Annotated in this window: 54 protein-coding genes, 1 pseudogene and 1 riboswitch (2 of these 56 cut by a window edge); of the genes and pseudogenes, 47 read left to right on the forward strand and 8 right to left on the reverse strand. The window is 65.7% G+C overall.

What is annotated here, in order from left to right; genetic code table 11:
* A protein-coding gene (locus BM357_RS10020; protein ID WP_074952454.1) for a P-loop ATPase, Sll1717 family crosses the window boundary here: on the forward strand, positions 1-1,441 show its 3' portion. The gene continues 41 nt to the left of window position 1, outside the view; only the last 1,441 of its 1,482 coding nucleotides appear in the window; its start codon lies off the left edge, out of view; its stop codon occupies positions 1,439-1,441.
* Between the two features lie 103 nt (positions 1,442-1,544).
* Here the strand turns inward: BM357_RS10020 and BM357_RS10025 are convergent, their stop codons facing one another.
* Entirely contained in the window at positions 1,545-2,177 is a 633-nt protein-coding gene (locus tag BM357_RS10025) for a response regulator (RefSeq protein WP_074952457.1), read from the reverse strand.
* Positions 2,174-3,433, reverse strand: coding sequence for a GAF domain-containing sensor histidine kinase (locus tag BM357_RS10030; protein ID WP_074952459.1), 1,260 nt, complete (start codon positions 3,431-3,433; stop codon positions 2,174-2,176). Before BM357_RS10030 ends, BM357_RS10025 begins: the two co-directional genes overlap by 4 nt.
* A 250-nt stretch (positions 3,434-3,683) precedes the next feature.
* Between BM357_RS10030 and BM357_RS10035 the strand changes: the two genes are divergently transcribed.
* From BM357_RS10035 to BM357_RS10065, 7 genes are read left to right on the forward strand one after another with little or no spacing between them, the layout of a single operon-like run.
* The gene (locus BM357_RS10035) at positions 3,684-4,568 is read left to right on the forward strand and encodes an FAD binding domain-containing protein (RefSeq protein ID WP_074952461.1); all 885 of its coding nucleotides are present in this window, start codon (positions 3,684-3,686) and stop codon (positions 4,566-4,568) included.
* Entirely contained in the window at positions 4,565-5,080 is a 516-nt protein-coding gene (locus BM357_RS10040; protein WP_074952464.1) for a (2Fe-2S)-binding protein, read from the forward strand. Before BM357_RS10035 ends, BM357_RS10040 begins: the two co-directional genes overlap by 4 nt.
* Positions 5,061-7,412, forward strand: coding sequence for an aerobic carbon-monoxide dehydrogenase large subunit (locus tag BM357_RS10045; RefSeq protein ID WP_074952468.1), 2,352 nt, complete (start codon positions 5,061-5,063; stop codon positions 7,410-7,412). Before BM357_RS10040 ends, BM357_RS10045 begins: the two co-directional genes overlap by 20 nt.
* 57 nt (positions 7,413-7,469) lie before the next feature.
* Complete coding sequence (locus tag BM357_RS10050; RefSeq protein WP_245783934.1) at positions 7,470-8,525, forward strand: XdhC family protein; 1,056 nt, start codon at positions 7,470-7,472, stop codon at positions 8,523-8,525.
* 49 nt (positions 8,526-8,574) lie between these two features.
* A complete protein-coding gene (locus BM357_RS10055; RefSeq protein WP_074952471.1) occupies positions 8,575-9,129 on the forward strand; it encodes an SRPBCC family protein in 555 nt (184 codons plus the stop codon).
* 20 nt (positions 9,130-9,149) lie between these two features.
* Positions 9,150-10,010: an AAA family ATPase gene (locus tag BM357_RS10060; protein ID WP_074952474.1), complete on the forward strand. Its 861-nt coding sequence runs from the start codon at positions 9,150-9,152 to the stop codon at positions 10,008-10,010.
* The gene (locus BM357_RS10065) at positions 9,998-11,194 is read left to right on the forward strand and encodes a vWA domain-containing protein (RefSeq protein ID WP_074952479.1); all 1,197 of its coding nucleotides are present in this window, start codon (positions 9,998-10,000) and stop codon (positions 11,192-11,194) included. Before BM357_RS10060 ends, BM357_RS10065 begins: the two co-directional genes overlap by 13 nt.
* 4 nt (positions 11,195-11,198) lie before the next feature.
* Here the strand turns inward: BM357_RS10065 and BM357_RS10070 are convergent, their stop codons facing one another.
* Positions 11,199-12,248 carry an XdhC family protein gene (locus tag BM357_RS10070; RefSeq protein ID WP_074952632.1) on the reverse strand — a complete coding sequence of 350 codons (1,050 nt, stop codon included), beginning with the start codon at positions 12,246-12,248 and terminating at the stop codon, positions 11,199-11,201.
* Between the two features lie 282 nt (positions 12,249-12,530).
* On the opposite strand from BM357_RS10070, the gene BM357_RS10075 reads away from it, so the two are divergent.
* Positions 12,531-13,091, forward strand: a complete 561-nt coding sequence (locus BM357_RS10075) for a hypothetical protein (RefSeq protein ID WP_074952482.1) — start codon at positions 12,531-12,533, stop codon at positions 13,089-13,091.
* Here BM357_RS10075 and BM357_RS10080 read toward each other — a convergent pair.
* Together BM357_RS10080 and BM357_RS10085 are read right to left on the reverse strand one after the other, a co-directional pair.
* Positions 13,088-13,954: a MurR/RpiR family transcriptional regulator gene (locus BM357_RS10080; protein ID WP_074952485.1), complete on the reverse strand. Its 867-nt coding sequence runs from the start codon at positions 13,952-13,954 to the stop codon at positions 13,088-13,090. The genes BM357_RS10075 and BM357_RS10080 overlap by 4 nt on opposite strands.
* Before the next feature lie 17 nt (positions 13,955-13,971).
* On the reverse strand, positions 13,972-15,306 hold the full coding sequence (locus BM357_RS10085; protein WP_074952488.1) for an aspartate aminotransferase family protein: 1,335 nt from the start codon (positions 15,304-15,306) through the stop codon (positions 13,972-13,974).
* A 122-nt stretch (positions 15,307-15,428) separates the two neighbouring features.
* Here BM357_RS10085 and BM357_RS10090 point away from each other — a divergent pair, with 122 nt between their 5' ends.
* From BM357_RS10090 to BM357_RS10110, 5 genes are all read left to right on the forward strand, one after another.
* Complete coding sequence (locus tag BM357_RS10090) at positions 15,429-16,691, forward strand: dicarboxylate/amino acid:cation symporter (RefSeq protein WP_074952491.1); 1,263 nt, start codon at positions 15,429-15,431, stop codon at positions 16,689-16,691.
* A gap of 152 nt (positions 16,692-16,843) precedes the next feature.
* The gene (locus BM357_RS10095) at positions 16,844-17,548 is read left to right on the forward strand and encodes a GntR family transcriptional regulator (protein ID WP_074952495.1); all 705 of its coding nucleotides are present in this window, start codon (positions 16,844-16,846) and stop codon (positions 17,546-17,548) included.
* A gap of 211 nt (positions 17,549-17,759) precedes the next feature.
* Positions 17,760-18,527, forward strand: coding sequence for an SDR family NAD(P)-dependent oxidoreductase (locus BM357_RS10100; RefSeq protein ID WP_074952498.1), 768 nt, complete (start codon positions 17,760-17,762; stop codon positions 18,525-18,527).
* A gap of 82 nt (positions 18,528-18,609) precedes the next feature.
* Positions 18,610-19,878 (forward strand): MFS transporter, encoded by a 1,269-nt coding sequence (locus BM357_RS10105; protein ID WP_074952501.1) that lies wholly within the window; start codon positions 18,610-18,612, stop codon positions 19,876-19,878.
* Positions 19,875-21,092 carry an enolase C-terminal domain-like protein gene (locus BM357_RS10110; RefSeq protein ID WP_074952504.1) on the forward strand — a complete coding sequence of 406 codons (1,218 nt, stop codon included), beginning with the start codon at positions 19,875-19,877 and terminating at the stop codon, positions 21,090-21,092. Before BM357_RS10105 ends, BM357_RS10110 begins: the two co-directional genes overlap by 4 nt.
* A gap of 99 nt (positions 21,093-21,191) precedes the next feature.
* Here BM357_RS10110 and BM357_RS10115 read toward each other — a convergent pair whose 3' ends face one another.
* Both BM357_RS10115 and BM357_RS10120 read right to left on the reverse strand, forming a co-directional pair.
* Positions 21,192-22,430, reverse strand: coding sequence for an ABC transporter permease (locus BM357_RS10115; protein WP_074952507.1), 1,239 nt, complete (start codon positions 22,428-22,430; stop codon positions 21,192-21,194).
* Positions 22,427-23,320: an ABC transporter ATP-binding protein gene (locus tag BM357_RS10120; protein WP_074952510.1), complete on the reverse strand. Its 894-nt coding sequence runs from the start codon at positions 23,318-23,320 to the stop codon at positions 22,427-22,429. Before BM357_RS10120 ends, BM357_RS10115 begins: the two co-directional genes overlap by 4 nt.
* Positions 23,321-23,545: 225 nt before the next feature.
* Between BM357_RS10120 and BM357_RS10125 the strand changes: the two genes are divergently transcribed.
* Both BM357_RS10125 and BM357_RS10130 read left to right on the forward strand, forming a co-directional pair.
* Positions 23,546-24,148 (forward strand): hypothetical protein, encoded by a 603-nt coding sequence (locus tag BM357_RS10125; protein WP_074952513.1) that lies wholly within the window; start codon positions 23,546-23,548, stop codon positions 24,146-24,148.
* Between the two features lie 27 nt (positions 24,149-24,175).
* On the forward strand, positions 24,176-25,225 hold the full coding sequence (locus BM357_RS10130) for a gluzincin family metallopeptidase (protein WP_074952516.1): 1,050 nt from the start codon (positions 24,176-24,178) through the stop codon (positions 25,223-25,225).
* Positions 25,226-25,341: 116 nt separating this feature from the next.
* Here BM357_RS10130 and ytaF read toward each other — a convergent pair whose 3' ends face one another.
* Positions 25,342-26,046, reverse strand: a complete 705-nt coding sequence (gene ytaF, locus BM357_RS10135) for a sporulation membrane protein YtaF (RefSeq protein ID WP_217647687.1) — start codon at positions 26,044-26,046, stop codon at positions 25,342-25,344.
* Positions 26,047-26,308: 262 nt separating this feature from the next.
* Here ytaF and BM357_RS10140 point away from each other — a divergent pair, with 262 nt between their 5' ends.
* From BM357_RS10140 to alr, 31 genes and pseudogenes are all read left to right on the forward strand, one after another.
* Positions 26,309-27,172: a basic amino acid ABC transporter substrate-binding protein gene (locus BM357_RS10140; RefSeq protein ID WP_175511502.1), complete on the forward strand. Its 864-nt coding sequence runs from the start codon at positions 26,309-26,311 to the stop codon at positions 27,170-27,172.
* A gap of 18 nt (positions 27,173-27,190) precedes the next feature.
* Complete coding sequence (locus BM357_RS10145) at positions 27,191-27,844, forward strand: amino acid ABC transporter permease (protein ID WP_074952520.1); 654 nt, start codon at positions 27,191-27,193, stop codon at positions 27,842-27,844.
* Between the two features lie 92 nt (positions 27,845-27,936).
* Complete coding sequence (locus BM357_RS10150; RefSeq protein WP_074952638.1) at positions 27,937-28,671, forward strand: amino acid ABC transporter ATP-binding protein; 735 nt, start codon at positions 27,937-27,939, stop codon at positions 28,669-28,671.
* Between the two features lie 294 nt (positions 28,672-28,965).
* Positions 28,966-29,149: riboswitch (cobalamin riboswitch) on the forward strand.
* A 121-nt stretch (positions 29,150-29,270) separates the two neighbouring features.
* Positions 29,271-30,167 carry a sirohydrochlorin chelatase gene (locus BM357_RS19320; RefSeq protein ID WP_074952523.1) on the forward strand — a complete coding sequence of 299 codons (897 nt, stop codon included), beginning with the start codon at positions 29,271-29,273 and terminating at the stop codon, positions 30,165-30,167.
* Positions 30,164-31,087, forward strand: a complete 924-nt coding sequence (gene cobA / locus BM357_RS10160; RefSeq protein WP_074952526.1) for a uroporphyrinogen-III C-methyltransferase — start codon at positions 30,164-30,166, stop codon at positions 31,085-31,087. Before BM357_RS19320 ends, cobA begins: the two co-directional genes overlap by 4 nt.
* A gap of 15 nt (positions 31,088-31,102) precedes the next feature.
* Positions 31,103-31,921, forward strand: a pseudogene (gene cobJ, locus BM357_RS10165) (precorrin-3B C(17)-methyltransferase); the annotation flags it as partial.
* Positions 31,912-32,709 (forward strand): precorrin-6A reductase, encoded by a 798-nt coding sequence (gene cobK, locus BM357_RS10170; protein ID WP_425426537.1) that lies wholly within the window; start codon positions 31,912-31,914, stop codon positions 32,707-32,709. The pseudogene cobJ and the gene cobK, both read left to right, overlap by 10 nt.
* Positions 32,697-33,482 (forward strand): precorrin-8X methylmutase, encoded by a 786-nt coding sequence (locus BM357_RS10175; RefSeq protein WP_245783935.1) that lies wholly within the window; start codon positions 32,697-32,699, stop codon positions 33,480-33,482. The genes cobK and BM357_RS10175 overlap by 13 nt, the downstream gene beginning before the upstream one ends.
* A gap of 6 nt (positions 33,483-33,488) precedes the next feature.
* A complete protein-coding gene (locus BM357_RS10180; RefSeq protein WP_074952529.1) occupies positions 33,489-34,592 on the forward strand; it encodes a cobalt-precorrin-5B (C(1))-methyltransferase in 1,104 nt (367 codons plus the stop codon).
* On the forward strand, positions 34,585-35,892 hold the full coding sequence (locus tag BM357_RS10185; RefSeq protein ID WP_074952532.1) for a bifunctional cobalt-precorrin-7 (C(5))-methyltransferase/cobalt-precorrin-6B (C(15))-methyltransferase: 1,308 nt from the start codon (positions 34,585-34,587) through the stop codon (positions 35,890-35,892). The genes BM357_RS10180 and BM357_RS10185 overlap by 8 nt, the downstream gene beginning before the upstream one ends.
* The gene (gene cobI, locus BM357_RS10190) at positions 35,876-36,598 is read left to right on the forward strand and encodes a precorrin-2 C(20)-methyltransferase (RefSeq protein ID WP_074952534.1); all 723 of its coding nucleotides are present in this window, start codon (positions 35,876-35,878) and stop codon (positions 36,596-36,598) included. The genes BM357_RS10185 and cobI overlap by 17 nt, the downstream gene beginning before the upstream one ends.
* Complete coding sequence (gene cobM / locus BM357_RS10195; RefSeq protein ID WP_074952644.1) at positions 36,598-37,419, forward strand: precorrin-4 C(11)-methyltransferase; 822 nt, start codon at positions 36,598-36,600, stop codon at positions 37,417-37,419. The genes cobI and cobM overlap by 1 nt, the downstream gene beginning before the upstream one ends.
* Positions 37,416-38,582, forward strand: coding sequence for a cobalt-precorrin 5A hydrolase (locus BM357_RS10200; RefSeq protein WP_074952537.1), 1,167 nt, complete (start codon positions 37,416-37,418; stop codon positions 38,580-38,582). Before cobM ends, BM357_RS10200 begins: the two co-directional genes overlap by 4 nt.
* 20 nt (positions 38,583-38,602) lie before the next feature.
* Positions 38,603-40,000, forward strand: a complete 1,398-nt coding sequence (locus tag BM357_RS10205; RefSeq protein ID WP_074952540.1) for a cobyrinic acid a,c-diamide synthase CobB — start codon at positions 38,603-38,605, stop codon at positions 39,998-40,000.
* Positions 39,997-41,112 carry a HoxN/HupN/NixA family nickel/cobalt transporter gene (locus BM357_RS10210; RefSeq protein WP_074952543.1) on the forward strand — a complete coding sequence of 372 codons (1,116 nt, stop codon included), beginning with the start codon at positions 39,997-39,999 and terminating at the stop codon, positions 41,110-41,112. Before BM357_RS10205 ends, BM357_RS10210 begins: the two co-directional genes overlap by 4 nt.
* Before the next feature lie 13 nt (positions 41,113-41,125).
* Complete coding sequence (locus BM357_RS10215; protein WP_074952546.1) at positions 41,126-42,787, forward strand: cobyric acid synthase; 1,662 nt, start codon at positions 41,126-41,128, stop codon at positions 42,785-42,787.
* Entirely contained in the window at positions 42,784-43,923 is a 1,140-nt protein-coding gene (cobT, locus tag BM357_RS10220) for a nicotinate-nucleotide--dimethylbenzimidazole phosphoribosyltransferase (protein ID WP_074952548.1), read from the forward strand. The genes BM357_RS10215 and cobT overlap by 4 nt, the downstream gene beginning before the upstream one ends.
* Positions 43,923-44,489, forward strand: a complete 567-nt coding sequence (locus BM357_RS10225) for a cob(I)yrinic acid a,c-diamide adenosyltransferase (RefSeq protein WP_074952551.1) — start codon at positions 43,923-43,925, stop codon at positions 44,487-44,489. Before cobT ends, BM357_RS10225 begins: the two co-directional genes overlap by 1 nt.
* A 23-nt stretch (positions 44,490-44,512) precedes the next feature.
* Complete coding sequence (gene cobU / locus BM357_RS10230; RefSeq protein WP_074952554.1) at positions 44,513-45,208, forward strand: bifunctional adenosylcobinamide kinase/adenosylcobinamide-phosphate guanylyltransferase; 696 nt, start codon at positions 44,513-44,515, stop codon at positions 45,206-45,208.
* Positions 45,205-46,170 carry an adenosylcobinamide-phosphate synthase CbiB gene (cbiB, locus tag BM357_RS10235; RefSeq protein WP_074952557.1) on the forward strand — a complete coding sequence of 322 codons (966 nt, stop codon included), beginning with the start codon at positions 45,205-45,207 and terminating at the stop codon, positions 46,168-46,170. The genes cobU and cbiB overlap by 4 nt, the downstream gene beginning before the upstream one ends.
* A 2-nt stretch (positions 46,171-46,172) precedes the next feature.
* Entirely contained in the window at positions 46,173-47,012 is an 840-nt protein-coding gene (locus BM357_RS10240; RefSeq protein WP_074952560.1) for an adenosylcobinamide-GDP ribazoletransferase, read from the forward strand.
* Positions 47,013-47,026: 14 nt separating this feature from the next.
* A complete protein-coding gene (cobD, locus tag BM357_RS10245) occupies positions 47,027-48,196 on the forward strand; it encodes a threonine-phosphate decarboxylase CobD (RefSeq protein WP_175511503.1) in 1,170 nt (389 codons plus the stop codon).
* Between the two features lie 132 nt (positions 48,197-48,328).
* A complete protein-coding gene (locus BM357_RS10250; protein ID WP_074952563.1) occupies positions 48,329-49,459 on the forward strand; it encodes a dipeptidase in 1,131 nt (376 codons plus the stop codon).
* A gap of 64 nt (positions 49,460-49,523) precedes the next feature.
* Complete coding sequence (locus BM357_RS10255) at positions 49,524-51,149, forward strand: ABC transporter substrate-binding protein (protein ID WP_074952650.1); 1,626 nt, start codon at positions 49,524-49,526, stop codon at positions 51,147-51,149.
* Between the two features lie 78 nt (positions 51,150-51,227).
* Positions 51,228-52,232, forward strand: a complete 1,005-nt coding sequence (locus BM357_RS10260; protein ID WP_074952566.1) for an ABC transporter permease — start codon at positions 51,228-51,230, stop codon at positions 52,230-52,232.
* Positions 52,233-52,236: 4 nt separating this feature from the next.
* Positions 52,237-53,127 carry an ABC transporter permease subunit gene (locus tag BM357_RS10265; protein WP_074952569.1) on the forward strand — a complete coding sequence of 297 codons (891 nt, stop codon included), beginning with the start codon at positions 52,237-52,239 and terminating at the stop codon, positions 53,125-53,127.
* Complete coding sequence (locus BM357_RS10270; protein WP_074952572.1) at positions 53,124-54,104, forward strand: ABC transporter ATP-binding protein; 981 nt, start codon at positions 53,124-53,126, stop codon at positions 54,102-54,104. Before BM357_RS10265 ends, BM357_RS10270 begins: the two co-directional genes overlap by 4 nt.
* Positions 54,101-54,970 (forward strand): ATP-binding cassette domain-containing protein, encoded by an 870-nt coding sequence (locus BM357_RS10275; protein ID WP_074952574.1) that lies wholly within the window; start codon positions 54,101-54,103, stop codon positions 54,968-54,970. The genes BM357_RS10270 and BM357_RS10275 overlap by 4 nt, the downstream gene beginning before the upstream one ends.
* Positions 54,960-55,505, forward strand: coding sequence for a helix-turn-helix domain-containing protein (locus tag BM357_RS10280; RefSeq protein WP_074952576.1), 546 nt, complete (start codon positions 54,960-54,962; stop codon positions 55,503-55,505). The genes BM357_RS10275 and BM357_RS10280 overlap by 11 nt, the downstream gene beginning before the upstream one ends.
* Positions 55,506-55,563: 58 nt before the next feature.
* Positions 55,564-56,682, forward strand: coding sequence for an alanine dehydrogenase (gene ald, locus BM357_RS10285; RefSeq protein ID WP_074952579.1), 1,119 nt, complete (start codon positions 55,564-55,566; stop codon positions 56,680-56,682).
* Positions 56,679-57,671, forward strand: partial view of an alanine racemase gene (gene alr, locus BM357_RS10290; protein ID WP_139234658.1) — the 5' portion only. The gene runs 300 nt beyond the window's last position; 993 of the gene's 1,293 nt are visible here — the first part of the coding sequence; its start codon is at positions 56,679-56,681; its stop codon lies beyond the right edge, outside the window. The genes ald and alr overlap by 4 nt, the downstream gene beginning before the upstream one ends.

A 57,671-nucleotide genomic window follows, 5' to 3' on the forward strand; every position in this document is an offset into this window, starting at 1 on the left:
TGGACCGGGAACGGCGGAGTTTGATGCCAGGGAACCAAAGGGGTTTCTTCGTAATTTTCTGGTCATCGGAGATTACCGATATGCGTTGGATCCGGATACCCTCCTCATCCTCGGCGGAAGAGGCGTCGGCAAGTCCGCGTTGTTCCAGGTATTGAACCTCCCCGAAGGAGCCGGGGCTTTGGTCGACGCAACCAATAGCTTGGTATCCTTGAACTGGCAGCACACGTATTGGATTCGCGGCTTCGGAAAAGTCCAACAGGACAGCTCGTTTCCAACGCCTGAAACTGTGTCCGATTACATGACCAGTCAGGATGCCATCGCGTGGCGGGCATTCTGGATCGGCTTGGTCTTGGGGCGAATCCTGCAGGACTGCCCACCCGAGGTGCAACGGTTCGTGAGGGAGCGATTGCCAAATGAATGCATCGCGCTCATGGAGCATGGATTGTCCAAGCTAAGCCGCTGGTTTCCTCTCATCCGGCAAAATCTCGAGACAACCAATGACGTGCTGGATCAGTTGGACAAAGCGCTCCTGACGACAGACAGTTGGCTGTTCGTCACATACGATGAGCTCGACCGCCTTGTCCCAAGTTATCGTGAGTTGTCCATTCCCATTCGGGAGCTGCTGGCCCTCTGGCTCGACCGCTGGCGCCGTTGGCACCGTATTCGGCCAAAGATCTTCCTCCGTTCCGATTTGTTCGGTGTTGACCGTCTGCAGTTTCCGGATGCCTCCAAATTCAGTGGCCATCAGGTGCGCCTCGATTGGTCGCCAAACTGGTTGTACCGGCTCCTCGTGAAACGACTGGCCAACTCCGGCACGCCCATGACGGACTACGTGCAGCGTGTGGAAGGACTCATCGAGGAGGAGGACCCAACATTTGGTTACGTACCGACGGCGGACGAGTCCAGGCATAAGCGCTTCATTGACCGGATGATCGGCGAGTTCATGGGGGCAAACGCGAGAAAGGGCATCACATTCCGATGGATTCCGAATCACCTGATGGATGCTGGAGGAAAAATCACGCCCCGTTCGTTCATCAAATTGTTTGCCTTTGCCGCCGATCTGGAACTGGAACGCTTCGATCCCACGACGTTGCCGGATGAACGTCTGCTGAGACCGACGAACATACAGGGAGCTCTCATGCAAACCTCTCTGGAACGGATCAACGAGCTCGTCGAAGAATATCCCTGGATATCAGAACTCAAGCCTGCGTTCCAGGGGATTGAGGTACCGGTCGCAGAAGAGCGGTTCATCACTGCGCTTGAATCGGTGAAGTGGAAAGGTGATAGCCCGCCACCATCGACCGTCCCAGGCGAGGTGATGGAGACGTTGATTCAACTCGGTATCTTGGAACGGCGATTCGACGGGCGAATCAACGCACCCGAGATCTACATGCACGGGTTTGGTATGAAACGCCGCGGTGGTGTCAAGCGCCCGCGATGACCATCGGCGCAACACCTGGGCACACTGGGCGTGGCAGCGTACCGCTCATCACGGTAACCGCGCCCCGGGGCCTGTCCGTAGATCGGGATGGAAGCGTCTTGGCTCAGAGCAATCCCCGCTGGTGCGCCTCCATCACGGCTTCCACGCGGTTGCGGACGCCGAGCCGTTGGTAGATCTCGTTGACGATGGCTTTGACGGTGTTTTCGGACAGATGCATCTGACGGCCAATCTCATGGTTCGTCATCCCCTGCGCCATGAGCCGCAGGATCTCGATGTCCCGCAGGCCGAGCACATCCTTGGCGGGTACGCTGTCGCTGCCTGCCTGGATCCACTGCAGGGCGTGCTCGGTGACGGCCGGATCGAGCACCGATTGGCCATCCAACAGATGGCGGATGGATTGCAGCAGCTCCTCCCCGGGCATGTTTTTGGACAGGTAGCCTTGAATCCCTGTCTGGAGGCAGGTGTGGACGACATGTTTGTCCACCGTCGAAGTGAGGATGGCGACGCGGGTCGACGGGGTCGTCTCCCGCACCGCCTTGCACAATTCAATCCCGCTCATGTCCGGCAGGCGCACGTCAATCAACGCGAGATCGGGACAGAGCGACTGAATCAGGGCGAGTCCTTCCGCACCCGTCGCGGCCTGCCCGGCCAAGATCAGGCCGTGTTCATTCAGGAACGTCTGCAGGCCGATCCGCACGAGTTCGTGATCGTCCACCACGACAATCCGATGGGTCATGATACGGTGCCCCCCACCGCGCCGCCCGTCGTGCCGTCACCGGATACCCGGCCGGAGACACCGGGACGCGGCCGGGTTCGGCGCCAGTCCAGTTTCTGATCCGGTTCGTTCGTGAGTGGGATGGTACAGCGCACCGTGGTCCCTCCGTCGTCGTTTTGAAAAATCTCCAGGCGTCCATTCAAACGCTGAACCGACCGGGCCATCGAATGCAATCCGAAGTGGCCGGCGGGATGGGTCAGGAAGCGCAGCGCCTCCTCCGATATCCCGATGCCGGCGTCCTGTACGGCCACGATGGCCTGGTCCCGTTCCACCCGCACATGCACCGTTGCCGCCGGGCTGTTGGCATGGCGATACACATTCGTCAAGGACTCCTCGATAATTTTCAACACCGTCTGCCGGACAAGCGGGCTCAACCGTGAGAAGTCGCCCTCCGTGACCAGGTCCGTGGGCAGCCCGGTGATGCGCTCGAATTCCTGGACCAGCAGCGTCAAGGTGCCGCTGTCCGCGCCGGTTTCATCGTTCATGAAGCGAAACAGGATGGCGCGCAGTTCCGCCTGGCACTGGGTGGTCAAATCGCGCAGGCGCGCGATCCGCATCTGCACCTCCCGCTTGTCCTCCGCCGTCGGCAGCATCCGCTCGAGGTGTTCGATCTCACGGGCCACGGCAAACAGCGTCTGTGACAGCGAATCGTGCAGTTCGTCCGCAACCCGTTTCCGTTCTTCTGCGGCGACGCGGAACTGTTCATTTTCCCTCTGCTCGCACCACTCGATGGCAATGGTGCAAAGTGCCGCGAATCCGCTTACAATGGCTTCGTCGTTCGGCGTGAACGCGCCTTTGTTCGGCGGATTCCCCAGAAACAGACAACCGACGGTCTTGCCGTGGCTCTGAAGCGGGATGGTCAGCAGCGATTCGACCGGTGGATGGCCCGGAGGGGAACCGATGGACAGAGGGTGTCTGGAAATCGACTCGACGCGCAGCGTTCCGCCTGTTTTCACGGGCAGAAAGTACATGCCGTGCCCCTTCGGCAACTCGGAGAACTGCGCGCGCCATCCGGACACCTTGAAATACCGGATGACCGTGGGATCGGACGAATCGAGCAAGATGATGCCCGCGAACACCGCATGCGCCAGCTTGCGCGCGTAGTCGACCACCGCCTGCAGCAGGGGTTCCAGTCCCTCATCCATCACAGCTCCCAGGCGGTTTAAGGATTCAGACAACATGCGCATGACCTCTGCCGGATTGACCCGTTCACCCATTCGCTGTCCCCGTCCCTTCGGATGTTGTCGCGAGACCAGCGGGTATTGAGAAACACCCGATCGGGTGTACTCCTGCAGCTACTGTTCATTCTACAATATTTCTGAACAAAGCGTACCCCCAGGATCTTTGTGATCTGCCGGAGTTGTTCAGGTTTGTAAATGGAAACGCTTTCCTGAGGGTGGCGGGTGCCGGCACAGCAAGGCTCGCGGCGTACGTCCATCGCACACCAATCATGGAGGAGGTTTTACGGTGTTTCCAAACGCGTTCAGGTACGAGGCACCGGCATCCCTGGACGAGGCGATCCGCTTGATGACCGAGCACGCCTATGACGCCAAGGTGTTGGCCGGAGGCCAAAGTCTGTTGCCGATGATGAAACTGCGCATTGCCGCCCCGGCCGTCCTGATTGATCTGGGCGGCATCGGGGAACTGAAAGGCTGGCGCGAGACGGAGGAGGGGCTTCGCATCGGTGCCCTGACCCGCCATGCGGACCTGGAACGTGCGGCCGCGCTGTACGGGCGCTATCCGCTGCTCTCCCGAACCGCCCGCTGGATTGCGGATCCGTTGGTGCGCAACCGCGGAACCATCGGGGGGTCCCTGGCGCACGCCGATCCCGGGTCCGATTGGGGCACAGCCATGATTGCGCTGCACGCCGAGGTGGAGGCGGCCGGTCCCGAGGGCTCCCGGCGGATCCCTATCGATGACTTCTTCGTGGACACGTTCGTGACGTCGCTCCAAGAAGGTGAACTGGTCACCGCGGTGCACGTTCCGGCCCCGTCCGGTCCGGTGGCCGCCCGGTACATGAAGCTGGAGCGCAAGGCGGGCGACTTCGCCATCGCCGGTCTGGCGGTCCACATCGTGACGGACGGAGACGGCCGCGTGGCCGAGGCGGGCATCGGCATCTGTGCCTGTGGCCCTGTTCCGCTGCGCGCCGCCAAGGCCGAGGCAGCGCTGGTGGGCCGTCCTCTGACGAGCGACACCATCGCCGAAGCGTCCAGGCTCGTTCCGGAAGACGCGGAACCGGCCGACGACCTGCGCGGGTCCAGCGACTACAAGCGCGACCTGCTGCGCGTGTTCGCCCTGCGCGCGCTGCGCGAAATCGCGGAAGAACTGGAAGGGAGAGCGTCGATAGCATGAAGATTGCGGTGAAGGTGAACGGGCGCCTCTATGAATCGGACGTCGAGCCACGCACGTTGCTGGCGTATTATCTGCGGGAAACCCTCAACCTCACGGGCACGCACATCGGCTGCGACACGACCAGCTGCGGTGCGTGTACGGTGCTGCTGGACGGCGAGCCGGTCAAATCGTGCACGGTGCTGGCCGTGCAGGCGAATGGGCGCGAGGTGATGACCGTCGAGGGGTTGGAGCAGAACGGTCAACTGCATCCGGTGCAGAGCGCGTTCTGGGAAGCCCACGCCCTGCAATGCGGCTACTGCACGCCGGGGATGCTGATGGCCTCGTATGCCCTGCTGCAGGACAATCCGGCGCCCACCGAGGCGGAGATTCGGGAAGCGCTGTCGGGGAACGTCTGCCGTTGCACCGGCTACGTCAACATTGTCAAGGCTGTCCAACTCGCGGCCCGGCAGTTGTCGGGTGAAGGTCAAGAAGCGTTGCAGGAGGTAGAGGCACATGGCGCTTCGTCAAACTGAGTTGCGGCCTTTGGGGAAACCGGTGGGCCGCAAGGAAGACCCGCGCCTGATTCGCGGCAAAGGCCGGTATGTGGATGACATCATGTTGCCGAACATGCTCCATCTCTGCGTCGTGCGCAGTCCGTATGCGCACGCCCGCATTCGCCGCATCGACGCTTCGGCGGCACTCGCCGCGCCGGGGGTGAAGCTGGTTCTCACGGGGGAAGACCTGGCCAAGATGAATCTGGCTTGGATGCCCACCCTGGCGGGCGACCGGCAGATGGTGCTGGCCACGGACAAAGTCTTGTTCCAGTATCAGGAGGTCGCCGCCGTGGTCGCCGAGACCCGGGCGCAGGCGGAGGACGCGGCGCAGCTGATTGAGGTGGACTACGAGCCGCTTCCGGTTGTGGTCGATCCGTTCTACGCCCTGACGCCAGAAGCCCCGATCTTGCGCGATGACAAGGAGAAAAAATCCAACCTGATCTTCCATTGGGAAGCGGGAGACCGGGAAGAGACCGAAGCGATCTTTCGCGAGGCGCCGGTGGTCGTCAAGCAGGATGTTCGCTTTCCGCGCGTCCATCCGTCTCCGTTGGAACCGTGCGGGTGTGTGGCGGACTACGATACCGCCAGAAGCAAGCTGACCTTCTACGTCACCTCCCAGGCCCCGCATGCTCACCGCACCGTGCTCGCTCTGGTCAGCGGTTTGCCGGAGCACCAAATTCACGTGATTTCCCCCGATGTCGGCGGCGGATTCGGAAACAAGGTACCCGTGTACCCCGGATACGTGTGCGCCATCGTCGCCTCGCTGAAACTGGGCGTACCTGTGAAATGGATTGAGACGCGCACGGAGAACATTGCCAGTACGCATTTCGCCCGCGACTATCATATGACGGCCGAGATCGCGGCGCGCGAGGACGGCAAGGTGTTGGCGCTGCGGGTGAAGACGGTCGCCGACCACGGTGCGTTTGACGGGGCGGCCGACCCGTCCAAATTCCCGGCCGGGCTGTTCAGTATTGTCAGCGGTTCCTACGATTTCAAAGCCGCGTTCGTGGAAGTGGACGGCGTTCACACCAACAAACCGCCTGGCGGGGTGGCCTACCGTTGCTCCTTCCGCGTGACCGAGGCGGCGTATTTGATTGAACGCGTGATGGACGTGCTGGCCCAGCGCCTGAAGATGGATCCGGCCGAACTGCGGTTGCGCAACTTCATTCGCAAGGAGCAGTTCCCGTACCGGTCCCCCACGGGGTGGGTGTACGACAGCGGCGACTACGAGAAGACGCTGCGGCTGGCGCTCGAACGGATTGACTACGAGGAATTACGCAAGGAGCAGGCGGAACGGCGTGCCCGCGGGGAGTTCATGGGCATCGGCATCTCCACGTTCACGGAGGTTGTCGGCGCGGGGCCGGGTCACACGTTCGACATCCTCGGTCTCAAGATGTTCGACAGCGCACAGATTCGCGTCCATCCCACGGGTAAGGTCATCGCGCGATTGGGCGTGCGCCATCAAGGCCAGGGGCACGAGACCACCTTCGCCCAGATCATCGCCGAAGAGCTTGGCCTCAGCGTAGACGACGTGCTGATTGAGGAAGGGGATACCGATACGGCGCCCTACGGGTTGGGCACTTACGCCAGCCGGTCCACGCCGACCGCGGGCGGAGCGGCCGCGTTGTGCGCGCGCCGGATCCGGCAGAAGGCGCGCAAGATCGCCGCGCACCTGTTGGAGGTCGGAGAGGATGATGTCGTATGGGATGGCACCGCCTTTTCGGTTCAGGGATTGCCTGGCCGTTCGGTGACGATGAAAGACGTGGCGTTCGCCGCTTACACGAATGTCCCTGAAGGCTTGGAGCCCGGGCTGGAGGCTTCCTACTATTACGACCCGCCCAATCTCACCTTCCCGAACGGCGCCTACATCGCCGTGGTCGACATCGACAAGGGGACGGGCGCGGTGAAGGTGCGGAGATTCCTTGCGGTGGACGACTGTGGCACCGTGATCAACCCGATGATTGTGGATGGCCAGGTGCATGGCGGGCTCACGGAAGGCTTCGCGATTGCGTTCATGCAGGACATTCCCTACGACGCGGACGGCAATTGTCTGGCGCCCAACTGGATGGATTATTTAGTGCCCACGTCGCTGGACACCCCGCACTGGGAAACGGATCGCACGGTGACGCCGTCGCCCCATCATCCAATTGGCGCGAAAGGCGTCGGAGAGTCGCCGAACGTCGGTTCGCCCGCGGCGTTCGTGAATGCCGTGGTGGATGCCCTGTCGCCACTCGGGGTGGAACACATCGACATGCCCATCTACCCGTGGAAGGTTTGGAGCATTCTGAGGGCGCATGGCGTGACGGAATGAGTCAAAAACCCGGATGAGGGAGGGAAGACCCGGCAGTCGGATGACCGCCGGGTTCGCATGATGGGGGATCTCATCGAAACGGCGAGGCAGTTGGATGAACGGAAGGAGCCGTACGTCTGGGTGACGGTGGTCCGCCGGGTCCGCCCGAGTTCGGCGACGGTGGGCGACAAGGCCCTGGTCACGGCCAACGGCGAGCTGATGGGGTTTGTCGGCGGACACTGCACCCGGAAGTTGGTGGTGGACCAGGCGAAGAAGTGCCTCGTCACGGGGGAAAGCTCGCTGTTGCTCGTGACGGCGCATCCGCCGGCCCAGGGGATGGAAGGCGTGACCATCCTGCCGATGACGTGCGCGTCGGAAGGGACGGTCGAGCTGTTCCTGGAACCCAGGCACGTGGACCCTGTGTTGCTGATTGTGGGGAACTCGCCAATTGCGCACGCGTTGGCTGAGTTGGCACCCAGATTCGCATTCGTTCCCCACCGCATCTCCCTGGAGGCGTCCGTGGATTCCGGGTCTGCGGCGGAACCGGTGGAAAAATTGCGCCGCCAGATGGGGGTTCGTCCGGGCCAGACCGTGTACGCTGTCGTCGCCACCATGGGCCTGTACGACGCCGATGCGGTCTTGGCGGCGGCCTCCATCCCCCTGCGCTACCTGGGCTTGGTGACCAGCCCCAGGCGCTGGCAGGCGATTCGCGCGGAGTTGGCAGAAGCAGGCGCTTCCAGCCGCCTGCTGGAATTCGTGACGGCGCCGGCGGGATTGGACATTGGGGCCCAGGGGCCGCAGGAGATCGCCCTGAGCATTCTGGCGCAACTGGTGGAACGCCGGCGCCGTGGCGCAGGCGAGGGTTGGGACGGGAAACCCGTTCCAGGCGCCGAGGCCGGCGAGCATGCGGACGCATCCACGCCCCCGCATGCGGGTGCTGTGCATGACCCGGCGTCCGATGAACGCAACCGTGAGGCGCCCCAACAGGTGGTGGATCCGGTCTGCGGCATGACGGTGGATTTGTCGAAGACCCCGTACCGCCTGGAGTGGAACGGGACGGAATACGGATTTTGCTGCGCGGGCTGCCGGCAGATGTTCGCGCGCGACCCGGAGCGGTATCTCAGCCACGCATAAGGATCACGCATCAGGATTTCGAGAACGCCACAGCAAAGGAGACGAGAGCATGCGTACGTATCAAGGTGAATTCACGATTGAGAAACCTCGGAGCCAGGTGTGGGCGTTCGTGACCGACCCCCATCGGATGGGCCCGTGCATCCCGGACTTGATTGAACTGAACGTCGAAAGTGAGAACCGTTTTCGCACCCTGGTGAAGGTCGGCATCGGGCCGGTGCGGGGCAAGTTCGATCTGACCAGTGAACTGACGGTGGAGGAACCGGGGCGCACCGCGTCGCTGTCCATCCGGGGAGGCGGCATGGGCAGCGGGGTCGACATGAAGGCGGCCATGGAGTTGAGCGACACCAGCGGCGGAACCGTCCTGAAGTGGCGATGCGACACGGTCATCAGCGGCCCCATCGCCAGCCTGGGCGGGCGCTTGATTGACGGGGAGGCCCGCAAAATCACGGAAAAAGTATTCGCCAATCTGAAGGCGGCTCTGCTCTCGGCAGCGGACGAGGATGTGGCGGAGGAGGCGCCCGCCGCAGAAGGGGATGAATCCGCGGCGGATGAAGCTGCAGCGGCGGAAGCCGAGGAAGGGACAACCGCGGTGAAGGATGTTTGACCAGGGCGGGGGAGGCTCAGATGAACGGTCAGGTGCGCCAGCTGCAGGAGGCGTTGCGCAGCGTTCACTATGTCGCGGAGGAAGGGCTGGCTACCGTCCTGTATTTGTCCCAGCGGCTGCGCCGTCCGCTGTTGTTGGAAGGTCCCGCGGGGGTGGGGAAGACGGCGTTGGCCAAGGCCTTGGCCGAAGTCCGGTCGGTGAACCTCATTCGGTTGCAGTGCTATGAGGGACTGGACGCGAGCCAGGCCTTGTACGACTGGGACTATCCCAAGCAACTCCTGATGGCGCGCACGGCGTTCACCCATGGGGATGTGGACCAGACGGCGCTCTACAGCGAGCGGTTTCTCATCGAACGTCCGCTTCTGCGCGCCCTCCGGGAGCGGCCCGCGCCGGTGCTGCTGGTGGACGAGGTCGACCGGGCGGATGAAGAGTTTGAAGCCATGCTGTTGGAGATCCTCTCGGATTTCCAAATCACCATTCCCGAATTGGGAACGTTTCGGGCAGAGGAACCGCCGTCGGTGGTGCTGACGTCCAACCGGACGCGGGATCTGTCCGATGCGCTGCGGCGCCGCTGCCTGTACTTCTGGGTGGACTACCCGTCGCCGGAACAGGAGGCCGCCATCATCTCGCTGCACGTTCCGCAGATGGCGCCCCATCTCGCCCGGCAGATTGCGCGCAGCGTGCGCCGCTTGCGCAAGTTGTCGCTGCTCAAACCTCCGGGATTGGCGGAATCCATCGATTTCGCGCGGGCGCTGTGCGAACTGGGTGCGCAGGAGTTGGACGAGACGGTCACCCGCCTGACGGTCGGATGCCTGTTGAAGACGCAGGAGGACGCAGCCCTGGTGCAGGAGAGAGGATTGAACCTGATATGGAACGCCTGACTGCTGAGGAATTCGGGTATCTCACGGCGGGCGTCGTGAACCAGGTCACGCATTTCGGCGCTTGGCTGCGCACCTATGGATTTCAGACAGGGATTTCCGAGACGCTCACGGCCATGGCCGCCATGACGCAGTTGGACATCGAACGGATGGATCAAGTGTGCTGCGCATTTCGATCCATTTACTCCCGCACCCCCGCGCAGTGGCACATGTTTCCCAGACTGTTCGAACGGTACTTCCTCCACAAGGAACCCCGTCTGGAACAAAGGCACCGTCTGCAACCGGAGGAAGGGGGCGGATCCGACATCGTCCGCCGTGAACATGCTCCGTGGATGCAGACGGTGCAGGGAACCCTTGCGGGGCGGCATCCGGAAGATGGCGAGCGGTACGCGTTGCGGGCGGATGGACAAGTGCTGCAGGATGTGCTGCAGGTCACGCGCTCGGCGGTCCGCGCCCTCGTCGCGCCGCCAAGCCGGAGGGCGTGGATGCGGGGGAACGAGCGGATCGACATGCGCCGCACCATCCGCCTCGCTATGCGCCGTGCCGGCGAACCGATGACGCTTCAGTGGCGCACACGCCGTCCCGACAAGCCCAGGGTCCTTCTGATCCTAGACATTTCCGGTTCCATGAAACCGTATGCCCCCTTTTTCACGGCCTTGGCCTGGTCGTTCACGCGGGTTCGTGTGCGCACCCAGATCTTCTTGTTTTCGACGCGGCTGTTGCGCGTGACGGCTTTGGTCTCCCGTCATGCGGTGAACGGCATCCCCTACGACCATTTGCCCGGATTGAAGGGAGGGACCCGCATTGGCACAGCGCTGAAGGAGCTGATGGACCGACACGGCGGCCTGTTGAACCGGCACACCTGTGTCATCATCGCCTCCGACGGATTCGATGCAGAGCCTCCGCTCCAACTGCATTCCGCGATGCGCGACCTGGCGGCCCGAGTGGGCAGGGTGGTCTGGATCAACCCCTTGCTGGCGGAACCGGACTACCAGCCGACGGCGTCGGGCATGTCGGCGGCCCTGCCCTATGTGGACGCGTTCGTCGACGTCCACGACGTGGCATCCTGGCGGAAGGCGGTTTCGAGCGGGGCTCTGCATGCTCCCTCGAACGGGGATGTACACGCCGCTGCGACGGGGGCCGTTCCCGCGGCTTCGACCGGGGCCTTGCAGGCCGCAGGGCCATAACCGGTCAGGAGTGGATCTTTTCCCGCCCGTGCAGCGGACCGCCCGAACGGGCTGCTCGCGCCGCCACCAGCTCGGACACGATGGAAACCGCCACCTCGTCAATGGTTTCCGCGCCGATGTCGAGCCCGACCGGTGCGTGGATGGGGCCGTCTGCGAGATCCGCATGAATGTTCTCCAGCATCTCCCGCGTGCGCGCCAGCGGACCCAGAACGCCGATAAACTTCGGCTGCGCCTGCAGGGCGAGGCGCAGCGCGGCCTCGTCGCGAGCCTGCAGGTGGTTCATGATCAGCCACCAACTGGCCGTGAGCTGGGAGGGATCGGCTTCGGCCGGTTCGACGACGAGATGTTCCGCCGACGGGAACCGAATGGGTCCGTTGAACTCCTTGCGCGGGTCCAGCACGGTGACGCGGAACCCGCACTTGGCAGCCAGTGCTGCGACAGGGACGGTGTCGTGTCCCGCGCCGCAAATGATCAGCCGCTCGTTGGGCCGCATCGTGTCGACGAAGAAACGGCGCCCGTCCACTTCGACCACTTCTGCGCGGGTTCGGCTCCAGACGGCGCTCGTCAATCGCTCGAGCACAGCCTGCGGCAGACGGTCCGCGTCACCCGACGCCGGCTCGGTCCCGACTAACACCGCACGGGCGCCAAACGGCAGCTCTATCGCCAAGGAGACGGCCTGGTCCTTTTGGACCTGTTCCCGAACCGTGCGCCAAAAGGGGTCGTCGGGCTCAATCGGAAAGATGGCCACCTCCATCGTGCCTTTGCACCCGATTCCAAGCGACCACATTTCGTTTTCGCTGAGGTCGTACTGGACGAGGCGAGGTTTTCCCTCCGCAAATGTCTTTTCCGCCCATCCGTACAAATCGGATTCCAGGCAACCGCCGCTGAGGGTGCCCAGCATCTTTCCGGTCTCTGTCATCATCATTTTGGCGCCCGGGAGACGGTAGGCGGACCCTTTCACCTGGGTGATGGTCAACAGCACGGCACGTTCACTGTCTGTCCATGCTTGTTCGATTCGTGCGAATACTTCGCGGGCCTCATCAATGCGTGACACATCCATCCTCTCCTTTGCGTGACACGACGGATGAATCGGAACATGGGCTGTGCCGATTCGCGTTTCGCTCCGGCTCCATCTAATGCAGTTATATCATGAATTTTGGTGAATGACGGAAAGGGGAACGGCACCCGGAATGGTGTTCTTTCATACCGGATTGGAGATTGATCGCCATCCGGGCTCTCGGCTTGAATGGGATCAACGGAGGAAGTTGTCGTCACCCACGTCCGTCCGACGGTCCATCATCGGTCCGCCAAGGAGTGGATGAAAGGAGAGCAACCCATGGACGAACGCCACCGGATGGCCGGAGGGGTCAGCGCGCTCGGGGGCGGATTCGGTGCCTTCGCGGGCGCTGCCATCGATTTGTGGACTGGGACTTCGGGCCTCGCCGCTTTCGTGTTGTCCGGTCTGGGTTCGATGGCCGGCGCCTACCTGGGATTCAGAATGAACGCAGATCACCGGAGGGATGTGGATTCTCCTTGCGCATCTTCTCTGGAGGCGGACATTCGCCGGCAGCACCATGCCATGTGGTCCTTGATGGGCGGCATGGTGGGAGGGATGGCCGGTTCGGTATTGGGCGCCCTGTTGCCAGCGGCGGTTTGGGTGCTGCACCTGCACCGGGTGCCCACGGCGATGGAGTTCATGACGCTTTTCAACGTGATCATGGGCGGATCCATGAGCGGCATGGCTGGCGGCACGAGTGGTGCATGGCTGGCCGCGAGCCGAGCCGGAGTGGTGGGAAGAGAAAGGACGTCCCAGGAGGCATGTGAGCAGGCATCATCTCAACTTGAGCTTCCATACCACGGTTCCCCAGTCCCCCGCGTGCGGCGAGACGGGCGTTAGACGGACGAGGGCGGTTCATAAATCCCAAACTGGGCCCACAGGTCTTCCATCTCTTGCAGGATCTCCGCAGCCTTCTGGGACATGCGGCTGGATACGGCCCGCAACAGTCCCGTCAGGAAGGACAGCGGAGCCACGAGGGAGTCCAAGTGGGATGGGATGCCGGTGGGGGTGAAGAACGCCTCATCGGCCAACGGGACAAGCGGCGACGAAGGATAGTCGGTGATGACCATGATCCAGGAATCCTTTTTCCGCACGTAGCGCAGGTGTTCCACGGTCCAACGGGCGTAGCGGGAGAACCCAATCCCGACCATCACATCACCCGGACCAAAGCGTTGGAGCAAGTCGATGGTCCGGGGATCGCCGGTGAAGAGGATCACGTCTTTCCCCAGCAGGTGGAGATAGAACTGAAAAAATTGGCCCAATGAGACGGTGCTTCGGGAACAGACCACGCCAATGCGCGGGGATTCGACCAACCGGTCCCGGGCGCGGACAAATGCCTTCGGGTCCATTCGCTCCATCATCAGCGCGATGTTTTGCACGTCCTGCCGGAAGTGCTGAACGATCTCCTGCTCCGCCTGGCCCAGGCTGGTCGTCAGCTGAAACCGTTGCCCCGTGGTCAGGCGGCGCCGGACAATCTCTTGCAAGGAGCGGGAAAGGCCGGGGAAGCCCTTGCATCCCAGAAACGTCGCGAACCGGGTCACCGTCGACTCGCTTACCCCGGCTTGTCTCGCCAGGTCGGCGACATTGCAGAATGCGCTGGATTCGGGATCGCGCAGGATTACGTCTGCAATGAGGCGTTGCGAGGGGCTCATCGTCGGGTACAGTTCGGCGATCCGGTCGAGGATGCTGCGGCTTTCCCCCATGGTCCTCCCCTTCTGTGTCACGACCTGAGGTGTCTGCCCGTGAGCTCGGCGAAGGCCCGCTCGAATGCCGAAATCGTCTGATCTATCTCCTGGGGACCGTGCACAGAGGCCATGGAAAACCGGTTCAGCGGTTTTGAAAACACGCCCTGTTCCATCAAGAGATAGTCCAATGCGAGCCGCCGTGCCGTCTTCGCCGTTCCCTGCGGGTCAGTGGCCGTGTCCACCAAGTTGAAAATCGTCCCGACGCCGAGGGTGCTCCAGCCGGCGTTGTATGCCTGGGACAAGGATTCAATGGCGTCTCTCAACTTCATTGCGCTTTTGACCATGTTATCAAAGAACCCTGGTTGCCTCAACTGACGCAGCGTGGCGAGCCCCGCCGCCAAGGACACGGGGTTGCCGTTGAATGTGCCGCTGTGAAAGAGCGGCTGACCAGAGCGCAGTGGGGAACACAGATCGAGAATGTCTCGTCTGCCTCCCACCACGCCGATTGGGAATCCTCCGCCGACCACCTTTCCCAAGGTGGTCAAGTCTGGTTTGACTCCGTAATATTCCTGAGCCCCGCCCAAAGAGACCCGAAACCCCGTCTTGACCTCGTCAAAAATCAGGAGCACCCCGTGCTGTGAGGTCCATTCCCGCAAACGCTTGACCATCCCAGGGTCCGCCGGGACAAATCCGGCCATCATGGGTTCCATGATCACGGCGCCGATCTCGGTTTTGTGCTGATTGAGAATGTCTTCACAGGCATCCCAGTCATGGTATGGGAGGACGATGGTATGGTCGGTGAAGTAGTCGGGCAGTCCAAAGGACGCTGCTTTCGGGGCCGGACGGCGGGCCTCATGCGGGGCTTCGGCGGGGTGGATGCTGATCAGGACGTGATCATGGCTGCCGTGGTAATGGCCTTCGAATTTTGCCAAGTGCGTTCTTCCGGTGTACGCCAGGGCGAGCCGCACACTGAGCAACGTCGCTTCCAAACCCGAGTTCGTGAAGCGGACCGATTCCAAGCTGGGAAGGAGGCTTTTCAACGTATCCACCATCTCGAGTTCCAAGGGATGCGGCGCTCCAAAGCTGCTGGTGCCCTGCTGCTCCCAGACTTCTTGGACGGCCATCCGAACCGCCGGATCCCCATGTCCCAGGATGAGGGCGCCATACGACAGGAAATAGTCGACGTAGACGTGGCCGTCTGCGTCCGTCAGGTATGCGCCCTGTGCCTTCTCGAAGGTGAGCGGAAACGGCGGATAGTGACGAAGGTTTCCATGCACACCGCCGGGGGTGGACAATAAGGCCTTTTCGTAGAAAGACTTCGAACGGGGATGCCGACGCTCAAATCTGCTCTGAAGCACGGTAAGGTCCATCCTCTGCACCTCCACAGGGGTTCCGTCATGCGGATGAAAATATTATTGCAGGAGTTAATAACATATGCAATAATGCTTGCAAATAACGATTCATTTTGACTGTTTTGTGGGAGGTGGAGGACATGAGAGTTCGTATGGCGCTCTACATCTTGTTGGCGACCGTGCTGGGCGGCTTGTTTGGCTATCTGTTTCCACACGCCGGCATCGCCATCAAACCGGTCGGGGACGCGTTCATCCGACTGATCAAAATGGTGGTGTTGCCGGTGATCGTGTCCACGTTACTGGTGGGCGTGGCCGGCATTGGAGACATTCGGAGAATGGGCCGCATCGGGCTCAAGACGATTGTGTGGTTCGAGTTCTTCACCACGCTCATCCTGTTCCTTGGCCTCATCGTTGCCAACGTGGTTCATCCGGGAACAGGGATTGACCTGAGTCAGCTTCCGAAAGGGGACATCTCGAAACTGCAGTCCAATACGGCCACCGTGATGGATGGGACCACGTTGCTCTTGAACATCATCCCGACCAACTTCTTGGACGCCATGGCGAGAAGTGACATGCTGGCCACCATCTTTTTCTGCGTGATGTTCGGCATCGCACTGGTTGGACTGGGGGAGAGGGCCAAGCCGTTCGTTCAGTTCATGGACATCGTCTCTCAGGCGTCGTTCCGGTTGGTGAACATGGTCATGACAGTGGCGCCCATCGGCGTGTTTGCCCTGATGGCGGCGACCATTGGGACCTATGGCGTGAAGCTGGTCATCCCTCTGCTGCGCCTGATTGGAACCGCTTACCTGGCGCTGGCCCTGTTGGTCTTCGTTGTGTTTCCCATCGTGGCGCTCTGCCTGCGAATTCGCATCACGGACGTCTATAAGATGGTGTGGGACCTGATGCTGATTGGTGCTTCCACAGGGAGTACGGAGACCGTGGTCCCCCAGTTGATGGACCGCCTCGAGCGGTTTGGGGTTCCGAAGTCCATCACGTCATTTGTCATTCCCGCGGGCTTGCCGCTGAATTCAGACGGGACCACGCTGTACCTGACCATCGCTGCGCCGTTCATCGCGCAACTTTTTGGAATTCACATGACCTTCATCCAACAGATCACGATGATTTTATTCTTCATCGTCACCAGCAAGGGGGTCGCCGCAGTCCCCTCGTCCTCGATGGTCATCCTGTTGGCCACGGCCACCGCGGTTGGGCTACCCGCCGAGGGCGTGGCACTCATTCTCGGGGTGGACCGCATCATCGATATGGCTCGCACAGCGGTGAATGTGATGGGACACGTCTTTTCATCGGCGGTTGTCGCGCGTTGGGAAGGTGTGCTCGGCAAACCCCAGGGCATCCCTGCGGTGACATCCGCGGATGGTCCGATGGAGACGGCCAACCTGTGATTGTCCTCTGCAAGGGAGGCACTGCAGGTGGGGCGCCGGGGCCAGGGTGTGCACCGCTGCCGCCGGCGCAGTTTCATTGCGGGCCTCCCGCGTGGACGGATGGCCACGGGGTTCGCTACAATGGGGTACACACCCGTATCCAAGGAGGAACCATGGCGCTCTACCCACCGACGCAAAATCGGGAGACGCTGGGCGAAACGGCGTACCGAAAAATCCGGGATGACATCATCTCGTTGCGGCTTCAACCCGGGCAGATGGTGTACGAAAACGAACTCGCGAGTGCGCTCGGAATGAGCCGAACACCGGTGCGAGAAGCGCTGCTCGCCTTGCAGCGGGAGGAGTTCATCGAGATCCTGCCGCAGCGGGGGGCACGTGTGGCTTACATCTCGGAGAAGAAAGTGGAAGAAGCGCGGTCGCTGCGGGAGATTCTGGAGGTCCACGGCTTCACCTGGGTGGCGCAAGCCTGGGACGAGGAACTTGAAACCTTTCGCGAGGCGGGGCGGGAGATTGACGAGATTCTGAGGAAACAAGCCGGTGCCAGTGAAACTGGAGACTATATCGCTTTCCTTGACCTCGATGAAGCCTTCCATCAGTCCATTTTGGAATTGACCAGCAACGCCACCTTGGTGTCCATCGTGACACAACTTCGCGGCCATCTGAAGCGCATGCGCTATCTGGAACTGAAAGAAGCCTTGAACATGGAGACGGTCGTGCAACAGCACAGGGATATCTTTGCGGCGCTTCGGGCGGGGAACGCAGAAGAAACCGCTTCTTTGCTCAAACATCATTTCCGCCAGTTGCAGTATAATATCCCCTCGATTGTAACGAAATACAGCCGGTATTTTACGCGTCTGTGACATGAACGGATAACCGGGATGGACGATGCGAACGGAGCCCGTCCACACTCTTGCAAAGCGCGCTCGAACTTGTATACTAGTACACAAACTGCGGCGGCGCTCTTTTGAGTGTGGCTGGGTTCATGTCCCCGAAGGGGGGGCGATTCGCAGACAGCGTTGGAAAACGGTTTCGTTTACGGGTGTGACCTCTTGAAAATTGGGGGGAAGGTTTATGAGATTGCGGGACAGAGTCGCGTTGGTCACAGGAGGAGGAAGAGGGATCGGCGCCGCGATTGCGCGTGGGTTTGCGCGCGAGGGGGCGGATCTGGTGTTGGTGAGCCGAACGCGTGAGCAACTGGAGCGTCAGGCCGAATGGATCGAACAGACGACCGGACGCAGGCCCCTGACCGTCGTTTCGGACGTAGGCAACCCGGAAGACGTCGAGCGAGTGGTTCGGGAAACGGTGGAGCGGCACCGCAGGATAGACATTCTCGTCAATGCGGCGGGGATCACGATGGTATCACCGTCGGAATCGCTGAAGTTGGAAGATTGGCATCGTTGTCTGCGCACCAACTTGGATGGCACGTTTCTCTTTTGCCAACAGGTCGGCCGCGTCATGATGGAAGGAGGCCGTGGAGGCAAGATCATCAACATCACGTCCATTGTGGCGCACGCGGCGATTCCGGAGCGGGCCGCGTATGCGGCAAGCAAAGGCGGCGTGCTCCAATTGACGCAGAATTTGGCCGTGGAATGGGCGAAGTACAACATTCAGGTCAACGCCATCAGCCCTGGATTCATCCGTACGGAGATTGTTCAGGATCTGATTGCGAAGGGTGTCCACAAACCCGATCGCATGGTGGCACGCATCCCGGCCCGGCGTTTGGGCGAGGTGGATGACCTCGTCGGGCCCGCTGTATTCCTGGCGTCTGATGACTCCAATTACGTCACTGGCATTGCACTGCGGGTCGATGGCGGCTGGTTAGCCAACGGATACATTTGAGCGCATGGCAACGGAAGGAAAACGAAGGACAGCAAGCCACTGATAAGTCACACGGATGGATCACAAGGCGGGTGGAACCTCAATGAAGTGGAAGTTCCGTTGGGTGATTGTGGGGCTCATCTTCCTGATTGGTGCGTTGAACTACGCGGACCGGGCAGCGTTTTCCGTCGCTGCACCGATGATCAGCAAGGAATTCCATTTGGACGCGGTCCAGATGGGGTTGATCCTGGGCAGTTTTTCGATTGGTTATGCCCTGTTCAACTTTGTCGGCGGATATCTGGCAGACCGATTCGGACCCCGGAAGGTGATGGCGGGAGCGTTGGCCGGCTGGTCTGCCTTTGTGGGACTCACGTCCGCCGGGTTTAACTTCATATCGTTCTACATTCTGCGCCTTTTGTTCGGATTTGCAGAAGGCCCCATCGCGACCACTTCCAACAAGATGGCCAATCAATGGCTTCCTGCACGGGAACGTGCAAGCGCTATCGGACTCTACACGTCAGGGATGTTGCTCGGCGGTGCCGCAGCAGGGCCAATCGTCGGCCTGTTGTCCCTTCGGTTCGGCTGGAGAACGTCGTTTGTCGTTCTTACCGTGGTAGGCCTGCTCCTGATGCTGTTGTGGTTGAAAACGACCACGGATTACCCGGCTCAACATCCGCGTGTATCCAAAGAGGAACTGGATGAAATTCAACAGGATCAGGGATCGGTTCAAAGCGGGAACCCATCGGACGCGACGCCGAATCTTACCCTGTGGTCCATCATTCGCCGGCCGACCATCCTGTTTACTGCGGTTGCATTTTTCGCATACAACTATAACAATTTCTTCTTTCTCACCTGGTTTCCGAGCTATCTGACGAAGGCCAGGCACCTGAGCATCCATGACATGAGTTTCGCCACGGCCATCCCGTGGTTGATTGGCGCCATCGGTCTGATGTGCGGAGGAATTTTGTCCGACGCCCTGTATCGCAAGACAGGGAAATTGATGTTTTCCAGAAAGGTCGTGCTGGCGGTCGGTCTGTTTGGAGCGGCGGTTTGTATCGGCGTGATTGGCTCTGTGAATACCGCTCTGGAAGCGGTCACGTTGATGGCGGTTGGGGCATTCTTCCTGTATCTGACGGCGATGATCTACTGGGCCATCATTCAGGACACGGTGCCAAGCAAATACATCGGCAGCGCGGGCGGATTCGTACACCTGGTGTCCAACATCTCCGGCATCATTGCTCCGACGGTCACAGGGATCTTGGTGCAGAGAAGCGGGAATTTCTCGAGCGCCTTTTTCCTGGCTGGCGGGTTGGCCGTCGTAGGTGCCCTGGCAACGGTTTTCTTGATTGGGAGGCGTGAAAGCAGAGCATGAAGATCACAGACATCCGAGCCACCACGGTCACGGTGCCGCTGCAAGGGATCATTCGCCACAGCAACGGGGCTCACTGGGGACGGTTTGTCCGGACCATTGTGGAAGTCGAAACGGACGAGGGCATCACTGGCCTGGGCGAGATGGGCGGCGGCGGTGAGAGCGCGGAACTGGCCTTCCGGGGGTTGAAGCCGTACCTGGTCGGGCACGATCCGTTCGAGCTCGAAAACCTGCGCTTCGCCATCTGCAATCCCACGGCGAGCCTGTACAACAACCGGACGCAGTTGCACGCCGCCATCGAGTTTGCCTGCCTCGACATCATCGGGAAGAAGCTCGGCGTGCCGGTGTACCAGTTGCTCGGGGGCAAGGTCCGCGACAGCGTGCCTTTTGCAAGCTATCTGTTCTTCCGGTACGCCAACGAGGATGGAAGCGGGGAAGTGCGCACGCCCGAGCAGTTGGTGGCGTATGCCCGCGCGCTCAAGGAAACCCACGGTTTCACGACGCACAAGCTGAAAGGCGGCGTGTTTGCGCCCGAGTATGAGCTGGAATGTTTCCTGGCGTTGGCCGAGGCGTTTCCGGAGGATCGCCTTCGGTACGACCCCAACGGCGCCTACAGTGTGGAGGACAGCATATGGTTCGGCAAGCGGATTGAGCACTTGAAGAACGACTACTACGAGGACCCCACCTGGGGGCTCAACGGTCTGCGACGAGTGCGGGAAATGGTCCGGATCCCGACGGCCACCAACACGGTGGTGGTCAACTTCGAACAGTTGGCCGCCAATGTCCTGAATCCGGCGGTCGACGTGATCCTGCTGGACACCACCTTTTGGGGCGGCATTCGCCCGTGCATCAAGGCGGCCGGGGTCTGCGAAACGTTCCAGTTGGGGGTGTCCGTCCACTCGTCCGGCGAGCTCGGCATTCAACTGGCGACCATGCTGCACCTGGGGGCCGTGTTGCCGAACCTCGCGTTCGCCGCGGACGCCCATTACCATCATCTCCAGGACGACATCATCGTCGGCGGCAAGATGAGGTACGAAAACGGCCGTATCCGCGTGCCGGACAAACCGGGCCTCGGCGTTGAACTGGACCGTGACAAACTTGCTGAGTACGCGGAGTTGTACCAACGGTTGGGCGGCTATCCTTACGATCGCGATCCGAAGCGACCGGGGTGGTATCCGTTGATTCCGAATGACCGGTTCGCCCCCACCTGGTTGTAAGTTGTGAGGCCCGGCAGAAGCCGTGTCAAGAACCCCCGTTGCCCGCATGGCACCGGGGGTTCCTTCGTCAACGCGCTTTCTCACGAGATGCCGCAGAGGTCAACCTCCGTGTCCGCCGCGCAACAGCAGCTTCCACCCGGATGCACCCGACGTGTGCAGGGCGAAGCGCCGGTAGACCACGGCGCCGGCCCACACCAGCAGCCAGATCACCACGAGGCCGCCGGCGATGGAGAGGATCAACTGCCAGACGGGCACATGGGTCAGGGCCACCCGCGCGAACATGGCGATGGGCATGCACGGCGGGATGAAGGAGATGATGGTGGCCCAGGTGCTGTCCGGTTTGAACACCGCCAACAGGCTGGCGTAAAAGACCACCACCAACAGCAGTGTGACGGGCGTCACCGCCAACTGTTGCTCCTCCGCGCGGTGCACCAGCGATCCCCCGATGCTGAATAAAGTCGCGTACATCAGGTAGCCGAGCAGGAAGAACAGCGGGAACAGGGCCAACGTGGCAGGGGAGACGTGTTCCACCGGGATGGCTGCGGCGGAACCCCGGATTGCCCGGGCCACGAGCACCCCGGCCGTCCACAAGGCGTACTGCACCAGTGCCACCAGGGCGATCCCGATGACCTTCCCGAACAGAATCTGCCACGGCTTGAGGGCAATCAGCATCATCTCGATGATGCGGTTCGATTTCTCCTCGATGACGCCCTGGACTACCCACGCGCCATAGGCGATCACCGTTGTGAACAACAGGATCACCATGGCGTAGACGAGCATGGTCGACTGGAGCCGTTGCTCGAATGAGAAGGAATTCGGATTCCGCGCGTGGACGTCCACCGGCACCGGCCGGGAGAGGGCGGTCTGCGCTGCGGGCCCCAACTGTTGGACGCGGGCGGACATCACCTGTTGCCGCGCCCACCCCTCCACCTGCTGCAGTGTGCTAGGCTCCAAGGTGTCATTCTCTTCGATCACGAACGTTGCATCGGCCGTCTGTGCTCCTCGCACCACCACCACGGCCGAGACCTTGCTGTCGTGGAAGTAGCTGGTGAGCGCTTCGTCGGAACCGGTGATCCGCCGGGCCACATCCACGGGGAGAATGTCCAGCGTGAAATCGGACGCGTCGCTCTGAGGCGGTACCGTGCTCGCCGCCAACAACCGGTTGGGGTCCGCGACGGCGATGCGTTTCTGCGTGGAGTGCTGGATCCACTGCATGATGGTGGGCATGAAGGTCAGCGCGACCATCACCGCGAGGCCGAACAACGTCATGAACCAGTACGCCTTGCGCGTCACCCGGGCCATGAACTCCCGTTCCACCATGATCCACAAGCCGTTCATGGGCGTTCCCCCACCTTTTCGAGAAAGATGTCCTGGAGCGACGGGCGGATCCATTCGTAGTGCGTGACCCGGACCCCGTGTTGTACCAGGTTTCTCAGGAGTTCATCCGGAGCGCAGTGCCGGACGGGGACGCTGACCCACCCGCGCTCGACGCGCACGTCGGCGCCGGGGGGCAGAAGGCGGCGGACGGCGTCGGGATCGGCCCCGATGCGCACCGTGTGAGGCGGCTGGGCGTCCAAGATCTCCTGCACCCGGCCGGAGAGCACCAGCTCGGACCGGTGGATGATCCCGACCGCGTCGCTGAGGGCCTCGACGTGATCGAGCCGGTGGCTGGAGAAGATGATGGTCTTTCCAGCTTCGACCAGTTCCCGGAACACGCTCTTGAACAGTTCGGTATTGACCGGATCGAGACCGCTGAAGGGCTCGTCCAGGATGACCAGGTCGGGATTGTGGAGGATGGCGGCGATGAATTGGATCTTCTGCTGGTTCCCTTTGGACAACTGCCCCACCAACGCGTCCCTGTGCTGCGGGATGCCGAACCGCTCCAGCCATTGCAAGGCGGCCTGCCGGGCTTGCTCGCTGGAGAGGCCCTGCAGGCGGCCGAACAGCACCAACTGCGGCAGCACCTTCATCTGGGGATACAGGCCGCGCTCTTCGGGCAGGTAGCCGAGGGTGCCGAGGCGGTGGGCCTGCAGCGGCCTGCCCTGCCACAGGATCTCGCCGCTGTCGGGCCGGAGAATGTCGAGGATCATGCGGATGGTGGTGGTCTTGCCGGCGCCGTTCAAGCCGAGCAGGCTGAAGACTTGGCCGGTCGGCACGACGAACGACAGGTCGCGCACCACCGTTTTGTCACCGAACGACTTGGAAACGTTCCGAAGTTCGAGGGTCATCCATGGCCTCCTTGGGGATCCGTGCCAGTCTGAGTGCCGTGACCGTGGTTTTGCCGCGGACGGGATCGTCAGTCGCTCCCATCGTATCATGCGGATGCGGAGGGGCTCCAGCAGGGGACACGGAAAATTTGCAGATCTATCGTTTTCAAGGTCATTTCAATCTTTCCTCTCCAAGATCCGAATTGAGTGACCAGGTCTTCGAATGTGGTGCGGGAGGTGTGGCGCATGGCGGCGTGGAGGAAAGTGGCGATCGCTGGGGTGGCGGTCCTGGCGGCGGTTGGTTTGGCGGGTTGCGGCGCAGGCCAAGGGGCGGCACAGGGCGCGGCATCCGGTGCGGGAAATACCAATGGGCAGGTGGCTGCCCAAGGCGCGGGAAACCGGACCTGGGGCAACGGACAGGGACCCAACCGAGGCGGCTTTGCGGGGGGGTCGCCTTTTGCGGCCGTGAGTCAAGTGCTCGGCATCTCCAACACCGAGCTGATGAACGATCTGCGCGACGGCCAATCCATCCTGGCCATCGCTCAGAAAAAGGGATTGTCGGAGCAGTCGTTGATTTCCAAACTGGAGGCGGCCTACAAAGCGCAATTGGATGAGCAGGTGAAGGCCGGCCGCTTGTCCGCAGACCGTGAACAGCAGATGATCACGCGCTATGATCAGAGTCTGCCTGCCCTGGTGGAGCGGAAGGGGCTGCCGCAAGGCCGTCCGTTTGGCGGGCGGGGTGGGGCCGGAGGCAACGCAACGTCCGGCGGCGCCTCGGGAGGCCAACCCGGGGCGGGCGCGACGGGCGGATCGAATGGAGCGACCGGTACATCCAACACCAACGCGTGACGGCGTTTTGTCAGGAGGTGGCCGACGGTGAAGGCATGGTTGCTTGGCATGTTGGCGGTATCGGCGTGGTCAGGCACAACGGGGGGCTCGGTGGGGCCGAACCTGCCGGTGCCGGTGCAACAGATTCAACAAATGGAGCAGCAGCTTCTGCAAGATTGGCAAAACCTGATCTCGCTGGTGCAGTCCGGACAAGCCGATCCTGCGCAGGTGAATCAGGCCCTGCGTTCCATCTCGCAGCACATGCGGCAGATGCAGTCCGTCATGGACCAGGCGGAGGTGCGGCAGCGCCATCTGCGCCACTTGCCGACTGTCACAGGCCAGGGCGGCGCAGGCCAGACCGCTCGGACGGCTCAGGCAGGGCAGGTGGAGATTGTGGCCGGAGACGCCCGCGTACCGGCGTCCGCGGTGCGTGAGAGCGCCCAACTGGTCCAATCGCTGTCGACGGGCGTGGTCCACCAGGTGACGGGGGCGTCCTTGAAGAAGACGCAGGTGGTGCTGTTCTCGTCCCCGCAGACGTATGGCCGCGCGCTGGAGAAGGCGGGGGTGCCGGCCGGCGAGATCGACAGCATCGTGCAGGAGACGGGTGGACTGACGGTGGATAATACGGTTTGGATCCCGCTGTACAACGTGCAGAATGAGGCGGATTTGGCCAACGTGCTGACGCACGAATTGACGCACGCGGCGCTCAACGAGGCGGGCATCGGGGACAGCCTGCCGACCTGGGTGAACGAGGGAACCGCCTGGTTGGCAGGGATGATGGCGGAGCAACAGGTGAGCCCGCAGGAAGTCGAGCGCTTGGCTTCCGCGTCGGACGCGCAGCTGCAGCAGGCGGCCGCCAGCGGTGCGCTGCTGCCGTTGACCGCGTCGGAGTCGGACATTCTGCAGGCCTCGTACAACGTGGAGTGGGAAGACTATCGTGCGGTGCAGTCGCTCGTGGCGAAGTACGGCCTGGCGAAGTGGACGGCGTTCCTGCAGGGGATTCCGAGCAGCGGCGTCTCGGGGAGCTTCTCGCAGGTCTACGGGATTTCGCTGCAGGCGTATGAGCAGCAGTTTGTGAATGGGTTGACGACGGCGTGACCCGGTCCAGGGTATATCTGAAGCGTTGGCCCGCCGAGCCCCCTCGGTGCATGCGGAGGGGAGCGCCAGGCGGGCTGCGTCATGTATGCGCAGGCGTCCCAGCGTCCAGTTTCGCCTCATGCAATGGAAAATAATATATGCGCTGCAATCGCCAGAAGAATGAGCCCGCTGAGGATAGTGCTGAACTCCCCGATGCTCCAGCGGCCGATGCGCACGGCGGCGAGCTGTTCTCCCAGCTGGACGCCGGACCAGATGGCCAGGTAGCTGAAGACGGCGGCCAGGATGGAGATCGCCAGGGCGGGCACGTGCATCATGCCGGCCCCGAGGCCGTTGGTAAGCGCGTTGGCCGACAACGCGATCCCCAAACCGGCGGCTTCCCACAGGCTGATCTCTCCGGAACGGTCCTGGTCGGCTTGCTCTGGGTGCGCCAAGTAACGGGAGATCCCGCCGCGCGCGGATAGCACGGTTTCCGCGTGTTGCGTCGGTGGGCGAAGGGCTGGGGGCACCTCGTCCGCGTCTTCGCGTCGTCCGCTGCCGTGCTTGCGGCGCGGGGACATGGCCAACAGCACGATGCGCAATCCGATGAGCAGGACCACCAGGGCGCCGACGATGGTGGACAGGTTGCCGGGCATGACACGAGTCAGGTACGTGCCGAAGGCGACACCGGTCCAGCTGAAGGTGAAGGCGATCGCGGCGATGAGCAGGTTTGCGGCTGCGCGGATTCGGATCTGGTTGACCCCGTAGGAGATGCCCACGCCGAAATTGTCGAGGCTCGATGACACCGAAAACCCCAGAATCAGCGACACTTGCCGAAAATTCACGGCGCAACCGCTCCTTTCGTCTTCGCCCTGTGATCCGGTGGATGACGGGGGAACGCCCGCTCGCGTCACCCTATGCCTGAGATCCAGGATATTCGCTGAGGCCTGGGCACGTTCATTGCCAGAATTCTCTGGATTGACGTGTCAACCGGCGTCTATTTATAGTGAAATCAGCGTCGGTGTTGCAGGAATTTTGGCGATACTCGTTAAATCTCAGACGAGGCTGCAAACGACCATTTCAAAACGAGAAGAGAGGTTGACACAAATGAAGCGAACTACAGGTTGGGGGGTCTCTTTGTGTGCACTCGCGCTGATGGCAGTGGCCGGGTGCGGGACGAGCACGGCGCCGGCGAACAACGCGGGCGGCACCAGCACGGGGGCGGGGAGCAACAACCAGGAGAAGACGACCGCCATCGGGATCAACGCGACCGTCGATTCGAACGCGCAACCGGGTGACGGCAAGATTGTCGTCGGGGTGGACAACACGTATCCGCCGATGGAGTACATGGACCCGACGGATCCGACGAAGCTGGTCGGGTTTGATATCGATCTCGGTGACGCCCTGGGACAGGTCCTCCACAAACAGGTCATCTGGAAACCGACCGCCTGGGACGGCATCCAGACGGGCCTCCTCAGCAAGAAGTACGATGTCATCATCTCCTCCATGAACGACACCCCGGATCGCCGGAAGACGATTGACTTCATCGACTACATGAACTTCGGACAAGCCATCGTGGTCAAAAAGGGCAATCAGGGCAACATTCAATCCATCAACGACCTCAAGGGCAAGAACGTCGGCGTGGAGATCTCGACGACCAGCGAGGACGCCCTGAAAAAAACGGGCGGCGTGAACATCAAGGAGTACAACTCGTTCCCGGACGCGTTCCAGGACCTGGCCAATGATCGCTTGGATGCGGCGGTCGTGGACGAGGTGGTCGCGCGCTACTACATCAACCTCCAACCGGACAAGTATCAGATGGCGGGGCAGCCGTTTGAATCCGAGCCGGTGGGCATCGGCATCCGCAAGGACGAGACCCAGTTGGAGAAGGACCTGAAGGACGCCCTCGACCAGATCAAGGCGGACGGCACGTACGACAAGATCTACACCTATTGGTTCGGGAAAGAGTAACGGCAGAGGGGCGGCTGCATGGATCTTGCGACGTTTGTGGTACGGTACCTGCCCTTTTTCGCGAAAGGGGCGCTCATCACCGTCGAGGTCACGCTGTGCGGGCTGTTGCTCGGTTTGGTGCTCGGCGTGATCGCGGCGTTGATGAACATCTCCACCATCGGGGTGCTGCGGGCCATCGGCCGGCTGTACACGTGGGCCATCCGCGGCACGCCGCTGCTCGTCCAGATCTTCATCATCTACGCGGGGTTGCCGCAGGTGGGCGTCCAACTGACGGCGTTCGTGTCCGGAGTGATAGCGCTCGGCATCAACTCGGGGGCGTACATCGCGGAGATCGTGCGCGCCGGCATCCTGTCGATTGACCCGGGCCAGATGGAGGCGGCGGAGTCCCTCGGCATGACCTATGGCCTGGCGATGCGCCGAATCATCTTCCCGCAGGCGTACCGGCGCCTGCTGCCGCCCATCGTCAACGAGTTCGTGGCGCTCCTGAAGGATTCGTCGTTGGTCTCCGTGATGGCGCTTACAGAGCTGATGCGGGTCGGACAGCAGGTCAGCTCGTCGACGCTCATGCCGATGCAGACGTACGTGATGGTGGCGCTGTTCTATCTGTTGATGACGACGGTGATTGTGTTCATCTCGAGCCGCATCGAACGGCGATTGGAGGCGCGCAGCTGATGCTGGACAGGGACGGAGGCGCGCTGGGAGGCGGCATCCGCGCTGGCGGGACGGCGGCCCGGGTGGCAACGGCGGACCCGGTGGATGCCATCGTGCTGCGGGCGCGCGGAATCCAGAAGTCGTTCGGATCCAACGAAGTGCTCAAGGGCATCGACGTCGAGGTCCGCCAGGGTGAGGTGGTGGCCATCATCGGGCCGAGCGGATCGGGCAAGTCGACCCTGCTCCGCTGCTTCAACGGCTTGGAGACGCCGACCTCGGGGACGGTGGAGGTGCTGGGGGAGCCGCTCAGCCGCAGGAAGCGGGAGCTGGCGAAGCAGCGCGAGCGGTTGGGGATGGTGTTCCAGCGGTTCAACCTGTTCCCGCACCTGACGGCCTTGGAGAACATCATCGAGGCGCCGGTCCACGTGAAGGGCATGGACAAGGCGTCGGCGACGGCGCTGGCCCGCGAATTGTTGGCGAAAATCGGCCTGAGCGACAAGGCGGACGCCTATCCGTCGAAGCTCTCCGGCGGCCAGCAGCAGCGGGTGGCCATCGCGCGCGCCCTGGCGATGCAGCCGGCGGTGCTGCTGCTGGACGAGCCGACGTCGGCGCTCGATCCGGAGCTGGTCGGCGAGGTCCTGCAGGTGATTCAGCAGTTGGCTCAGGAGGGCATGACGATGGTCTTGGTCACCCACGAGATGGCGTTCGCGCGCCGCGTGGCGGACCGGGTGATCTTCATGGCGGACGGGCGCATCGTCGAGGAGGGCCCGCCGGAGCAGTTTTTCGAGCGGCCGCAGTCGGATCGCACGCGCCAGTTCCTGCGCGACGTGACGCAGCGAGAGGCGTGAGGCCGGCGGGACCGTGACGTGGGGCGAAGGCGGCGGTTGGCGCGGGCTCCCGGGCAGCACGGGTTCCGCGGAGGCGCAGAGGGGGGCGTAGGTGCGGTGGCTCGTGGTGGACGATGGAACCCCGGCGCAGTCGGCCGCCGGGCCCCGGCACCCCGCGGTCCCCCACCACCTCCACCGCCCCATGCCCTGACCTGCCCCCAGACTCCGAACGGCTCACCTGTCAACCTACCCTTGCATCTTTCGTACGAGAAAGGCTATCATAGCCATACACTGGTGTTGCACCAGTCGAACAAGTTCATATGTCCCGGAAAAGGTGCCCACCCACGGGTGGGCTTAAAAGGGAAACCGGTGCAAATCCGGTGCGGTCCCGCCACTGTGAAGGGGAGCCGCGGCGCGTATCCACTGAGTCGACGACTTGGGAAGGGCGTCGTGGGCGTTGAACCTGAGCCAGGAGACCTGCCTTTTCTGAGAACACCGCTGAACCTACGGTCGATAGGGAGGTGTTGCGCGCGATTGCGTCGTCGTGCTGTGCAATCGTCAGGCACCTTTCGGATTCCGAGGGGTGCCTTTTTTGCTGGCCAAACCGGGAGGTGTGCATCGTGTCGGAGAGGGTGTTGTTGATCGGCCACGGCAGCCGCGACGACGAGGGCAACCGCGCGTTCCTCGCGTTCGCAAGGCGCGTCCAGGCCGCGTATCCCAAGCGGCGCCTGGAGACCTGTTTTCTCGAGCTGGCCGAACCGGACGTGCCAACCGGCGTCGCCGCGTGTGCCGAAGCGGGGGCGAGCCGGGTGATTGCGCTGCCGCTCATCCTGCTCGCGGCGTCTCACGTAAAATTGGAAATTCCCGAATTGCTCGATCACGCGCGTCTGCGCCACCCCGGCCTGTCCATCGACTACGGGCGAAACGTCGGCATGCACGAACGGGTGCTCGACTTGTTGGTGGACCAGTACCAGGCCGCTGCCCGGGGGACGGGGTCCCCGGCCACCCCGTCCGGACCCGGTGCCTCCACCTTCGGCGCCACCGCCGCCGCCCGCGCCGAAGCGGCGCAGACCGGCGCCGAGTCCACCGCGATTGTGCTGATGGGCCGCGGCAGCAGCGATCCGGACGCCAACGGCGACCTGTACAAGATGGCGCGGATGCTGTGGGAGCGCACGGGCGTCGCGACGGTGGAGGTGTGCTTCAGCGGCATCACCGGGCCGCGTCTGCCGGAAGGGGTGCGGCGGGCCGTCCAACTGGGGGCAGCCCGGGTCGTGGTGGTCCCGTACTTCCTCTTCACCGGCGTGTTGCTCAAGCGCATGGCGCGCCTGTTGGAGGACCTGCAGGCCCAGCATCTCGGCGTGCCGATGCGGATGGCCGGGCCGCTGGGGGAGCACCCGGGGTTGGTGGACATCGTGATCGACCGCGTCGAAGAAGCGGCCGCCGGCGCCGCGCACATGAACTGCGGTTTCTGCACGTACCGCAGGCACGCCGTCCACGCCCACGGAGGCGGCGTATGAGCGGCAAGGTGTATCTGGTCGGCGCCGGGCCGGGGGATCCGGGGCTGCTCACGCTCAAAGGCCGCGCGTGCCTGGAGGCGGCCGACGTGGTCCTGTACGACCGGCTCGTGGCGCCCGAGGTCCTGGCGTTCGCGCGCCCGGGCGCCCAACGGATCTACGTCGGCAAGGAGGTCGAAGGCGGCGCTCCGGCCCCCGTCCCAGGCGCCCTGCCCGGCGTCCCTGGCGCGGGCCCGAACCGCGCGCCGGCCGCCCCGGACGGCGGCGGGCGGCAGGCGGAGATCCACCGGCTGATGATCGCGCACGCGCAGGCGGGGCGGACCGTGGTCCGCCTGAAGGGGGGCGATCCGTTCGTCTTCGGCCGCGGCGGCGAGGAGGCGGCGGTCCTGCGGCGGCACGGCATCCCCTTCGAGGTGGTCCCCGGCGTCAGCTCCGCCGTGGCGGTGCCCGCGTACGCGGGGATCCCGCTGACGTACCGCGGGGTGGCGAGCGGCTTTCACGTCGTCACCGGCCACGAGGCCCTGCACTCCGCCGGCGTGGCGTGGGACGTGTTGGCCGCATCGGGGCAGACGCTGGTCATCCTGATGGGGCTCGGCCACCTCGGCCCCATCGCCGAGCGGCTGTTGGCGCACGGGCGGGGGGCGGAGACGCCGGTGGCGGTGATTGCGTCCGGGACGACGGCGCAGCAACAGACGGTCGTCGCCCCGCTTCGTGAAATTGCGGACGTGGTCCATCGCGCGGGCCTCCGGGCGCCCGCCGTGATTGTCGTGGGCGAGGTGGCGCGCCTGGCGGAGACGTTGGCGTGGTTTGCTCCGGAAGCGGCCGCACCGGGCGGCCCCGCGGCTCCCTTGGCAGCGGCCCCTGCGCCGGGCGAACCCATGGCCGCCGCGGCCACGCAGGCCGCCGCCGCGAACCGTCCGTGAGAGAGGAGGAACCCCATGGGGAGGATTCTGGTCGTCGGATTCGGGCCGGGCAGCGCGGATCACATGACCGCGCGGGCCCGGCAGGCCATCGAGGAGAGCGATGCCATCATCGGATACAACACGTACGTTGACCTGGTGCGGGACCTCATCGAAGGCAAGGAGGTCATCCGCACCGGCATGACCGAGGAGGTCAGCCGTGCGCAGGCGGCGGCCGACCTGGCGCAGACCGGGCGGACCGTGGCCGTCGTCTCCAGCGGCGACGCCGGGGTGTACGGCATGGCCGGCCTCGTGTACGAGGTGCTCATTGAGCGCGGCTGGCGGGAGGGGGACGACCCGGAGGTCGAGGTCATCCCCGGCATCTCCGCCATCCACTCCTGCGCCGCGCTGCTCGGCGCGCCCATCATGCACGACGCGTGCACCATCAGCCTGAGCGACCATCTCACGCCTTGGGAGGTCATCGCCCGCCGCATCGAGGCGGCCGCCCAGGCGGACTTCGTGATTGCCTTGTACAACCCGCGCAGCGGGCGGCGCACGCAACAGATTGTCGAGACGCAGCGCATCCTGCTCCGGCACCGCCACCCCGAAACGCCCGTCGGGCTCGTCAAGAGCGCTTACCGGCCGCGTCAGGCGGTGGTGCGCACGACCCTGCAGGACATGCTCGATCACGACATCGGCATGCTCACCACCGTCATCATCGGCAACTCCACCACGTTCTACCACGACGGTCTGATGATCACGCCGCGCGGCTACCAGCGCAAGTACGACCTGGACACCGCCCAGCAGCGGCTGCGCCCGGGCGAGCGGCTGCGGCCGGAGAACGAGCCGTGGGCGCTGCACGGGGGGTGCGGGCGGTGATCTTCTTTCTCGCCGGCACCAGCGATGCGCGCGCCCTGGCCATCACGCTGCAGCAAGAAGGCTTTCCCCTCCTGTGCAGCGTCGTCACCGAGAGCGCCGCGGAGAACCTGCGCGCCGCAGGGCTGCAGGCCCGGGTGGGCCGGCTGGATGCAGCCGGCATGCAGGCCGCCCTGCGCCAGACGGGGGCGCGCATCCTGGTGGACGCCAGCCACCCGTTCGCCGAGGAGGCGCACCGCACTGCGATGGCGGCCGCCGCGGCGGCGGGGATCCCGTACGTGCGCTACGAGCGGGCGGAGAAATCTTTCGAGGGCCATCCCGGCATCACGGTGGTGGACAACTACGAGGCGGCGGCTGACCTGGCGTTTGCGAAGAAGGGGAGCGTGTTCCTCGCGACGGGCGGCAAGACGTTGGCGCTGTTCGCCCGGCGGCTGTACGGCCAGCCCGGGATTCGGATGGTGGTGCGGCTGTTGCCGCGGATCGACAACATGGAACAGTGTGAACAACTTGGCATCGCGCACCGGGACATCGTGGCCATGCTGGGCCCCTTTTCCTACGAGCTGAACCAGGCCCTGTTCCGGCACTTTGAAACGACCCTGATGATCACCAAGGAGAGCGGCGATGCGGGGGCGGTGGACGAGAAGGTGCGGGCGGCCGTCGACATGGGCATCGAGGTGGTGGTCATCGGGCGGCCGCGGCTCGACTACGGGGTGCGGTTCAGCACGGCCGAGGAGATGGTGCGGGAGGTGAGGCGGCTGTGGACGGCATGAAGCAGGACCCGGCGCAAGCGCGCGGCGAGCACGGAGAGGGGCGGACTCCCGTGTCGGGAGCGGGGCTGTCCGCCCTCGGCCGGCCGGCCATCGTGCGGCCGGAGGCGATTGAGCAGCGGAGTTTCGAGATCATCGCGGAGGAGCTGGGGCCGCACCCGTTCACGGCCGAGCAGTTCCCGGTGGTGCAGCGGGTGATCCACGCGTCGGCCGATTTCGAGCTGGGCCGTAGCCTGGTGTTCCACCCGGACGCAATCGAGGCGGGCATCCAGGCGATTCACGCCGGGCGGCCCATCGTGTGCGACGTGCAGATGGTGCAGGCGGGCATCAGCAAGCCGCGGCTGGCCCGGTTCGGGTGCGATGTGCGCGTGTACATCTCCGATCCGGACGTCGCCGAGGCGGCCCGCCGCGAAGGCGTGACGCGGGCCATCCAGGCGGTGCGCAAGGCGGTGCGCGAGGCGCCGGGGGCCATCTTCGCCATCGGCAACGCCCCGACCGCCCTGCTGGAACTGATCCGCCTGGTGCGCGCCGGCGAGGCGGAGCCCGGGCTCATCATCGGGGTACCGGTCGGCTTCGTGTCCGCCGCCGAGTCGAAGGCGGAGCTGATGCAGTTGGACGTGCCGTTCATCACCAACCACGGCCGCAAGGGCGGCAGCCCGGTGGCGGTGGCGGCGGTCAACGCCATTGCGCTCCTGGCCGAGCGGGCGGCCGGCGAGCCGGGGCTGGGGCCGGGGCCGGGCGCGTCCCGGGATCGCGACGCGCGGCCCAAGGGGTGATCCGGCGTGGGCGAACTGCCGGAGGTGCCGGAGGGGCGGCTGCGCCACGGGTACACCACCGGTGCCTGCGCCACGGCGTGCGCCAAGGGGGCGCTGCTCGCGCTCATCCACCAGCGGCCGGTGGACGAGGTGACCATCTGGATCCCCGCCGGTCAGCAGGTGACGTTCGCCCTGAAGGACGTGGCATTCGGGGTGGCGGAGGCGACGGCGGCCACCGTCAAGGACGGCGGGGACGATCCCGATGCCACCCACGGCGCGACCATCGTCGCCACCGTCTCGTGGCGGGCGGAGCCGGGCGTGGAGATTGACGGCGGGGAAGGCGTGGGGCGCGTGACCAAGCCGGGGCTGCCCATCCCCGTCGGGGAGGCGGCCATCAACCCGGTGCCGCGCCGGATGATCCGCGAAGCGTGCGAGGAGGTCCTGCAGGCGCACGGCATCCAACGCGGGGTGCGCGTCGTCGTCTCGGTGCCGGGGGGCGAGGAGATTGCCAAGAAGACGATGAACGGCCGCCTCGGCATCCTCGGCGGCATCTCCATCCTCGGCACGCGCGGCATTGTCGTGCCTTTCTCCACCGCCGCGTACAAGGCGAGCATCGCGCTGGCGCTGCAGGTGGCGCGGGAGCAGGGACTCCGCACGGTGGTGATGACCACCGGGGGCCGCAGCGAGAAGTACGGGATGCGGATGTTCCCGGAGCTGCCCGCGGAGGCGTTCATCGAGATGGGGGATTTCGTCGGCTTCTCCGCCAAGCACGCCAAGCGCACGGGGATGGCGGAGATACGGTTCGTGGGTATGATGGGCAAGTTCTCCAAGGTGGCTCAGGGCGTGATGATGGTCCACGCCAAGAGCGCGCCGGTGGATTTTGACTTTCTCGCCCGCCTGGCCGGGGAGGCCGGGGTGCCGGCGGCGGTGTGCCAGGACATCCGCCAGGCCAACACCGCCAACCAGGTGGGGGACCTGGTGCTGGCGGCCGGGTGTCCGGCGTTCTTTGAGCGCCTGGCGCGGGCCTGCTGCGAACAGGTGCTGCAGCACGTCGGCGGCGGGGTGCGGGTAATGACGCGGTTGGTGACGCTGGACGGACAGGTGTTGGGAGGTGCGTGTGTGGATGGATAGACGGGTGTGGGTGATTGGCATCGGGGACGACGGTGCCGCCGGCCTGCCGGAGGGCGTCCGCCAGGTGGTGGAAACCGCCGACGTGCTCGCGGGCGGGGATCGGCAGCTGGCCTTCTTTCCGGACTTTTCCAGAGAGCGGTGGCGGGTGCAAGGCGGGCTGCGGGACCTGGCGGACCGGATCCGCTCGGCCGAGGGCCGGCGCGTGGCCGTGCTGGCGTCGGGGGATCCGCTCTTTTACGGGATCGGGTCGTACCTGGCGAAGGTCCTCGGGCCGGACGCGGTGACGGTGGTGCCCGCGGTCAGCTCGGTGCAGCTCGCCTTCGCGCGCGCCGGGGTGGGCTGGCAGGACGCCGCCATCCTGAGCGTGCACGGGCGGCCGATGCGCGGGCTGGCGCAGCGGGTGGACCGGCACGACAAGGTTGCGCTGCTGACGGACGACGTGAATACCCCGGCGGCCATCGCCAAGTACCTCTTGTCGTTCGGGATGGCGGAGTACCGGGCATTCGTCGGCGAGCGCCTGGGCGGGCCACAGGAGCGAACGGGCTGGTACACGCTGGAGGAGATGGCGGATCGGGCGTTCGATCCGCTGAATGTGGTGCTGCTCCTGCGGGATCGGCCGAGCACCGCGCAAACGGGAGTGGCGGGAACCGGTGTCCTCGCAGGGCGGCTGGCCCATCCTGCCGGCGCCGGGCGCTGGCCGCTCGGCATCCCGGACGAGGCGTTCGCCCAGCGCAAGCCCGACCGCGGCCTCATCACAAAGCGCGAGGTCCGCGTCCTCTGCCTGGCGGAGCTCGCGCTCCGGCCGGGGGCGGTGCTGTGGGACATCGGGGCGTGCACCGGGTCGGTCTCCATCGAGGCGATTCTGCAGACGCCGGATGTGGAGGTGTACGCCATCGAGAAGAACGTCGAGGACCTGGAGAACCTGCGCGAGAACCAGCGCCGCTTCCGCACCGATTTCGTCGCCGTGCACGGCAAGGCGCCGGAGGGACTGGACGGGTTCGCCGATCCGGACGCGGTGTTCATCGGCGGCAGCGGCGGCGAGCTCGAGCATCTGCTCCAGGTGTGCGCGGACCGGCTGCGTCCCGGGGGGCGCATCGTCGTCTCCGCCGCGACGTTGGAAACCCTGGCCACCGCCCAGGCGACGCTCGCCCGGCTCGGGCTGTCGGTATCCATCACGCTGGTGCAGACCGCCCGCAGCCGCCCAATCCTCCAATTGACGCGGCTGGAAGGCATGAACCCGGTGTTTCTGATCACCGCGGTGCGGATGGAAGGAGGGGATTCGAATGGCGGAAACGGTTGAGCGCCTCGGCACGCTGTACGGCATCGGGGCGGGGCCCGGCGACCCGGAACTGCTCACGATGAAAGGGTTCCGGCTGCTGCGCGAATCGCCCGTCATCGCCTATCCGAAAAAGCGGATGGGCAGCCGCAGCTACGCCCTGGACATCGTCGAAGCCTACGTGAATCCGGAGGAGAAAACGATGCTCGGCCTCGTCTTCCCAATGACGCGGGACCCGGAGGTCCTCCGCCGCGAGTGGGACCACACGGCGGCGTTGCTGCTGGAGCACCTGCGGGCGGGTCGTGACGTGGCGTTCGTCACCGAGGGCGATCCGCTCCTGTACAGCACCTTCATCCACATGGCGCGGGTGTTGCATCATCACGCGCCCGACGTGCGGGTGGTGGCGGTCCCCGGCGTCTCGTCCGTCAACGGCGGGGCGGCGCGGCTGGGCCTGCCGCTGGCCGACGGGGACGAGGTGGTGGCGATTGTTCCGGCGACGCGGGACATGGCGAAGATGCGGGCGGCCATCGAGGGGCACGACTGCGTCGTCTTCCTCAAGGTCGCGAAGGTGATGGACCCGCTGATTGACTTGTTGGACGAGATGGGGCTCCTTCAGCGCGCCCGGGTCATCTCCAGGGCCACCTCCGGCGAGGAGGAGATCTGGGAGGACGTGCGGGCGCTGCGCGGCGTCCCCCTCAACTACCTGACGCTGATGGTGGTGAAACGGTGATGCGGACAGACGCTGTGCCGAGCCAGGTGTATTTCGTCGGCGCCGGCCCGGGTGATCCGGAGCTCATCACCGTCAAGGGCCTGCGCATCCTGCGGCAGGCGGACGTCATCGTGTGGACGGACAGCCTCGTGCAGGAGCGGCTGGTGGCCCTTGCCAACCCGGAGGCGAAATTGTATGGCAGCGCGGGGATGGACCTGGACGAGTTGGTGGACGTGATGGTCACCCATGTCCGCGCGGGCCGCAGCGTGGCCCGGGTGCACACGGGCGATCCGTCGGTCTTCGGGGCCATCCTGGAACAGATGGCCCGGCTCCGGGCGGCGGGGGTGCCGTACGAGGTGGTGCCCGGGGTCAGCGCCGTATTCGCGGCGGCCGCAGTGCTGGGCGCCGAACTGACGGTGCCGGAGCTGACGCAGACGGTGATCCTGACCCGGGTCGAAGGGCGCACCCCGATGCCCGAACGGGAGCGGTTGCGCGACCTGGCGGCGCACCACTGCACCATCGCTCTGTTCCTGAGCGCCACCCTGGCCAAGCGGGCGGTGGACGAGCTGCTCGCCGCCGGCTGGGCGCCGGAGACGCCGGTGGCGGTGGTGCAGCGGGTCACCTGGCCCGACCAGAAAATCCTCCGCACCACCCTCGCCGACCTGGTGCGGGACATGGGGGCGGCGCACATCTCCAGCCACGCCATGATCCTCGCCGGTTGGGCGCTCGATCCGGCCTTGGCCGAGACCCCGGACCGGCACCGGTCGAAGCTGTACGACCCGGCGTTCACGCACCGCTACCGGCGCGGCACTGGGACACCGGAAGGGGGGCGGCCGCGGTGACGGAGGCGAGAGACCCGGCGCGGCCGCGGGCCGCTGAGCGGCCCTACGCCGTGGTCGCCATCACCAAGCACGGGGTGGAGATCGCCCGGCGGTTGCAGGCGGGCCTGCCCGGGGTGGACGTGTACCACCCGGAGAAGTTCGCCCGCGGCGACGAGGCGGCCCTCGGCATCCACACGTTCACCGGTTCGGTGGTGGATCAGGTGCCTCCGCTGTGGGGGCGGTACCAGGGAATCATCGGGATTGTCTCCCTCGGCGCCATGGTGCGGATGGTGGCGCCGTTGTTGCGGGACAAACGCACGGACCCCGGGGTGGTGGTCGTGGACGACCGCGCCCGGCACGCCATCAGCGTCCTCTCCGGCCACCTGGGCGGCGCGAACGACTTGGCGCGGGAGGTGGCGCGGATTTTGGGCGCCGAACCGGTCATCACGACGGCGTCCGACGTGGGCGAGACGGTGGCGGTGGATCTCCTCGGGCGCGCCTTCGGGTGGGACATTGAGAACTTCGAGCAGGTGACGGCGGTCAGCGCGGCGGTCGTCAACGAGGAGCGGGTGCTGGTGGTGCAGGAGGCCGGGGAGCCCGGCTGGTGGCCGGCAGACAGGCCTCTGCCGTCGAACCTCCGCGTGGTGACGCGGATCGAGCAGGCGCGGGAGGAGGGATTCGACGCGGCGCTGGTGATCACTCCGCGGGTCCTCGCCGCGGAGGAGGCCGCGTGGCTCCTGCGGCGGGGGGTGCTGTACCGGCCGAAGGTCCTGGTGGTGGGTGTGGGCTGCAACCGCGGCACAGCGGCGGAGGAGATTGAGGCGGTGCTGCTGGAGACGCTCGACGCCCATCGGCTGTCGGTGAAGAGCGTCCGCAACCTGGCGACCATCGACCGCAAGGCGGATGAACCGGGCCTGATGCAGGTGTGCCAACGTTACGGCTGGCCCCTCGTCACCTACCGGGCGGAAGAGCTGAACCGGGTGCCGTTGCCGCATCCGTCGGAGACGGTGTTCAAATACGTCGGTGCATGGGGGGTCAGCGAACCTGCCGCCCGGCTGTCGTCGGGGGCGGACGGGTGGCTGGTGGAGAAGGTCAAGCGGGGCAACGTCACCCTGTCGGTGTGCCTGGTCCCGCACCCGCCGCACCCGGCCGCGGCCGGCACCGCCGCCAGCGGCTTTGCATGAGACGAAAGGGGGGAGCCGCGATGAGGCGGCCGAGGATCATCATTGGGGGCGTCCACAGCGGCGCGGGCAAGACGACGGTGACGCTGGGCCTGATGGCCGCCCTGCGCCGGCGCGGACACGCGGTGCAGGGGTTCAAGGTCGGGCCCGACTATATCGATCCGAGCTACCACACGGCCGTCACAGGCCGGCCGTCGCGCAACCTGGACACCTGGATGCTCTCGCCTGCCGCCGTGCGCGAAGTGTTTCACCGCGGCAGCGAGGGGGCGGAGGTGTCCGTGATCGAGGGCGTGATGGGCCTGTACGACGGGAAGGACCCGCGGTCGGACACCGGATCGACCGCCGAGGTGAGCCGGTTGTTGGAAGCGCCGGTGGTGCTCGTCCTCGACGCGAGCAGCATGGCGCGCAGCGCCGCGGCGGTGGTGCTGGGGTTTCAACGGCTCGATCCGCGGGTGCGCATCGCCGGCGTGATTGCCAACCGCGTCGGCGGACCGGGGCACCTGGACATGGTGCGCCAGGCGGTGGAATCCGCATGCGGGGTGCCGGTGCTGGGAGGGCTGACGCGCCAGGCGGAGATCGCCATCCCGGAACGGCACCTGGGCCTCATCCCGGCCCTGGAACGGGGGGAGCTGGACGGGCTCTTTCATCGTCTGGCGGACGCGGTGGAAGCGGCGGTGGATGTCGGCCGGTTGCTGGCCGTGGCGGAGGCGGCGGAGGACTGGGCGGCGCCGGACCCGGTGCTGTTCCGCGGCCAGCCGCGGCCGGAGGCTGCGTGCATCGCGGTGGCGCGGGACGCGGCGTTCAACTTCTACTACCCGGAGAACCTGGAGCTGCTGGAATGGCACGGTGCGCGCCTGGTGACTTTCCGGCCGCTGGCGGGTGAGCCGGTGCCGGAGGAGGCCGACGGGGTGTACCTCGGCGGCGGGTTTCCGGAGGAGTTCGCGGCTGAGCTCGGCCGGCAGGAGGCGGTCCGGGAGAGCCTGCGGCGGGCGGTGGCGGCCGGGATGCCGGTGTTCGCCGAGTGCGGCGGGTTCATGTACCTGTGCGAGGCGCTCACCGACCGGGCCGGGAAGACGCACGCGATGGCGGGGATGGTGCCGGCACGGGTGCGGATGCAGGATCGCCTGGCGGCGCTCGGCTACCGGGAGGTCACGGCGTTGCGGGACACCTTCCTGCTGCCGGCCGGGGAGCGCGCGCGGGGGCACGAGTTTCATTATTCGATTGCGGAATGGACCGACCCGGACCGGCCCGCGGCTTGGCGGACGGAGGGGTCGCGGGGCGGCGGGATCGACGGGTACGCCCGCGCGGGGCTCGTGGCCGGGTACACGCATCTGCACTTCGGTTCCAATCCGACGATGGCGCCGCGGTTCGTGGCGGCCTGCGCGGCCTGGCGCCGCGCGCGGAAGGAGGGGCACGGATGAAGGTTGGATGGACGAGGGCCGTGCGGATGGGCACATCCGGCCGGGTATTCGTGGCGGTGGCGCTCCTGCAGGCGATGGCTTTGGCGGGGATGGCCCTCGACGGCGCGCGAGCGCGGGCGATGGTGCCGCTCTGCCTGCTGGCTTACACCTTCGGGCTGCGGCACGCGCTGGACGCGGACCACATCGCGGCCATCGACAACACGACCCGCAAGCTGGTGGGCGAGGGGCAGCGTCCGGCGGCCGCCGGCCTGTGGTTTTCGCTGGGCCACTCGGCGGTGGTGTTCCTGCTGACGGCCCTCGTCGCGCTGTCGCTCGGGCATGCACGGGTCGGCGGGCCGGTGGCGGGCGCGGGCGCGGGCGCGGCGGAGGACGCGGGCCCGGCCGCCGGCTGGGAAGCCCCTGGCCTCGGCACGGTGGGCATGTGCATCTCGGCCACGTACCTGTACGCGGTGGCCGTCCTCAACTGGGGGGCTTGGCGGACGGCGCTGCGCTCCTTGCGACGGGTGCCCGGGCGGGCACATGACGGCGACACCGGTGAGGACAGCGGCACGGCGGCGAACGCCTCGTCCGGCGGCCTGATGGCGCGCGCCTGCGGGCGGTTGCTCCGGCGCGTGCGGCGGAGCCGGGACCTGTTCTGGGTGGGGCTGCTCTTCGGGCTCGGCTTCGAGACGGCGACGGAGGTGGCGGTGATTGCCATGTCGGCCGCGGCGTCGGCCGGCGGGGCGCCGGCCGCCCTGGTGCTGACGCTGCCGCTGTGCTTCGCGGCGGGGATGAGCCTGCTCGACGCCGCCGACGGCCTGGTCATGCTGCACACCTACACGTGGGCGCGCGGGCTGGCGCGATCGCGCGCCTTGTACAACGCCGTCGTCACCGGCCTGTCGGTCCTGGCGGCTCTCCTCGTCGGCAGCGTCGAGTGGCTGCAGGTGCTGGGTCCGCACGTGCCCGGCCTGGCGGCGGTGGCGGACGCCGCCGGGCGCCTCGACTTCGGCTGGCTGGGCGCCGGCATCACCGTGGTGTTCGTGGTCTTTTTCATTCGGTTGTGGCGGGTGCGGCGGCGGGATGGACACCCCGTTGGTGCGGACGGGGCCGACGCCCGGGGCCTGCCGTCGTGAAGGGGGGAGCCGGATGGCCAAGAGCCTGATGGTGCTCGGCACCGCGTCGAACGTGGGCAAGAGCGTGCTGTGCACCGCCCTCTGCCGCATCCTCGCCCAGGACGGGTACCGAGTGGCCCCGTTCAAGGCGCAGAACATGTCGCTCAACTCGGCGGCGACGCCGTCGGGCCGGGAGATTGGCCGGGCGCAGGCGGTGCAGGCGGCAGCCTGCGGCATTGCCCCGAACGAGCACATGAACCCCGTCCTGCTCAAGCCGATGAGCGGCCACCGGACGCAGGTGGTGCTGCAGGGGCGGGTGTACGAGACCACGTCGGCGCGCCGGTATCTGGAGGATCGCCTCGGGGCGGTCTGGGCGGCGGTGGTGGAGAGCTACCGGTACCTGGCTGACCGGTACGAGGTGTTGGTCATGGAGGGCGCCGGCAGCCCGGTGGAGATGAACCTGAAGCCGCGGGACATCGCCAACCTGCGGATGGCCGAGGAGGCAGACGCGGACGTGCTGCTGGCGGCGGACATCGACAGGGGCGGGGTGTTCGCGGCGGTGGTCGGCACCCTGCAGCTCATGACGCCGCGGGAGCGGGCGCGGGTTAAGGGCGTCGTGATCAACAAATTCCGCGGTGATCCCACCCTGTTCGCGGACGGCGTCCGGCTGCTGGAGGCGTACACCGGGGTGCCGGTGCTTGGGGTCATCCCCCACATCCCCGACCTGAACATCGAGGCGGAGGATTCGGTGGCGCTGGAGCCCGCAGGCGGCCGGGCGGCGCGAGCGCCGGCGCCTGGGGACGTGCGGGTGGCCATCGTCCAACTGCCGCACATCGCGAATTTCACCGATTTCGATCCGCTTTTCCTTGAACCGGGCGTCTTCGCCTGGTTTTGCCGCCGGCCGGAGGAACTGGCGGGGGCCCACGCGGTGGTCCTGCCGGGCAGCAAGCACACGGTGCACGACCTGGCCTGGCTGCGGGAGACGGGCATGGACCGGGCCGTGGCCGAGCGCCGGGCGGCGGGGGCGGACGTCATCGGGGTGTGCGGCGGGTATCAGATGCTGGGGAGGCGCATCCAGGACCCGCACGGCGCCGAGTCGGACGCACCCGTCACGGCAGGCCTCGGGTGGCTGCCGGTCGTGACGACGATGGCGGCCGAGAAGCGGACGGTGCGGGTGGCGGGTGAGCTGTTGGGCGTCTTCCCGGGGCTGCCCGTGACGGGCTACGAGATCCACATGGGGCGCACGGCGTTGGACGCCGGCGGCCGGCCGTTCGCCCGCGTGCGGCGACTGGGCGCGGAGGACGGCCTGGCGGCGGACGGGAAGACGACGGAGGCGGACTGGGCGCGGGAGGTTCAGGCCGGGGAGGTGCAAGCGTGGCAGGCACAGGCTCCGCAGGACCTGGCTGCCGCGGATGGCGCGGTCAGCGAGGACGGGCGCGTGATGGGCACCTACCTGCACGGCATCTTCGACAACGACGCCTTTCGGCGGGCATGGCTGGCGAGGCTGCGGGCGCGGTTCGGGCTGCCGGAGCCGGCGGGCCCGGCGCCGGACATGGCGGCGGTGCGGGAGGCGGCGCTGGACAGGTTGGCGGACGTGGTCCGCAGGCACCTCCGGATGGACGTGATTCACGGTTGGCTGGGGCCGCCGTCGGGGCGTGCCGAAGCGAGACAGAGCGGAGGAGGCGAGCGGAGATGAACGGGAGCATCCGGGACAGGCGTGCGGGGGAAGTGGCGGCGCTGCGGGCGCGGGATCGGCTGGACGACCTCACCAAACCGGCGGGCAGCCTGGGGCAGTTGGAGACGCTGTTGGAGCGGATCGCGCGCATCACGGAGCGGCCGGTGCCGCAACTGGAGCGGCCGCACCTGCTGTTGTTCGCGGCGGATCACGGCGTGACCGAAGAAGGCGTGTCGGCCTATCCGGCCGAGGTGACCGGGCAGATGGTGGTCAACATCTGCAGGGGTGGCGCGGTGAGCAGCGTCCTGGCGCGGGCAGAGGGGGTGCACCTGACGGTGGTGGACGTGGGCGTGCGCGTCCCGGTCGAGCACCCGGGCGTGGTGGCGCGCAAGGTGGCCCCGGGCACCCGCAACCTCGCCGCGGGACCGGCGATGACACGCGCGGAGGCGGAGGCGGCCGTGACGGCCGGACGGGAGACGGCGGAGGCAGCCTTGGCGGCGGGGGCGGATGTGCTGCTGTTGGGCGAGATGGGCATCGGCAACACCACCGCCGCGAGCGCCCTGGCGGCGTATCTGTTGGAGCGTCCGGCGGCGGACGTGGTCGGCCGCGGCACGGGGGTGGATCCCGCTCGGCTGGCGCACAAGCGGGCGGTGGTGGACAGGGCGCTGGCGTTACACCGGCCCCACCTCCGTGATCCGTGGGACATCATGACGCGCCTCGGTGGCTTGGAGCTGGCGGCGATGGCGGGGGTCTGCCTGGTGGCGGCATCGCGGCGGGTGCCGGTGCTGCTGGACGGGTTCATCACCACGGCGGCGGCCCTGTGGGCGGTGACGGTCGATCCCGCCGCCGCGGAGGTGCTGCTGGCTTCACACGTGTCGGCCGAGCCGGGGCACCGTCTGCTGTTGGAACGGCTGCACTTGGATCCGCTGCTCAGGCTCGGGCTCCGGCTCGGCGAGGGCAGTGGCGCGCTGCTGGCGTGGCCCCTGGTGCGCCTGGCGTGCCGGGTGTTGGCAGAGACGGCGACGTTCTCAGACGCGCGGGTGACGCGGGCGGGCGGTCTTGGGGTTCCGCCCGGCGCGCCGACGGTGCCGACCGGCGTCCGGGTGGCGCGGGCCGGTGCGGATTCATCGGACTGTTTCAGAGAGGAGAACCTGTGATGCGCATCTACACGCGCGGCGGCGATCAGGGCAAGACGGGCCTCATCGGCGGCGTCCGGCGGTTCAAGGACGACGTGCGCGTGGAGGCGTACGGCGCCGTGGACGAGGCCGGGGCGTTCATCGGGCTGGCCATCGCGCACCTGGAGCAGGCGGGGCACGCCGACGTGGCGGCGCTGCTGACGGAGGTGCAGCAGACCCTGTGGGACGTGGGAGCGGACCTGGCGGCGGCCCGACCGGACAGGCACGCGTTCCGGACGCCGGAGGACGCGGCGGCCCGGTTGGAGCCGTGGATCGATCAATACAAAGACGAGGCCGAGGCGGTCCGCCGCTTCGTGCTCCGCGGCGGCAGCGTAGCTTCGGCGTATTTGCACGTGGCCTGCACGGTGGTGCGGCGGGCGGAGCGGCGGGCGGTGCGCCTGATGCAGGCGGAGGCGGTCCACCTGCCCGCGCTGAGGTTTCTCAACCGCCTCTCCGACCTGTTGTTCGTGCTCGCCAGGGCCGTCAACGCCCGCGACGGACGGCAGGACGTGGAATACCGCAACAGCCGCGAGGTGTTCCGGCCGTGACGGGGGCCGGAGGTTGGAGAGCTGTGGCAGAGGCGGACGCGGGGCTGCGCAAGGCGGACCTGGTGCTGGTGCTTGGCGGGGCCCGCAGCGGCAAGAGCGAGGTGGCGGAGGACTGGGCGGCGCGGTGGTCAGCTTGCCTCGGGCGTCCGGTGGTGTACCTGGCCACGGGGCAGGCGGCGGACGCGGAGATGGCGGACCGGATTCGCCGCCACCGGGATCGGCGGCCGGCGGCGTGGCGCACGGTGGAGGAGCCGCTGCAGGTGCCCGAGTGGTTTGCGGCGCGGCGGAATGGGGATATCGTCCTCCTCGACTGCCTGTCGATGCTGCTGAACAACTGGATGTGGCTGGAGGGCTGCGGCGACGACGCGCTGGCAGAACGCGTCAAGCGCCTGTCGGATGCGTTGGCGACCGCGCCCGGACCGGTGGTGGCGGTCAGCCAGGAGGCGGGCCTCGGCATCGTGCCAGCGGATGCGCAGACCCGCCGTTATCGGGACTGGCTGGGCACGCTCAACCAGGCGGTGGCCCGCCGGGCGGGCCGCGTGCTGTGGGTGGTGGCGGGGATCCCGGTGGATCTGCGCCGCCTGGAGGCATCGGCGGAGGTGTCGGCAGAGGCGGAGGTGCCGGCGGTGGCTCCGGCAGATGCGGAGGCGGCAGATGCGGAGGCAGAGCCGGAGGCGAGGACGGGTGTGGAGACGGCTTCGGAGGCGGAGGTGCCGTGAACCTGTTCTGGATTGCGGCGTCGGCGCTGGTTGTGGATCGCGTGGCGGGCGATCCCGCCTGGCTGCCGCACCCGGTGGTGGCGATGGGCCGCTGGATCGGTGGGTTGGAGCGACGCTGGAACCGGCGGGATCGAAGCGACGGTCTGCGGCGCGCCCTGGGGGCGGTGGTGGTGGTCACGACGCTGGCCTGGGCCGGGGGCCTCACGTTCGGCGTCCTGTGGCTGGCGGGTTGGGTCTCCCCGGCCTTGGCGGCGGCGCTCAACATCGTCCTGACGGCGACGACGGTGGCCTGGAAGGGCCTCCGCGATGCCGGGCGGGCGGTGCACCGGCGGCTCCGGGAGGAGGGGTTGGACGCCGCCCGGTGCGAGGTGGCCCGGTACGTCGGCCGCGACACGGCATACCTGTCGGAGCCGGAGGTGGTGCGGGCGGCGGTGGAGACGGTGGCGGAGAACCTGGTGGACGCCGTCGTCTCCCCTCTCTTCTTCGCGTGCCTGCTGGGGGCGCCGGGCGCGATGATGTACCGGGCCGCCAACACGTTGGATTCCATGCTGGGGCACCGGGATCACCGCTTCCGTGCCTTCGGCTGGTGCGCCGCCCGGCTGGATGACGTGCTGAACTTCGTTCCCGCACGGTTGACCGCGGGGATCCTCGTCGTGGCACTGGGCTTGCGCGGCCTGCCCGCCCTGCGGGCTCTCCGCTTGACGCGCCGGGACGCCGGTGACCACCCGTCGCCCAACGCCGGGATCCCGGAGGCGATGATGGCGGGCGGGCTCGGCGTCCAACTGGGCGGTTGGAACGTGTACCGCGGGGTGCCGTCCTTCCGCGCGACGATGGGCGATCCGCTGCGGCCCCTGGAAGCGGCGGACATCCTGCGGGCCGTGTCGGTGCTGGACGCGGCCTGTGCGGTGACGGGCGTGCTGCTCGCGGCGTTGGGCTGTGCCGTGCACTGGGGAGGAGGGTGAGCATGCGGATGAGCATACAGGCGAGCGCTGTGCGAACGGTACGGGCTGGGGGGCGCGCCTTTCTTCTCGCCTTCCGATTCCTCACCATCCTGCCCATTCCAACGGCGGGATCGCAGGCGCTGACCGAGCCATCGCCGGCGGACCTGCGCCGCAGCGCCCTCTTTTTCCCGCTGGCCGGCGCCGTCCTCGGCTGGGGCGTGTGGGCGGTGTCGCGGGGATTGGCGGAGGTGGTGTCGCCGCTGGGTGCGGCGGTGGTGGCGGTGACCGGGTACACCGTCGCCACGGGCGCACTGCACCTGGACGGCCTGATGGATGTGGCGGACGCGGTCGCCAGCCGGCGGCGAGGGGCCGAGGCCATCGCGGTGATGAAGGACAGCCGCGTCGGGGCAGCGGGGGCTGTCGCGGGGATGCTCGCGCTGGCCGGGAAGATCGCGGCCATCACCGCCTTGGCCGGCGGGAGCGCGGGCTGGGGGCCGTTTGTGCTGGTGCCCGCGCTGGCCCGTCTTGGCATGGTGTGGGCGATGGCGGGGGCGGGGCCGGCGGGATCGAGCGGATTGGGCGCAGTGTTCGCGCGCCGCGTGCCGGCGTGGGTCGTGGCCGGGGCGACTGCGTGCGCGCTGGGGGCGAGCGCGGCGGCGATGGCCTGGGGCGGGCCGTGGGCCGTCGGGGGGCATGGTTCCGGGCTCTGGACGGCGGCCGGGCTCTGGGCGGCTGCGGTGATCGCGGTGCGCGTGTACACGGCCTGGGCGGCGCGCCGCTTCGGCGGGATGACGGGCGATTTGTACGGGGGCTTGAACGAAGGGATGGAGTGGCTCGGTTGGCTGTGGGTGTCGCACGGATGAGGAGGGATTCTGACATGGAGCAGGGTGCGGCCGGCATGGGGACGGGCGGCGCGTCGCACGGCGGACGATGGACATCTGGCGGCGCGCCGATGGCGGTGCACGGCGGCCGGGTGTACGAGTACGCGCGCGAGAGCGGCCGGCGCGTGGAGGACATCGTCGACTTCAGCGCCAACATCAACCCGCTGGGTCCGCCGGCGTCGGTGCGGGAGGCCATCCTGCGGGCGATGGACGGCATCCGCCACTACCCGGACCCGGAGCAGCAGCTGGTGCGTCAGGTGCTGGCGGAGACATTCGGTCTCCCCGGGCCGGAGTGGGTGTTCTGCGGCAACGGGGCGGCAGAGGTGTTGGACCTGTTCCTGGGGGCGCTGCGGCCGCGGCGGGTGTTCATTTTGGAGCCGGCCTTCAGCGAATACGAAGCGGCCGCGCGTCGCCGCGGGGCACCGGTGGTGCGACTGCCCTTGCCGGATGCGGGCGTATGGCCGCGTGCAGGGGCTGCCGCGGCCGCGCTGCCGGAGCCTGCGCCGGGTGATCTCGTGATCCTCAATCACCCACACAATCCCACCGGGCGCCTCTGGACCCGCGCGGCGTTGGCGAAGGTGGTGGTGCCGATGGCGGAAGCGGGCGTCTTCGTCCTGGCCGACGAGTCGTTCATGGATTTTCGGTGGGACGAGCGGGATCGAACGCTGCTTCCGCTGGCCTTGGCACATGAACGGGTGGCGGTCATCCGCTCGGCGACGAAGATGTACAGCATCCCTGGGCTGCGCTTCGGGTTCGGGGTGGCGAATCCGGCGTGGGTGTGGCGAATTCAGCGGGATCGCGACGGGTGGAGCGTCAATCACCTGGCCCAGGCGGCGGCCGCGGCGGCGTACCGGGACGAGGCGTTCCGAGAGGAGACGTGGCGGTGGTTGCAGGAGGAGCAGGCGTTTGTGGCGCGGACGTGGGGCCGTGTGCCGGGGGTGCACCTGCATGCGCCGGGCGCGAATTTCTTCCTGCTGCGCTTGGAGGCACCGGCCGATGTGGAGGATCTGCTGGCGGTCTGGGCGGCGGAGGGCATGTACGTGCGCCGCTGCGACAGCTTCCGGGGCTTGGACGGGCGGCATCTGCGCGTGGCCATCCGGCGCCCGGAGGAGAACCGGCGGTTGTGGCAGGGATTCGTGCGGTGGATGGGTGGACGGCGATTGTGAAAATGCGTCCGATTGGGAATTTTGGACTGGACTCAACGGCGAATTTCAATATAATAAAATCAAAACATCATTCAACAAGATTTTTAAAATCATTGCGAGTCCCGGGTGTTTGGGGAACGCCGGAGGATGGGCATGGCGGGAGACATCGTGAATCGTGGGTTACGGGTGTTTGATCTCCATTCGGACCTCGCCGCCGACATCGCGTTTCGACGAGCGTGCGGTGAACGGAGGGTGTTTGCGAGGCGGCATCACCCTCGCTTGCGACAGAGCGGGGTTCAGGCGCTCATTGCGGCCCTGTGGGTGGAGCCGGAGTACCGCGCCAACAGCGTCGGCCGCCTGCTTCAGCTTCTCGGCTCGCTCTTGGCGGATGTGCGAGAATCGGCGGACTGCGTGGCATTGGTGCGTGATCGAACGTCCATGGATAAAGGGCTTTCCGAAGGCAAGACCGCGCTGTTCCTCGGCGTGGAAGGGATGACGTTCGTGGAGCAGTGGCCTCTGCTGGAGGTCGCAACCGGGCGGCCGGATCCGCTGGAGACCGCGATTGCGGCCGATGCGCATCATGGCGCCGGGGGAGACGGGGGTTTGCAAGATTCTGGCTGCGCCGTCACGGTAGTTGATGAAAGACTTGATGAACGCCTCCGCCAGTCGCTGGATCTGCTGTGCGCGGTGGGATTGCGCCATGCCATCCTGGTGTGGGGGGAGTCGAACGCGATTGCGAGTGGACCGGGTGGGCTGTTTCGGCCGGGTATGCGGCAAGGGCTGACCGCATTTGGGCGGCGCGTGGTGCAGACCCTCACGGCGCGCGGTGCGGTGGTGGACTTGTCCCATCTGGATGACGCGTCCATCGACGGGGTGCTGGATGCTGTCGATGGCACGGTCATCGCCAGCCATTCCAACGCCCGTGCCCTGTGTGATGTGCCGCGAAATTTGGAGGATCGGCACATCCGTGAGATCGGCCGCCGCGGCGGCGTGATTGGACTCAACAGCTATCCGAATTTTATCGATCCGGGAATGCCGACCTTGGACCGCCTGGTCGATCACGCCGTCCACATCGCCTCCCTGGTGGGGGTGGAGCACGTCGCCCTCGGGTTTGACTTCACCGACTATTTGCCTGGAGACACCTTCCGGGTGCACCCCGGCGCCGGCTTACGGCGAGTAGAGGATGTGCCCCGGTTGATGGAAACATTCGCAAAAAGGGGGTTCAGCGACGGGGAGATTCGACAGATTGCCTTTGACAATGCCGCACGCGTGATGACAGGCTGAAGCGGGCGTTGGGGGCGCCCGTATGCCAAAAAGACGGAATGATGAAATGGGAGGGAATCGTGTGATGAAGACCTGTGACGAGACCCGGTCAAAGCGTAAGAGAATCGGACTGTCGTTGGCCGCCGTATGTCTGGTCAGCGGGCTGTCACTGGTGGGATGCGGAAGCAACCCGCCGTCCGCCAACCAGGCTGGTGGGACGGCCCCGGCTGGGGCGGCTACGGATCCGACCACACTGACGGTCGCCATGCCGGCCGACGAAGGCACACTGGATCCGGCGGTGACGATGGACAATGCAGCGTGGAAGATCACGTATCCGTGCTACGAGCGCCTGGTCAAATACGACGGGGACAAAACCACCGTCACCTACGATCTGGCGACCTCCTACACCGTCAGTTCGGACGGCAAGAAATACTTGTTCACGTTGCGTGAGGGAGACAAGTTCCCGGACGGGACACCGGTGGACGCGAACGCGGTGAAATTCACCTTCGACCGGCTGATGAAGATCAACAAAGGCCCGGCGGGCGACTTCGAAGAACTCCAGGCGGTAAAGGTGATTGACCCCACGCACGTTGAGTTCGACCTGAAGTACCCCTTTCCGGCGTTTGTGTCGGCGTTGGCCGCCAACTACGCCAGCATCGTCGATCCGAAGGTGATGGAGCATGAAGTGAACGGGGACATGGGGCAGTCCTATTTGGCGACCCATACGATGGGGTCCGGGCCCTACCAGCTGGCGGAGTGGAAAAAGGGACAGTATCTGAAGTTGACCCTCAACCCGGCGTATCAGGGGGCCAAACCGAAACTGCAGACGGTCTATTTCCAGATCATCGGTGACGCTTCGTCGGAACGCCTGCAGTTGGAGAAGGGGCAGGTGGACATCGCCGAGGGCATCCCGGCGGATCAGTTGAAGTCGCTCTCTTCCGAGTCAGGCATCACCGTCGTGGACAAGCCCAGCATGTTGGTGGACTACGTGTACCTGAACGTTGGCAAGGGGAATCCGGCGCTCAAGGACAAGCGGGTGCGCCAGGCCATCAGTTACGCCATTGACTATCAGGGCATCATCCAGTCTTCTCAGGCGGGGAACGCGACGCAGATGCGGGGGCCCATTCCGCAGGGGCTGTGGGGGCATGACGACAGTGCGTTCCAGTACTCGTATCAGCCGGACAAGGCGAAGGCGTTGTTGCAGCAGGCAGGCGTCGGTCATCTGACGCTGACCCTCCTGTATTCCGATCATATGCCCTGGTGGCCGTCCGAGGCATTGGCGATTCAAAGCAATCTGCAACAGGTGGGCATCGAGGTGAAGTTGCAGAACGTGGAGTACGCGACCGAACGCCAGATGTTGGACCAGGGCCAGTTCGACCTCGCGCTCGGTGTCTGGAGTCCCGACTACGCCGATCCGTACATGTTCATGAACTTCTGGTTTGACTCCAAGAATTTCGGATTGGCGGGCAATCGGGCATTCTACAGCAACCCGCAGGTGGATTCCCTGATCCGGCAGGCCGGATCGGTGTCCGATCAGGACCAGCGTACGAAGCTGTACCAGGATGCACAGAAGATCGTGATTGACGACGCACCGTATGTGTATCTCTATCAAAAAAACTACATGCTTCCGATGCGGACCAACGTACATGGATTCGTATACAATCCGATGCTCGAACAAATTTACAACCTGGCCGAGATGTCCAAATCGTGAGGCTGGCAGGTGTAACGACGGGCTGCTCCGTCCGGGTCGTTTGCCGCGGACGGAGCGGGCGGACGGGGTGATCGTTGGATGCTGTATCTCATACGCCAGAGGCTCCTGATGCTGGTTTTCGTGTTGTTCGGGGTGACGCTGTGTACATTCTTCATGTCTCACGTCATCCCGGGCGACCCGGCGCAAATGATGGCCGGGCCCCACGCCAGTGCGGACACGATACGGTCCATCCGGCGTCAACTCGGCCTTGACCGGCCTTTGTGGGTCCAGTACGGCACCTACCTGTGGGGGCTGTTGCACGGGGATCTCGGCGTCTCCATCCGCACCCAACAACCGGTGATCCACGACTTGGCGGCCTTTTTCCCGGCCACGTTGGAGTTGGTCCTGTACGCCTTTCTGTTGGCCATCGTGACGGGGATTCCGCTCGGCGTGCTGGCGGCTGTCAAGCGAAACACGGTATGGGACTATGCGGCCCGCGTGGTGTCCCTCGGCGGGGTGTCCGTCCCCGTTTTCTGGAGTGGTCTGGTGTTGATCCTGCTGTTTTATGCGCGCTTGGGCTGGTTGCCCGCATCCGGCCGCCTGGATCCGAGTCTGCCGCCGCCGCCCACCATCACTGGGCTCTACACCGTGGACAGCGCCCTGACCGGCTACTGGGCGGACTTCTTCAATAGCCTGTGGCATCTGGTGCTGCCGGCGGTCACCTTGTCGTACGTCCAGCTGTCCATCATCGTGCGTCAGGTGCGATCCAGCATGCTTGAGGTGCTCGGCAAAGAGTTCATCCTGACCGGCCGCGCCAACGGGCTCGGACGCGGCTTTCTCATCGTGCGGTACGCGCTGCGCAACGCGTTGGTGCCGACCATCACCGTCATCGGGCTGTCCATCGGTTCTCTGCTGGGCGGGGCCGTGGTGACGGAGACCGTCTTCGACTGGCCGGGGATGGGCAATTATGTCGTGCAGTCCATCGCGAGCCTGGATTTTCCGGCGATCATGGGGTTCACGGTGGTCATCGGCGCTGCCTACGTGCTCATCAACCTGGTGGTCGACCTGCTGCATTACGCGCTCGATCCGCAGATTCGGAGGTGACACGATGTCGACACCCATCGTCGCCCGATCCGCGAGGTACGGCGGTGGACGGATGCTGTGGAAGCAACTGACCGCCAATCGCTTCACCGCCCTGGCCGTGGCCTGTGTCGTGGCGATTGTCCTTCTCGCGCTTCTCGCTCCCTGGCTGGCGCCCGACTCGCCGACCTCCGTGCACCTGTCGCAGCGGCTGAGTCCGCCCAGCGCCCGGCACTGGTTTGGGACGGATGAGGTGGGACGGGATCTCTTCAGCCGCATTCTGTACGGCGCGCGCATCTCGGTCGGGGTCGGCCTGGGCTCCGTTTTGCTGGCCGCGTTGGCGGGGACATTGCTAGGCGCATTCAGCGGGTACTGGGGGCGTTGGGCCGACCAGGGGATCATGCGGTTGATGGACATCCTCTTGTCCTTTCCGTCCATTGTCCTGGCGATGGCCTTGGCGGCGGCTCTCGGGCCCAACCTGTTGAACGCCGCACTGGCCATCGCGATTGTCAAACTGCCGGTATATGTGCGTCTGGCTCGGGCGGAGGCGCTCTCCATCTCCCGGCAGTTGTTCGTGAAGGCGGCCAGGACGTTCGGACTGGGCTCGGGGTGGATTGTCACACGCCACATCATCCCGAATCTGCTGCCGCCGATTGTTGTCCAAATCACGCTCGATCTCGGGGACACCATCCTCCTCATCGCCACGCTCGGCTTCCTCGGACTCGGTGCGCAGCCGCCGACCCCGGAGTGGGGGGCGATGATCAGCGTGGGTTGGAAATACCTTTTGGATCAGTGGTGGTATCCGACGTTGACGGGCGCGGCCATCTTCATCACCGTGATGTCGTTCAACCTGCTGGGCGATGGCGTCCGCGATCTTCTGGATCCCCGGCGACATGAGGAAGGGGGGCGGACGTCGTGACGGAGTCGGTGCTGCAGGTGGAGGAACTGACCCTCTCCTTCCGGACAGCGGCCGGCCTGATACGGGTGCTGCGCGGCGTCAGCTTCGACATCCGGGCAGGGGAATTGGTCGGCTTGGTCGGTGAGTCAGGGTCGGGCAAATCGGTCACCGCTCAGGCGGTCGCACGTCTTCTGCCGGAGGAGACGACCGTGGTGGAGTCCGGACGCATCCTGTTCGCCGGGCGGGACGTGTGCACCATGACGGAGGCGGAGATGCGGGAGATCCGGGGACGGCGCATCGGATACGTGTTCCAGGAACCGATGACGGCGCTCAACCCGGCGATGACGGTGGGCGATCAACTGATGCACGTGATTCGCCACCACCACGGGTGTTCGCGCCGCGAGGCCAGACAACGGGTGCAGCGCGCGTTGGAAGAGGTCCTGATTCACCAGCCGGATCTGGTGGCGCGCCAGTACCCGTTCGAATTGAGCGGTGGCATGCGCCAACGAATTGTCATCGCCTTGGCCATGTCCGCAAATCCCGCTCTGCTCATTGCGGACGAACCCACGACCGCCCTTGACGTGACGGTGCAGGCGGAGATCTTGAAATTGATTCTGCGACTGGCGCGCCAGCATGGGACGGCGGTGCTGTTCATCACGCATGACCTGGGGGTGGTCTCCCAGATCTGCGAACGGATGGTGGTCCTGTATGCCGGTGAGGTGGTGGAGCGGGGGCCGGTACGGGAAATCCTGCGCCATCCAAACCACCCATACACGCGCGCACTGCTGCGAGCGGTCCCGGACGTCGCCAGACGGGGGGAGCCGCTGCAGGCGATTCCAGGGGAGTTGCCGGATCTGCGCCACCTGCCGCCAGGATGCGTGTTTGCACCGCGCTGTGTGCACCGGATGGAGCGATGTGACACCCGTCCGCCGTTGCGCGGCAGCGGGGACACGGCTGTGGCCTGCTGGTGGTCCGGACAGGAGGTGCCGAATCGATGACCGTTCAGGCGCGCGACACACGGGCAGTGGCAGCTGCGGAACCGATCCTGACGCTGCACCAGGTGCAGAAGCGGTTTCTCGTCCGGAAACGGGGCATACGCGTCGAGACGGTGGCCGCCGACCAGGTTTCGTTTACGGTCCGGCGGGGCGAGGTTTTCGGCCTGGTCGGCGAGTCGGGAAGCGGCAAGACGACGCTGGCCAATCTCGTCATGGGTCTGGAGGCGCCCGACGGCGGCGAGATCTCGTTCTGCGGCCGCGTGATCGCATCTCCCGGTCGCCGTCCGCCGTTCCCGTACGGCGACATTCAGATGGTTTTTCAGGACCCGCGCTCCTCGCTCAATCCGCGCATGCGCGTGCACCAGATCCTGACGGAGCCGCTGCGTGCGGTCTCCCCGGAGAGGCGGGCTCAGTTCGGCAGCGAGGCGGCTCTGGTGGAGCTGCTCGGGCAGGTCGGTCTACGGCCGGAATCCCTGCACCGGTTTCCGCACGAGTTCAGCGGAGGCCAGCGCCAGCGAATCGCCATCGCGCGTGCCTTGGTGACGCGCCCGAAGCTGGTGTTGCTCGATGAGCCCACTTCGGCGCTGGACGTGTCGGTACAGGCTCAGGTGATTCAACTGTTGCAGTCGCTGCAGGCGGAGTTCGGTTTGACATACGTGTTCATTTCCCACAACATGGGGGTGGTCCGCTACTTCTGCGATCGCGTTGGGGTGCTGTACCGCGGTCGGCTCGTGGAGGTGGCCGACACGGATACGCTGTTCTCCGCCCCCTCGCATGAATATACACGCCGCCTGCTGGATGCGGTCCCGACGTGGAGTCACGCGGGCGCCGAGCGGCTGGTGGAGGAGGCGCCGAACGGTGGAGTTTGATTATACGAAGTTACGCAGGTTGCGGCAGGAGAAGGGCTTGACCATGCAGGCGCTGGCGGAGAAGTCGGGCGTGAGTGCAAGCCTCATCAGCCAGGTGGAGCGGGGCAAGGTGGTGCCGACGCTCACCGCGTTCTGGCACATCTGCCAAGCGCTCGACGTGCCGATGCACTACTTCTTCGAGAACTCTCAGGACGAAAGCATGGTCGTGCGCCGGGATCAGCGCAAGATCATCCAGTTTCCGGGGTCGCACGTGCGGTATCACCTGCTCAGTCCCACATTGCGCGGGCAGATTGAGTTTCTGTTGGTGGAGATCTCGCCAGGAAAGGCCCACGACCCCGAGGGGATGGTGGCGCACGGGGGCGAGGAGTGCGGTTACGTGCTCGAGGGGGAGATGGTGGTCCGGCTGGGCACGCAGGAGATCCACCTGCGCGAAGGGGACAGCATCTGCTTTCCTTCGTCCACGCCTCATCGTTTTGTCAATCCCGGGACCACCGTGTCGCGTTCCATTTGGGCGATGACGCCGCCCACGTTTTGAGGTATTTGGGAATCGGCCTTCGTGTTTGAAATACGGTACCGCGAGGAGGAGAAGGTCTGTGAGAATCGGCGTACCGAAGGAGATCAAGAACAATGAGAATCGCGTGGCCATCACGCCGGCGGGGGTACACGCGCTGGTCCAAGGCGGGCACCGCGTATTGGTCGAGCATGGCGCGGGGGCGGGTTGCGGCTTTTCAGATGAAGAGTACGCCCGAGCCGGTGCGCGCATGGTCAGCCAGGCGGAGGCATGGAATGAGGCCGATATGGTGCTGAAGGTTAAGGAACCCCTGGAGAGTGAGTACCGGTTCTTCCGGGAGGGACTGGTGTTGTTCACGTACCTGCACCTGGCGGCGGATCCACGCCTGGCCCGCGAGCTGGCGGACAAGCGGGTGGTCGCCATCGCCTACGAGACGGTACAGACGGACCATGGCGCGCTGCCGTTGTTGGCGCCGATGAGCGAGATCGCCGGCCGTATGGCGCCTCAGATTGGCGCTCAGTTCTTGGAGAAGCATTACGGCGGCGGGGGGATCCTACTGGGCGGGGTTCCGGGAGTCCCGGCCGCCCGCGTGGTCATCGTCGGCGGCGGCGCAGTCGGGACGAACGCGGCCAAGATCGCGCTCGGCCTGGGCGCGCGCGTGACCATTTTCGACAAGAACGGCGAACGCCTGCGTTACCTGGATGACCTGTTCGGGGGCCGCGTCGAAACCGTGATGTCGAATGCGTACGATCTCGCGGCGGCGGTCGCGACGGCGGACTTGGTGATTGGCTGCGTCCTCATCCCGGGCGCGAAGGCGCCGAAGCTGGTGACCGAGCCGATGGTACGCTCGATGAAGCCGGGTTCGGTCATTGTCGACGTCGCCATTGACCAGGGCGGGTCCATCGAGACGGTGGACCATATCACCACGCATGACGATCCGGTCTATATCCGGCACGGGGTGGTGCATTACGCGGTCGCGAACATGCCTGGGGCGGTGGCGCGCACGGCCACCCTGGCGCTCACGAACGCCACTCTGCCCTATGTGGAACGGATTGCCCGCGACGGTTGGCAGTCCGCCGCCCGGCAGCATGCCCCCATCGCCCGCGGTGTGAACCTCGCCGGCGGCCGAGTCACGCATCCTGCGGTGGCGGACTCGGTCGGGCTGCCCTACACGCATCTGCAGGAGATGTTGGCGTCGTGAATACATCCCGGACACCGCAACCGTGTGCACAACCGTGTGCGCCAGTCGATCCGGCGCACACGCCCGCTTCTGGCCGTTGGCGGGACACCTGGGCCGAGGTGGACCTGGGTGCCATTATGGAAAACGTGCGATCCGTCCTCCTACACATTCGCCGCCCCGCTGGCATCGCCGGCGCGGGCGGCCACACCATGCCCGGCGCTCACACCGAGCCCGGTGCCCACACTGAGCCCGGTGCCCACACTGAGCCCGGCACTCGCACCGAATCCGGCCCGAAGCTCATGGCCGTGGTCAAGGCGGATGCCTACGGGCACGGCGCTGTGCCGGTCGCCCGAGCCGCGTTGGCCGCCGGGGCGGATTGGCTCGGCGTGGCCACGCTGGGCGAGGCGATGGAGTTGCGCGAGGCGGGACTTCGCGCTCCAATCCTGGTGCTCGGCCACGTCGACGCGCGGCACGCGCCCATCGCGGCGGAAGCTGGCATCACGCTGACCGTTGCCTCCCTGACGCACGCCTTCGCCCTGGCCGAGACGGCGCTTTCGCAGCCTCTGTCGGTGCACCTCAAGCTCGACAGCGGCATGAGCCGCATCGGTGTGCGCACGGTGGAGGAGGTGCACCAGGTCGCCGACGCCCTCGACGGCACGCCCGTGCGCGTGACGGGCGCGTTCACCCACTTTGCCCGCGCGGACGAGGCGGACCTGGCCCCGGCGCTGGAGCAGTGGGCGCGTGCTCAACCTCTCTTTGACGCGGTCAAATCCCGCTGGCCCGCCGATGCCCTTCTCCTGCACGCCGCCAACTCAGCGGGCATCTTGGCGTTGCCCGCCGCGCATCTGGACATGGTGCGGCTCGGCATCAGCCTGTACGGCGTGTATCCGTCGGGCGAGGTGGCGCGCACCGTGCCGCTGCGGCAAGCTCTGCGCCTGTACACGCGGGTGGTCCAGCTTAAGCGCGTCCCGGCCGGGACGGCGGTGAGCTACGGCGGCACCCACGTGACC

It is taken from the genome of Paenalicyclobacillus macrosporangiidus (assembly GCF_900116805.1).
GTDB classification, from domain to species: Bacteria; Bacillota; Bacilli; order Alicyclobacillales; family Alicyclobacillaceae; genus Alicyclobacillus_H; species Alicyclobacillus_H macrosporangiidus.

Coding starts and splice junctions, on each gene's coding strand:
- BM357_RS10025 (WP_074952457.1), bottom strand. CDS start 2,177: ATGACCCATCGGATTGTCGTGGTGGACGATCACGAACTCGTGCGGATC.
- BM357_RS10030 (WP_074952459.1), bottom strand. CDS start 3,433: ATGGGTGAACGGGTCAATCCGGCAGAGGTCATGCGCATGTTGTCTGAA.
- BM357_RS10040 (WP_074952464.1), top strand. CDS start 4,565: ATGAAGATTGCGGTGAAGGTGAACGGGCGCCTCTATGAATCGGACGTC.
- BM357_RS10045 (WP_074952468.1), top strand. CDS start 5,061: ATGGCGCTTCGTCAAACTGAGTTGCGGCCTTTGGGGAAACCGGTGGGC.
- BM357_RS10050 (WP_245783934.1), top strand. CDS start 7,470: ATGATGGGGGATCTCATCGAAACGGCGAGGCAGTTGGATGAACGGAAG.
- BM357_RS10055 (WP_074952471.1), top strand. CDS start 8,575: ATGCGTACGTATCAAGGTGAATTCACGATTGAGAAACCTCGGAGCCAG.
- BM357_RS10060 (WP_074952474.1), top strand. CDS start 9,150: ATGAACGGTCAGGTGCGCCAGCTGCAGGAGGCGTTGCGCAGCGTTCAC.
- BM357_RS10065 (WP_074952479.1), top strand. CDS start 9,998: ATGGAACGCCTGACTGCTGAGGAATTCGGGTATCTCACGGCGGGCGTC.
- BM357_RS10075 (WP_074952482.1), top strand. CDS start 12,531: ATGGACGAACGCCACCGGATGGCCGGAGGGGTCAGCGCGCTCGGGGGC.
- BM357_RS10080 (WP_074952485.1), bottom strand. CDS start 13,954: ATGGGGGAAAGCCGCAGCATCCTCGACCGGATCGCCGAACTGTACCCG.
- BM357_RS10085 (WP_074952488.1), bottom strand. CDS start 15,306: ATGGACCTTACCGTGCTTCAGAGCAGATTTGAGCGTCGGCATCCCCGT.
- BM357_RS10090 (WP_074952491.1), top strand. CDS start 15,429: ATGAGAGTTCGTATGGCGCTCTACATCTTGTTGGCGACCGTGCTGGGC.
- BM357_RS10095 (WP_074952495.1), top strand. CDS start 16,844: ATGGCGCTCTACCCACCGACGCAAAATCGGGAGACGCTGGGCGAAACG.
- BM357_RS10100 (WP_074952498.1), top strand. CDS start 17,760: ATGAGATTGCGGGACAGAGTCGCGTTGGTCACAGGAGGAGGAAGAGGG.
- BM357_RS10105 (WP_074952501.1), top strand. CDS start 18,610: ATGAAGTGGAAGTTCCGTTGGGTGATTGTGGGGCTCATCTTCCTGATT.
- BM357_RS10110 (WP_074952504.1), top strand. CDS start 19,875: ATGAAGATCACAGACATCCGAGCCACCACGGTCACGGTGCCGCTGCAA.
- BM357_RS10115 (WP_074952507.1), bottom strand. CDS start 22,430: ATGAACGGCTTGTGGATCATGGTGGAACGGGAGTTCATGGCCCGGGTG.
- BM357_RS10120 (WP_074952510.1), bottom strand. CDS start 23,320: ATGACCCTCGAACTTCGGAACGTTTCCAAGTCGTTCGGTGACAAAACG.
- BM357_RS10125 (WP_074952513.1), top strand. CDS start 23,546: ATGGCGGCGTGGAGGAAAGTGGCGATCGCTGGGGTGGCGGTCCTGGCG.
- BM357_RS10140 (WP_175511502.1), top strand. CDS start 26,309: ATGAAGCGAACTACAGGTTGGGGGGTCTCTTTGTGTGCACTCGCGCTG.
- BM357_RS10145 (WP_074952520.1), top strand. CDS start 27,191: ATGGATCTTGCGACGTTTGTGGTACGGTACCTGCCCTTTTTCGCGAAA.
- cobA (WP_074952526.1), top strand. CDS start 30,164: ATGAGCGGCAAGGTGTATCTGGTCGGCGCCGGGCCGGGGGATCCGGGG.
- BM357_RS10185 (WP_074952532.1), top strand. CDS start 34,585: ATGGATAGACGGGTGTGGGTGATTGGCATCGGGGACGACGGTGCCGCC.
- cobI (WP_074952534.1), top strand. CDS start 35,876: ATGGCGGAAACGGTTGAGCGCCTCGGCACGCTGTACGGCATCGGGGCG.
- cobM (WP_074952644.1), top strand. CDS start 36,598: ATGCGGACAGACGCTGTGCCGAGCCAGGTGTATTTCGTCGGCGCCGGC.
- BM357_RS10205 (WP_074952540.1), top strand. CDS start 38,603: ATGAGGCGGCCGAGGATCATCATTGGGGGCGTCCACAGCGGCGCGGGC.
- BM357_RS10210 (WP_074952543.1), top strand. CDS start 39,997: ATGAAGGTTGGATGGACGAGGGCCGTGCGGATGGGCACATCCGGCCGG.
- BM357_RS10215 (WP_074952546.1), top strand. CDS start 41,126: ATGGCCAAGAGCCTGATGGTGCTCGGCACCGCGTCGAACGTGGGCAAG.
- cobT (WP_074952548.1), top strand. CDS start 42,784: ATGAACGGGAGCATCCGGGACAGGCGTGCGGGGGAAGTGGCGGCGCTG.
- BM357_RS10225 (WP_074952551.1), top strand. CDS start 43,923: ATGCGCATCTACACGCGCGGCGGCGATCAGGGCAAGACGGGCCTCATC.
- BM357_RS10240 (WP_074952560.1), top strand. CDS start 46,173: ATGCGGATGAGCATACAGGCGAGCGCTGTGCGAACGGTACGGGCTGGG.
- cobD (WP_175511503.1), top strand. CDS start 47,027: ATGGAGCAGGGTGCGGCCGGCATGGGGACGGGCGGCGCGTCGCACGGC.
- BM357_RS10250 (WP_074952563.1), top strand. CDS start 48,329: ATGGCGGGAGACATCGTGAATCGTGGGTTACGGGTGTTTGATCTCCAT.
- BM357_RS10255 (WP_074952650.1), top strand. CDS start 49,524: ATGAAGACCTGTGACGAGACCCGGTCAAAGCGTAAGAGAATCGGACTG.
- BM357_RS10260 (WP_074952566.1), top strand. CDS start 51,228: ATGCTGTATCTCATACGCCAGAGGCTCCTGATGCTGGTTTTCGTGTTG.
- BM357_RS10265 (WP_074952569.1), top strand. CDS start 52,237: ATGTCGACACCCATCGTCGCCCGATCCGCGAGGTACGGCGGTGGACGG.
- BM357_RS10275 (WP_074952574.1), top strand. CDS start 54,101: ATGACCGTTCAGGCGCGCGACACACGGGCAGTGGCAGCTGCGGAACCG.